Raw genomic sequence first — 57,671 nt, forward strand, 5'->3', positions numbered from 1 at the left:
CGCAGGCGATTGTGCTGTTAACATCGCCGACAACTAAACAATAATCAGGCTTAAAATCAACAACGACAGGTTCGAATCGTTTCATTACTTCAGCGGTCTGAGCAGCATGGGAGCCGCTGCCGACTTCGAGGTTTATATCGGGTTTGGGTATTTCAAGTTCTTCAAAAAACAGCTTGCTCATTTTTTCGTCATAATGCTGACCTGTGTGAACAAGAAGAGTTTGAAAATTACCGCCTTGATTAAACGCTTTCATCAACGGAGCAATCTTCATGAAATTAGGCCTTGCGCCGCATACGCAAATTATTTTAATCACACCTGCCTCATTTCTTAAAATCTGTTGTTCGAAGGATTATTACAATGTCTCAAGAACAGTTTTGACAACAAAATCTTTCATATCGTCGCTCAGTTCCGGATATATCGGCAGGGCCAGAACTTCATTTGCCGCTTTTTCCGATTCGGGAAAATCACCCGCTTTATATCCAAGATATGCAAAACATTCCTGCAAATGCATCGGCACAGGATAATAAATTTCACAGCCGATATTTTGCTTTTTCAGATGCTCAATCGTCTTGTCCCTGTCGGGAACTCTGATTACATATTGATTGTAAATCGTAATACAATCCTTGCTGATGAAAGGTGTCTTAACCGCGGTGCCCGCAAATTTCTTATTATAATACTCGGCATTTTTTCTTCTCGCCGCAGACCAGTCGTCCAGATACGGCAGTTTAACTAAAAGTGCGACCGCCTGTATCGGGTCAAGCCTGAAATTGCCGCCGATATATTTGTGATAATACTTCGGCTCGCTGCCGTGATTGCGCATAATATAAATCATATGATAGAGCTTTTCGTCGTTGGTAACAACCATACCGCCGTCGCCGACGCCGCCCAAATTCTTACTCGGGAAAAAGCTGAAACAGCCGCACGTGCCGATACTGCCCGCTTTTTTGCCTTTATATGTACTGCTGATGGATTGTGCCGCATCTTCTATAACAAAAAGATTGTGCCGCTTGGCAATGGCCATAATCGGGTCCATATCCGCCATTTGACCGTAAAGATGAACCGGCAGAATCGCCTTCGTCTTTTTCGTTATTGCCTTTTCAATCAGTGCCGGATTTATATTGTAAGTCTTGGGGTCTATATCAACAAAAACAGGTTTCGCGCCCGCTCTTGCTATGCAGCCTGTCGTGGCGAAAAACGTAAAAGGTGTCGTAATAACTTCGTCGCCGCTCTTGTCCTCCGTAGCTTTAGTGGAGGAGGAGCCTATACCGAGGCTCATAAGACTTACAAGCAGTGCATCTGTTCCGCTCGAAACCCCGACTGCAAATTTACAATCACTCACCTCGGCGACTTTTTTCTCAAGCTCGGCAACTTTGGGTCCGCCGATACAAATCTGACTATCGAGAACTTCGCCTATCGCCTTTAATACATCGTTTTTAATCTTCGCGTACTGCGCCTTTAAATCCAGCAATGGAACCTGCATCAAAATCTCCGTAAATTATTTCTTATTCCTGAATATCTTATAACTTGTTTTACCAACCGACAAATCTGCCGGCAGAGGTTTGTCCTCATCGATGTCGAGACATTTTAAAACGCCTTTTTGAATCTCTTTATATTTATAGCCGCTTTCAGGACAAATCATAATGCCGTCCCTGTCCGGCTTTGGAAGTTTTATCCCGTGCCTGCTCATCCAGCCGAGCTGTTTTGCGGGCACTCCCGCCATCATCGCGTAATCAGGCACATCTTTCGTTACGACAGCACCGGCGGCAATAAAACAATATCTGCCAAGTTCGATGCCGCAGACTATCGTCGCGTTGGCTCCGATTGTTGCGCCTCTTTTAATTACTGTTTTTTCATATACACTATGGCGGTTCACCTGTGAGCGGGGATTCAAAACATTTGTAAGCACGCAGCTCGGCCCCAGGAAAACATCATCTTCGATTATCGTGCCGGTATATATAGAAACATTATTCTGAACCTTGACGTTATTGCCTATGACAACATCATTGGCCACGTGAGCGTTTTGACCGAAGATACAGTTTTCGCCGATTGTGCATTTCATTATATGCCCGAAGTGCCAAATCTTTGTGCCTTTGCCTATTTTCGCGCCGTCATCGACAAAACTGCTTGAGTGTACGAAATATTCTTTTGCCATATTTTTACAATTTAATATTTTTTAAAATGGGATGATACTCGCCTTTAAGGCCGACCGGCTCGGCTCTTCGTATGTCCGATGCTATCTGCACAGAAGTCGCTACATCTTTTGTACTGAATCCATCGCCTGCAAGAATCTTTTTGTAGCTTTCTGTATGCAAATCGCCGAAGCCTTCGGAAAATTCTACTTCCTGACCATCGACTGTTATTGACCGGTAAGTCATCGGTTTTCCCGGCTGCGGTTTCACTGGCAAATCGTCTCTTTCAAGAGACAGGAACCAGCGAACCCTCGCTTTTTGAAGCTCCAGAAAACCTGCCGCCCTTTTCGGCTGGCAAACATGAACGGTATTTTGCTTAACTTCACCAAATATCCACGCAAGCATATCGAAAAAGTGTATCCCGATGTTTGTTGCGATGCCGCCGGACTTTTCAATATCGCCTTTCCAGGAAACCATATACCAGTGTCCGCGCGATGTAATATAAGTAAGGTCTATATCGTGAATCCTGTTTTTGTCGCCGGCATCTATTTTTTTCTTCAGCTCGATTATCGCAGGATGCAATCGAAGCTGTAAAATTGTATTTATCTTTCCCTTGCTTTCTTTTTCAATTTCTTCAAGAGCCTCAACATTCCACGGATTCAGCACCAGGGGTTTTTCGCATATCGCGCTGGCCCCGATTCTCAGTGCGAACCTCACATGTGCATCGTGCAGATAATTCGGCGAACAAATAGTAACATAATCTACTGCCTGTTTTTCATCGGCTCGTCTCAATTTTTCCAGATGCCTGTCGAATCTTTCGAATTCCGTGAAAAAATCCGTATCAGGAAAATAAGAATCGAGAATGCCTACCGAATCGCTCTTATCAAGAGCGGCGACAAGAACATTACCTGTGTCCTTAATAGCTTTCAAATGCCGAGACGCTATGTAGCCGGCAACACCGATTAACGCAAATCTTTTCATAACTTTATGCCTTTACTATTTTATTACGACCGCTTTTCACTTTCGCAGTCGCGTTACGGCTATCGACAACCATTTTTGAATTTTTCACTATCCAGTTGTAGTCGTAGCAACTGTGGTCTGTCGAAATCAGAACAATATCGTATCCCTTAAGCATCTTTTCGCTCAATGGTTTGCTTCTCATTTTAAGATTATGTTCGCGCATTTTGTGCGTATGAGGAATATACGGGTCGTTATAATCCACCTTCGCACCCTTCTTTTTCAAAATTTCAATCAGCTCAATCGATGGTGATTCACGAACATCGTCGATATCTTTTTTGTATGCAAGTCCGAGAACCAGAACCTTCGCCCCTTTAAGACTCTTTTTTCTGTCGTTCATCGCTTCCAGGGTTCGATGCACTACATAATGCGGCATCGCGGTATTGATTTCACCGGCCAGTTCTATAAATTTCGTCGGCATACCGAATTGTCTCGCACGCCAGGTCAGGTAAAACGGGTCAATCGGAATGCAGTGTCCGCCCAGTCCCGGACCGGGATAAAACTTCTGGAAACCGAACGGCTTTGTTGCCGCCGCATCAATTACTTCCCATACATCGATGCCCATCCGGTCGAAAAGCTGTTTCAATTCGTTTACCATTGCGATATTAACGCAACGATATGTATTTTCCAGTATCTTGGCCGACTCAGCCACCTCGCATGACGAAACAGGAACGGTTTCATCAATCGCGTATTTATAGATTTCCAATGCTACCTGAAGGCTCTTCTTGTCATATCCGCCGACAACCTTTGGAATCGTCGCCGTCCTGAAACTCTTGTTGCCCGGGTCTTCCCGTTCAGGTGAAAACGCCAGGTAAAAATCCCTGCCTGCCTTCAGGCCGCTCTTTTCGAGTATCGGCTTCATTACCTCTCTTGTCGTTCCGGGATATGTCGTGCTTTCCAGAACTACGAGCTGTTCTTTACGCAGATACTTTGAAATCGTTTCGCACGTAATAACAATATAAGTCATATCCGGCTCACGGTTTTTTGTCAGTGGAGTCGGCACGCAGATTATCAGTGCGTCCGGCTTGCTCATCAGTTTCATATCCGTTGTCGTATTGAATCGGCCGCTCTTAACCATATTCTTTATATCACTCGACGGAATGTGCTTGAGCGGGCTTTGGCCGGAATTTATTTTTTTAACGTTTTCTTCATTTATATCGAAACCGACTACCTTTGCTCCGCGAAGAACGAATTCTCTCGCCAGAGGCAGACCTACATAGCCCATTCCGACAATGCCCACAAAAGGCGCTTTCTTCCCGATTTTGCTCTTCTTCGCCATTCAATGACCTTTCACAAATCAGAGATTTTCTTTATACCAGTTAATAGCTTTCGCTATTCCTTCTTCGAAGCTTACAAAAGGCGTATAACCAATCAATTCTTTTGCTTTTTTGATATCCGCAAGAGAATGTTTTATATCGCCGGGCCTCGGCGGTGCGTAAACAGGTTTGATATTTTCTTTGCCGAGAAGTTTTCTTATCGTATTTACTACGGTATTTACCGTCACTGCATTTTCCGTGGAAATATTCATAGCCTCGCCGTGCGTTTCTTTTGCGTTTGCCGCCAGCCAGTTCGCCTGCATCACATTTTCAATATAGGTGAATCCCCGCGATTGCTCACCGTCATCGAAAATCCTCGGCGATTTATCTCTCATCAGTGCAGAAACAAACAGCGGTATTGCCGCGGCATACTGACTTGTCGGGTCCTGCCTTGGTCCGAACACATTGTAATAACGGAGGCATACAGATTGAAGGCCATACGTTTCGTAAAATGCCCTGAAATAAATTTCGCCGATAGCTTTGCTGGCTCCATAAGGAGAAATTGGAGCAAGAGGCAAATCTTCGTGCTGCGGCAGAACTTCGCTCTGTCCATAAACCGATGAACTCGACGAAAAAACAATTTTCCTCACTTTCGCATCCCTTGCAGCCAAAAGCACAGTGAATAGTCCATTAACGTTCACATCATGAGTTGTCGCAGGGTCTTTCATCGACCTCGGCACAGAACCAAGAGCGGCTAAATGATAAACAACTTCCACGTCTTTGACTGCCTGCTGCACCTTTGCCTTGTCGCGGATATCACCCTCAATCAGTTCGATTTTGTCGGCAATTTCAGCAAGATTTTTACGTTTGCCGGTCTCGAAATTATCAAGAACCCGCACCTTCTGCCCTTTGTCGAGCAGAAACCTTACCATGTTGCTGCCGATGAAACCCGCTCCACCTGTAATAAGCGATAAAGCCATCCTAAACTATCCTTTCAAGGGTAAAACAAAGGTCGATAGTCTACTCATTTTTACCCCGTTTGTCAGTAATAATCTTCTCGATCATCTGCTCAAGACTAACCTGCGGCTTATAGCCTGTGGCCCTATTTATCTTCTCCAGACATGGAAGCCGCCTTTGCATATCGTCAAATCCCTGTCCATAAGCCTGAGAATATGGAATAAATTTCTTTTCACTCTTACTACCTGTTTTTTTGATAACCTTGTCCGCAAGCGCTTGAATCGTTATTTCTTCGGCTGAGCCGACATTAAAGACTTCTCCATTCGCCTCTTTCAGCTCCATAAGCGATGTCATAGCTCTTATTACATCGCTGACATAAGTAAAACTTCTCGATTGTTTCCCGCTGCCGTAAATCAGCAAAGATTCGTTCTTCAGCGCCCAGTCTATAAACCGCGGCACAACCATACCATACATGCCGGTCTGTCTTGGGCCTATAGTATTAAATAACCTCACTATAACAACTTTCAGGCCGTATTGGCGGTGATACGCAAGGGCAAGGAATTCATCTATCGCCTTGCTGCACGCATAAGACCACCGTGAAAATTTCGTACTGCCCAGCACCGTATCGTCATCCTCATTGAAAGGCACCTTTTCGTTTTTGCCGTAAACCTCACTGGTTGAGGTTATCAAAACTTTCTTGCCGAGCTGATTTGCAACTGAAAGCACTACTTCGGTACCGTGTATATTGGTCTCGATAGTGTGAACAGGTTTTTCAATTATAAGATTAACCCCGACAGCGGCAGCGAGGTGATAAATACAATCGACATCTTCAGCCGTCTCTCTCATCAAATCCATATCACGGACAGAACCTTCGATGAATTTAAAGTTTTTCTCGGCAAGCAGATGCTGAATATTCTTAATACTGCCTGTGCTCAAATCGTCAACAACAACGACTTTCCGGCCGGAGGCCAAAAGATTCTCGCACAGATGCGAACCGATAAATCCCGCTCCGCCAGTTACCATTGAAGATTGAAGATTTAAAATTGAAGATTTACCGGATGTATTCGACATATTTTTAAAAAATTCCTGCTTCTTTATACTTTCATACCCGTTAAAAAGTGCGGGATTTCGCCGACAAACACTCTCAAATTATTCAATCTTCATTCTTCAATTTTCAATCTATTTAGACTCCGTCCCCTTCGGCTACGCCCTCCCTGTTTGTCGAGGCAGGCCGAAAAGGTAAACACAAAGTCCGCAAATATAACTTAAATATCGGCAAAAAAAGGAGATAGCTTTAGAATAGAAGTGTTATCCTCGCTGCCGTTCATGCTCAAAAATGGGTTCAAAAACGTAAATTTTCAACCTCAAAAAATGTAAAATAAGTGCCTGGCCAGTTAAAGACACACGATACTATCATAATACTTCAAATCTAACAAGATTGTTCGATAAACAAATGGACAATTTATGTCTCCAAAAAACATCTTAATTGCCCTTTTCAATATCTAAAAATGGATAATTATAGGACTTTTTTGCTCTTTTGTTTTCATACTCCTATGTTCCGACAAAATTAGAATTATAAAATTTTTAATCTTTTGCCTTGCTTTTTATTAAAAATATGGTAAAATACCTGCATAGTTAGATGATTACGCAATAAAACTTAATTCTTTAATCTGCAATCTATAATCTCAAATTCCCATGCCCAAATCTTATTTAAAAATCCCGATTCCAGCTCTTTTCCTGCGCTTTTGCGTTTGGTTATTGTTGTTCTACAGGAAAAAACACTTCGGCATTGCCTTTAGGAAAATAAAACTGACGCAGAGCAAATTCACTATCGTTGACCCTGAGGATTTTGAAAAATTAAATGTTCATAAATGGCACATTATGGGCTACGTTAATAATTGCTATGCAAATCGGGTAACAGGACGTATTAACGGTATAAAAAAAGCTATAACAATGCATCGTCAGATTATGAATCCCCCGCCCGGCTTTGTTATTGACCATAAAGACGGCATCGGCCTGAATAATACAAAGACCAATCTCAGGATTGTAACTTCTGCACAGAATACTCACAACAGCAGGAAATTGCTTAATAATACCAGTTCGAAATACAAAGGCATATTCCGCGATAAAACAAGAAATGGATTCCGCGTCCATATCGGATATAATGGCCATAGAAAATTTCTCGGTCACTTTGATAATGAAATCGACGCCGCAAAGGCTTACGACAAGACCGCAATGGAACTCTATGGCGATTATGCCAAACTTAATTTCCCCAAAACCCCCGACGGCCTCTACGATAAAATACTTTCCTCGCCCCTGGAACGCCTGATTGATTATCTCATGAATGTTTTTGTTATTACTTCGTAGAACCGTTTCTCCGCAGTTGCCTTTATTCTATTAATTTATTTTCTTTTTTGTCTTGCTTAACGGCATATTCTGCAATACATAGTTTAATGAATCAGTTTTCAGGAGACATAAAAATGAACGGTCCACTTTCTGAAAAAGAACTAAAAACAATAAACGCCTATTGGCGAGCAGCAAATTATCTTTCCGTCGGGCAAATTTATCTATACGACAATCCGCTTCTGAAAAGGCCATTGACGCTAAAAGACGTCAAGCCACGGCTTCTGGGCCACTGGGGCACTACGCCCGGTTTGAACTTTATTTATGTTCATCTGAACCGGATAATCAAAAAATACGACCTGAATATGATTTACGTAACCGGCCCCGGACACGGCGGCCCCGGGCTGGTCTCCAATACATATCTGGAGGGAAGCTACAGCGAATTATATCCCGAAATTTCACAGGACGAAACCGGTATGAAAAAACTCTTCACACAGTTTTCCTTCCCCGGCGGAATACCAAGTCATGTCGCTCCCGAAACGCCCGGCTCGATAAACGAAGGCGGCGAACTGGGCTATTCGCTATCACACGCTTACGGCGCGGCGTTCGATAATCCTGATTTGCTTGTCGCCTGCGTTGTGGGCGACGGCGAAGCTGAAACAGGCGCACTTGCGACAAGCTGGCACTCGAATAAATTTCTAAATCCTGTCTGCGACGGCGCGGTGCTGCCAATCCTGCATCTTAACGGCTACAAAATCGCAGGGCCAACCGTGCTTGCGCGAATCAGTCGTAAAGAACTGGAGCAGCTTTTTGCCGGGTATGGTTACAAACCGTATTTCGTGGAAGGAGACGACCCGCAAATAGTTCATCAGATTATGGCTGAAACACTCGATACAATTACCGCCGAGATTAAAAACATCCAGTCAGAAGCACGCAGTAAAGGCTTTACAAAACGTCCGTCCTGGCCGATGATAATCTTCCGCACTCCGAAAGGCTGGACAGGCCCGAAAATCGTTGACAATCTGCCGGTGGAAGGCACGTTCCGCGCTCACCAGGTTCCGCTTTCGGAATTAGCCGACAAACCCGAGCATCTGAAATTGCTCGAGCTGTGGATGAAAAGTTATAAAGCAGAAGAATTGTTTGACAGCAGCGGAAAACTCATCGGCGAACTGGCCGAACTTGCTCCGAAAGGCAATCGAAGAATGGGAGCCAACCCTCACGCCAACGGAGGAGTTCTTCTTAAAGATTTAAAAATGCCTGATTTCCATAATTACGCGGTCGCCGTTTCGCACCCGGCACGATTACAGCCGAATCCACAAAGATAATGGGCGAATTCATCAGAGACGTAATGAAATTAAACTTTCGACAGCGTAACTTTCGCGTGTTCAGTCCGGATGAAACGAAATCGAACCGCTGGGGCGATTTATTCGAAGTAACGAATCGCTGCTGGACGGCGGAAATAATTTCCACCGACGACCATCTGGCTCCCGACGGCCGGGCAATGGAAATGCTCAGCGAACATCAGTGCCAGGGCTGGCTCGAAGGTTATCTGCTCACAGGCAGGCACGGATTTTTCTCCTGCTACGAAGCGTTCATTCATATTATCGATTCGATGTTTAACCAGCACGCAAAATGGCTCAAGGTCTGCCGTAATATTCCATGGCGGAGACCAATCGCATCAATGAATTATCTGCTTTCGTCGCACGTCTGGCGGCAGGACCACAACGGGTTCAGTCATCAGGACCCCGGCTTTATCGACCACGTCGTAAACAAGAAGGCGGAAATCGTTCGCGTTTATCTTCCGCCGGATGCAAACACTCTGCTATCCGTTACCGACCATTGTCTGCGAAGCCGAAATTATATAAACGTTATCGTCGCGGGCAAACAGCCGGCGCTTCAGTGGCTCGATATGGATTCGGCCATAAAACACTGCACCGCGGGACTGGGAATCTGGGAATGGGCAAGCACCGACAAAGGCAGCGACCCCGATGTAGTAATGGCCTGCGCGGGCGATGTGCCGACACTTGAAACACTTGCCGCGGTTGAAATTCTCAGGCAGCATTTTCCAAAACTGAAAATTCGCGTTGTCAACATCGTTGATTTAATGACGCTTCAGCCCAAAAGCGAGCACCCGCACGGCCTAAGCGATGCCGACTTCGATGCGTTATTCGCAAAAGACAAACCGGTTATTTTTGCGTATCACGGCTATCCGTGGCTGATTCATCGTTTGACTTACAGGCGAACAAACCACGACCATATTCACGTTCGCGGTTACAAGGAAGAAGGCACAACGACCACGCCGTTCGATATGGTCGTACTTAACGACCTCGACCGTTTCCATCTTGCCGGCGATGTGATTGACCGTGTGCCGGGCCTGAGTTCGCAGTCCGCTTATGCCAAGCAGTTCATTCGGGACAAAATGCTCGAACACAAAAATTATATCCGCAGGTTCGGTCAGGATATGCCGGAAATCAGAAACTGGAAATGGCCATTAACTGTTTAGAGATTTTGTTTTGTGGAAGCGATACAGCCGCTGGAGACATAAGGCAAGATACGCCGTCAGTGAAACGACTGAAATCCACATACCCGCGGTGAAAATTTTCGGACGATACTCCATACGAAACCGATGCGTGCCTTTGTTCAGCGGAACGGCTCGCAACACATAATCGGCAGGCAGCAGTTCATACTTCGATTGAGAGCTTCCGGACAACGCCTTAACCTTCCAGTTCGGGTGATAGGCATCTGTAACGAGCAAAATCGCAGGACTGTCGATGTCGGCTTCAATCGTCAGATAGTCGGTCGATTCATCGACGATTTTCGCAGTACCCTGATTTTCAGACGGCTGCGGCAAAGGCTGAGGCGGCGATTCGAGAACAACAGTTCTATTAGGGTCAAATTCCGGCGAGTCCAGCAAACGAAAAATAGAATCACGGTCCTTTGCGACCTGAAAATCCCGAACCAGCAGCAAACGAGGCAGCACCGGCTCAGACAACGTTACCAATTGCGGCTGACCGTTTTCATGCAGGATTATATATCGCAAACGCAATAACGAAAAGAACCGATGCTTACGTGAAAATTTTACATATTGTGTCGCCATGTTGGGGTCGAGACCCTGTGAAAAGGCCATAAATTCAGCATATCTTCGCAGGACGCCGGGGTCATCGCCCCATATATCGAACCGGCCGTCCATCATCGCGCCGTTGTCATCGAGCGTATTAAGAATTCGAAAGTCGCCCGGCAAAGCGGAAATTATCTCTTCGAATCGCTGCGGCATTTTTTGAGAAGCCAGGTCGAACGTCGGACGAAGCGGAAGAGCAAAAACAACCAGTTCGCCCAGCGCAAGCAGGATAAGAGCATAAACGGCATAATTCCATCGCCGCTTCAGAGCAAAAAGACCCGCTAAAAGGAGCAGCAGGCCGGCGGCGGCAAGCAATGAACTCGAGGCACGAAACGCGGCAAAACGAACAACGCCGATATTGTCGTATGAGGCTGGGTCCGCATACGATTCTTTGAATTTGACTGCCGCCGATTGTATGAATTTCATAAAGTCGTGCCACCAGCCATCTATGCCGAATTCCGGAATCGAACCGGCGATGGTACCTGCCGCGATTATCAGGATAAGCGCAACCGAGGCGATGCCGATTATCCATTTCCATGAGGGTTTATTATTTAATGTGATTAACCTGTGAAGCCCGATGCCGGCAAGCATCACAGCAAAGACCATCATTTGAAAAGTAAATTTTGAATTTCCGCGGAACTTGTTAAAGCCGGGCACGATTTTATACAGTAATCCGAATAATGGCGTATGCGAACCGATCGCCAAAATAAATAATATGATTATCAATGTCATACAAAAATTGCGATGTCGAGCAGGGGCATAAACCTGGCCGTATACAGCCAGAACTAATCCTGTCACGCTGAAAAACAATGACATTTCCCACAGGTATGCTCGACCCCAATATGTGTTTCCGGAGAGCGAGCCTAAAAAATTCGGAGAAATTAATGTAATAAGATTTTCCGGAGGAAATGAAAATAACGCGGCTAATTCAAGTTCCATTCCGCCGCGGCCGCGAACGGTATAAGCCGATTCTTCCATTCCGGTTAAAAGCTGCACAGAAACAATCAATCCCACCCCAACGCCCATAAGTGCGAAAAGCGATAAAACGCGAATCCGCTGAGGCTGATTTAACAGCGACAGCCCGCAGTAAATTGCGGACGCGACAGCGGTGTAGAACACATATTGCGGATGACCGGCGAGGATTAACATTGAAACGGCCGCGACGCCGAGAATCGCCCAGTTCAATGTGCGTTTATCGCAGATACCATCTATGGAAAGAAAAACAAGCGGAACCCACGTCATCGCGCAGAGATTTGATATGTGGCCGGGATAAATATGCATAAAATACGGCCCGCAAAACATAAGCAGCAGCGCGGAGAAAAAACAGGCCTGCGGCTTTAACCCGCGGTGCCGGGCCCAGAGAAACATAAATAAACCTGCCAGGAATATGTGCAGCACAATATTTATATTAACGGCCAGAGCCAGAGGCAGAATCATAAACAAAAAATTTGGCGGATACAAAAGAGCGGATTGAAACCCGCCGAAGAACGGAATGCCGCTGAATACATGGGGGTTCCATAAAGCTAAATTGCCCTGCCGGAGCTGATTAAAACCGAAAGAACGCCAGTCGATAACTTCCCTTGCCAGGTCGCCGCCCAGACACGAAAGAATACGCGGATTAGCGTTAAACAGCACATCAGCGAACATAATTATCACGACCGCGGCGAGAGCACAGACAGCTATTAAATACCCCCGTGCCTGATTTTGCGGGTGTTCGATTGTCAGTTTTGATTGACACTGGTTTTTCGAAACCATCCGCATTGTTCCTCAAATCGTAAACTTTCCTAATTCAATCCGCTCTAAAGCTGCAGAACGTCCTGTCGTTTTCCCACACCGTTACGCAATCGAGTTTGAAAGGTTTGAATTTATTCCTCAAACTTCCAAATGCGAACTCGGCTATATTTTCCACGGTGGGATTTACTTTTTTGAAATGTTTTACATCTGTGTCAAGATTTTTATGGTCGACGACATCGATAAAATGCTTATCGACTATCCGCTCGAAATCGCCGGCGTTGACGCCCCCCGGCACAGGTCCGGGGGCTAAACCTGTTTTTTTGATTGTTACTTCGACGATATAATTATGGCCGTGCCCTGCGAGATTGGCACACTTGCCGAAGATTTTGAAATTTTCGCTATCGCTGAATTTTTTGTTCCACAACGTATGACTTGCGGAAAATTCAAATTTTTCGCTAAAATAGAGCATCTTGCCGCTCCTTTCTTTTATACCGAGTTTTCGTGCAGGCATAAGTTCGACGGCAAGGCCGCTGATTTTCGCCGGCAGGAAATCTTTTTCGATTTTCTGCCAGACTTTACCGAGCAGTTGTCCGATTTGTTCGAAGCTGCTGTTTGGGTGATTCTTTACGAAGTCATTGAAAATCCCGACTGCTTTTTCTCTGACGATTTTATCGATATTGGAAACGTTGACTACAAAGCCGGTATCTTTATTAGCGGAGCCTTTAAGTTCCACCCATAGCGAGAAATAAAATGCGAGACCTTGCGCGGTTGGTTTTGCGCAATAGGAATTAGCTCCCGTTATCGCTGATTTGGCGAAAGGGTCGACTGCGAACCTTACTTGTCTGGAAAGTTTATGCATTGTGCATAAGGCTCAGAACTTCAGCTCTGCTTCTCGGGTCTTTTTTGAATATTCCGCAGATGGCGCTTGTAACCATAACAGAGCCGGGCTTCTTGATACCGCGGATAGTCATACAGGAATGCGATGCCTCGAGCACTACCGCGACTCCCTGCGGTTTTAAATTTTCGTTAAGGAAATCAGCAATCTGCGCGGTCAGGCGTTCCTGCACCTGGAGTCTTTTCGCAAAGCAGTCCACAATACGCGCAAGTTTGCTCACGCCTATCACACATTCGTCAGGCAAATACGCCACATGCGCTTTGCCTATAAAAGGCATCAAATGATGTTCGCAAACGCTGTAAAAAGGAATGTCGCGGAGGAGGACGACTTCATCGCATTTTTCCCTGAATACACTTTTTATGTACTGCTTAGGGTCTTCAGTATTTCCGGCAAGAAGCTCAACATACATAGAGGCGACACGCTTAGGCGTCATCCTTAGGCCTTCACGATTGGCATCTTCGCCGACGGCAAGGAGAATATCTTTTACAGCTTTTTCGATTTTTTCTGAGTTTATTTTAATTTTTTTAGCCATTATATATTACCTTTCTTCAGCCACTAAGGCACTAAGACACCAAATATTTTATATAATTATTTTCCTTCGTGACTTTGTGTCTTCGTGGCTGCATTCATGAGAAAACTTGTTAAAAGCCTGACGCCAAAACCGATTGAGCCGGCTTCGGTGTATTTTTTTATCGGTTCCGAAGCATCCATCGTACCGGCAATATCAAGATGAGCCCATGTAAGCCCCTGGGTAAATTCGCCGAGAAAAGCCGCGGCTGTGCAGGCGCCGCCCCACTTGCTGCCGATATTTTTCAAATCGGCAATCTTTCCCTTTATCTCTTCGGTATACTCCGGCTCGTAAGGAAGCCGCCAAAGCGGCTCTCCGGTGTCTTTCGCAGCGGTCTGAAGTTTTTCAGCAAGTTTTTCATCGTTACTGAAAAGGCCTGCCTTATGCTTGCCAAGCGCAACGACACAGGCGCCTGTTAAGGTCGCAAGGTCGATAACAGTTTTACATTTTAACTGCCTTGCCTGCTCGAGACCATCGCTCAAAACCAGTCTGCCTTCGGCGTCGGTATTCAATACTTCGACCGTCCTGCCGCTGAACGTGGTGATGATGTCGCCGGGCAGGTAACTTCCGCCATCGGGTTTGTTCTCGGCGGCACAAATTATGCCGTAAACCTGAATCGGCAGTTTTAATTTGGCAATAATTTCCATCGTCATCAGGACCGCTGCGCCGCCTGTCATATCCATTTTCATTTCGTGCATGTCCTGCGCAGGCTTTAAACTTATTCCGCCGGTATCGAAAGTTACCGCTTTTCCGACAAGAGCGATTGGTGCGCCTTTGGTTTTACCTCTTGGCGAATATTTTATAATCATCATTCGAGGTTTATGTATCGACCCCTGGCCGACAGCGAGAATCCCGCCCATTTTTTTGGCAGCGAGTTTCTTTTCGTCGAGAATCGTGCAGCTAAGCCCTTTTACAGAGGCAGCAATTTTTTTCGCAATGGCGGCAAATTCAGCAGGATAAAGCAAACTGCCCGGCCGATTACAAAGCGTTCTTGAAAAATTCTGCGCCCTGCCGATAATCTGGCCGACTTTTATGCCTGCGGAAAGTTTTGAAACATTCTTCTGATTGTCATTAACAAGAGTAACGGAAAAAGTATTGCTTCTGCCGTTTTCCTGCTGGGTTAAAAATTCATCATATCTGTATGCGCCGAAATGAACGGCTTCGGTAACGGTTTTTCCGATTCTTTCGAAATCCGAGCCGGGTTCATTATAGTGCAAACAAATCGCAAGAGATTTTGCTTTTAAATTTACCGCGTCAAAGGCAGCTTTCGAGGCGGCCTGACGGAAAACTCCGGAGCAGGCTTTCTTCATTTCGCCAAAGCCGACGAGCAGAACTCTTTCGGCGGCGATTTTGCCCTGAGTATATATACAGATACTGCCGGCGGGATTTGCCTTAAAATCACCGATTTTTTTGACTTTAGAAATCGCCCCATCAAGCTTTTTATCGAGCAGATTAAGCAAATCGCTATTTTTCGCGTCGCTGTAAACGCCGAGAGCAAGACAATCGACCTTTAATTTCGTAATGTCGGCTTTGGCGGCCTTTACATCTATTTTTATAATTTGTTTCATAAAACAATCCCAAAAATTAACCACGAATAAACACGAATTTACACTAATCTTTAGAATATAGTATTTTAATCGCTAATTACGCGGATTTCACGGATATTTTTTGGTTTTTATTTTCCTGAGACGCCGCCGGAAACAATAAAGGCCATAGCTTTCGAGCTTTCAATATTCAAAGGAACAACCCTTTCAGCGGGAAAGATTAAAACTGAACCTGCGAAATTATACGACTGCGGAAAATAAACAGCCACGTTTCCGGGCAGAGACAAAAATCCCAAATCCTGCTGAGTGATAAAGCCAACGGCTTTGGGCCCGCCGGCAATAAGCTCAACGATTACGGGTTTATCGAAACTTTTTCTTTCGCCGGCAAATGCGCCTATTAAATCTCTAATCGACGAATAAAGCATTTTGACTACGGGCAGCCTTGCAAAGAGTTTGTCTATGAGAACAAACAATTTTTTGCCCGCATAATTGGACGCCAAAAAGCCAATCAGCGTAATAAACGCTATCGCAGCGATAAAGCCGAGGCCGGGAATGGGAATTTTCAAAAAACCGTCGAATTTTTTTATTACTATAACTACAATCCATACCGTTACGGCGGCAGGAACGAAAACCAAAAGACCTTTAAGAAAATAACCTATCAATCGTTTCATATTCAACTCCTTATCCCACACCGCAAAAGCGTCTGCAAGTTACTACCCTATTCATTACCCTGTTTGGAGAATTATTACCCCATTCGCTTCCATCGAGCGGATTTACCTTTGCCAAGACAAATAATCTTTTTTTCTTTCTGCAATTTCCATACCAACATAAATACCTCCTAAATTTAGCCGTCCGTCTTCGACGCGACAGGCAGATTAATTTTGATTTAACTATAAGCCTAAAAAGAGGTTTTGGCAAGAAGGATTTAATAGTCGTTAGCCGTTAGTATTTAGTCGTTAGTTGCAGGAGTTCGCCCAACGGCGAGACTTGATTTTATTTTTTCACCACAGAGTCACCGAGAATATAGAGGAAATTAAAAATTTGTAAACGCCCCCTATTTACTAGTTGGACAGCAGTGGTCCAATTCTTTCTTTTTTAAGGACAGGAAGGAGAAACTCCTTTAGGCATTTTGGATCATTAATTTTTTTTTGCAACTTCCAATAGCGATTTTTCATCATCTCCCCGGCACAGGTGCGGGGGTTAAGCGTTGTGTTTATGTTTTTTTTCTGCACGGTATTGCAGGTAACTATCTATAAAATCCTCGATGTCGCCATCCATTACAGCATTGATATTTCCCGTCTGGAAATCGGTGCGATGGTCCTTAACCAACTGGTAAGGCTGAAATACATAGCTTCTAATCTGATTGCCCCATGCGATTTCGCCTTTGTTGCCGTAGAGTTTGGCAAGCTCGCTGTCGCGTTTCTGCTGCTCGAGCATATACAGTTTGCCTTTTAACATCTTCATCGCCTCGGCCTTGTTGCGATGCTGGGAGCGGTCGTTCTGGCACTGGGTAACTATGCCGGTCGGGAAATGCGTAATCCGGACGGCTGAACTTGTTTTGTTGACGTGCTGGCCGCCTGCGCCGCCGGCACGATAGAAATCAATCCGCAAATCCTTTTCGTCAATATCGATTGCTATATCGTCATCGTATTCCGGCATTACATCGACGGCTGCGAAAGTAGTATGGCGCCTTTTGTTCGCATCGAAGGGACTTATGCGAACCATCCTGTGAACGCCCGCTTCGCAGGAGAGTTTGCCGAAGGCGAACGGGCCGCTGACTTTCAGCATAACCGAACGCAGACCCGCTTCTTCGCCGGCGGTCATATCAAGCTCTTCATAAGCGAATTTGTTCTGCTGAAAAAAACGGGTGTACATACGCAGGAGCATACTGACCCAGTCGCAGCTTTCGGTGCCGCCTGCGCCGGCGTGGATACCGAAAAAGCAGTTTTTCATATCGTCGGGGCCGCTGAGCATTCCGGTAAGCTCAATCTGGCCGCATTTTTTTTCGAGGAGAACAAGTTCCTGTTCGATGCCGGACAAAATCCCGCTGTCATTTTCGCCAAGGGCTATATCGAAAAGCTCGGTAAGGTCGGCAGATTTTTTCTCAACGTCAAGGGCAGGCTCAATAACGGTTTTTAAGGCGCTTGCCTTCGAGACGACTTTTTTGGCGGTGTCCTGATTGTCCCAGAAACCGGCTTTTGACATCTGCTCTTCAAGTTTTTGCCTTTCGGCCTGCTTGGCCGCGAGGTCAAAGCCATTCCCGGATTTTTGCTACCCGAGCCCCCAGACTGTCAATTCTCTGCTTAAGTTCCGCTGTTTCCATATTTTTACCCTGACTGCTAAAACCAATCTTATAACAAATTAACGGTTCATTTGCAATTGCCAAAAAAACTTTGCTGTGGTAAACTGATTAATGGAATTAGAGCCACAAAGGCACTAAGACACAAAGATTAAAGAAGTAAGGAATAAAACTGCGTGGGCTATTCGCCGCAGTGCGACCGTGTCGCAATGAGAAGCTCACCCTGCTATACATGGATTTCCGCTTCCTAAGGGATAAATTTCGCGGGAATGACAAAGGATGTAAAAAAAATGGAAAAAGCAAGACTTGGAAATTCAGAACTTCAGATAACAAGGGTCGGTCTTGGCACATGGGCAATCGGCGGGCCATGGGAGTACGGCTGGGGACCGCAGGACGATAACAATTCCATAAAGGCAATTCTCGAGGCGCTGGAAGTCGGGGTAAACTGGATCGATACCGCTCCGATTTACGGATTCGGACACAGCGAGGAAATTCTCGCAAAGGCTCTTAAAAAAACTTCCATAAAACCGCTCATCGCGACAAAGTGCGGGCTGACCTGGAACGAAAAACAGGAAAGAGTTCCCTGTCTTAAAGCGAAAAGCGTGCTGGCAGAATGCGATGCCTCGCTGAAAAGACTGAATGTCGAGACAATCGATTTGTACCAGATACACTGGAACAATCCGCCGGAAGATATCGAAGAAGGCTACGAGGCGATGGCAAAATGCGTCAAGGCGGGTAAGGTTCGCTACCTGGGCGTTTCAAACTTTACGGTCGAGCAGATGGCGATGGTAATGAAGATTCATCCTTTGACTTCGCTTCAGCCGCAGTACAGTATGTTCAAACGAGATATCGAAAACGATATTCTGCCTTTCTGTAAAAAGAATAATATCGGCGTGATTGTTTACAGTCCGCTGCAGAAGGGAATGCTCAGCGGCAAATTTACACCTGAAAAGATTGCGGCACTGCCCGGAGACGATGTAAGGCACATGGACCCTAATTATAAAACGCCGCGGCTCGAGGTAAATCTTAAGGTTGTTGGAAAACTTGAGCAAATCGCAAAACGGAAAAAAATAACAATCGCACAGCTTGCGATTGGCTGGGCGATAAGAAACGCGGAAGTTACAGCCGCCATTGCCGGGGCCCGCAGAGGCGGACAAATTAAAGAAACCGCCCCTGCCGCAGATATAACGTTATCTAAAGACGATATAAATGAAATCGAAGAAATTTTAAAAGAGCGAAACAGGATGTTAAAATGAAAAATCATAACATTTACAGTTCGCCGCTGGTCGAGCGCAACGCATCAAAGGAAATGTCGGAGCTTTTCGGTAACCAGACTAAATTTTCAACGTGGCGGCGGCTTTGGCTCGAACTTGCAAAGGCGGAGAAGAAACTCGGTTTGAAAATCTCACAGGCCCAAATCAGCCAGATGGCAAAACATCTTGACGATATCAATTTTGACAAGGCCGCTGAGTACGAGAAAAAATTTCGACACGATGTTATGGCACACGTTCATACATTCGGCGACGCTGCGCCGAAGGCTGCGCCGATAATTCATCTCGGCGCTACGAGTTGTTATGTCGGCGATAACGCAGATTTGATAATTATGCGGAACGCGATGCAGATTGTCGCGGTCAAGCTTGCAAGCCTTATCGATTCTCTGAGCGGATTTGCGAAACAATACCGGACACTGGCGACGCTTGGCCTTACACATTTTCAACCGGCACAGTTAACGACCGTCGGTAAACGCGCGACGCTTTGGTGCAATGATTTCGTCAGCGACCTTTCTGAAATTGAATACCGTATTGGAAATATCCCATTCAGAGGCGTAAAAGGCACTACGGGAACACAGGCATCGTTTCTTGAGCTTTTCGGCGGAAATCATAAAAAAGTAAAACAGCTCGACAAACTGGTCGCAAAGGCATTCGGCTTTGATAAGCTTTGTCCCGTTACCGGCCAGACCTATTCACGCAAAATAGATTCTCTGGTCATAAACACACTGGCAGGTGTCGCTCAATCGGCACATAAATTATGCAACGACATTCGGCTGCTTGCCAATTTAAAGGAAATCGAAGAGCCTTTTGAAAAATCACAGATAGGTTCTTCCGCGATGGCTTACAAAAGAAACCCGATGCGATGCGAGAGGGTTACAGCGCTTTCAAGATTTTTAATCAGCCTTTCGAGCAGTCCGCAAATGACGGCGGCAGAACAATGGCTCGAAAGAACGCTCGATGACTCGGCAAACCGGCGAATAGTAATACCGGAGGCATTTCTTGCCGCAGACGGGATTTTGGAAATTTTAATAAATGTAACGAGCGGTCTTGTGGTTTATCCGAAAGTGATTGCCGCGAGAATCGATTCCGAACTGCCGTTTATGGCGACTGAAAATATTTTAATGGCCGCTGTAAAAGCAGGCGGCAATCGTCAGCAGCTTCACGAAAAAATCAGGGTGCATTCTCACGCCGCGGCAGAGCAGGTCAAAAAATTCGGCAAGTCAAACGATTTGATTGAAAGACTCAAAAGCGATGCGGCTTTTGCAAAAGTGGACTTCAAAAAAGTCCTGAACGCCGGCGATTACATCGGCAGAGCGCCACAGCAGGTAAATGATTTCGTAACTGAAGTGGTAAAACCGACCATCAAAAAATATCGCGGAAAACTTAACAAGAAAACAGAGTTAAAAGTTTAAAGAAACAGCGTGGGCTAAAGCCCACCCTACACAAGCTAATGGAAGACATAAGTTATGACCAGACAAGAACTTGCAAGACGCGTAAAAGAAACATCGTATCTCGAAGGAGATTTCACTCTTAGAAGCGGAAAAAAGAGCAAATATTATATGGATAAGTATTTGTTCGAAACCCAGCCGGACATTTTGAAGGCTCTGGGCGAGGAATTTGCGAAGTACGCGACAAGCGATGTTACGCTGATCGCAGGTGCCGAGCTTGGCGGCGTCGCGCTGGCGGCGGCAACAGCGATGCAGACGGGCAAAAAATGGATTATCGTCCGTAACAGCAAAAAAGATTACGGCACAAGCAAAATGGTCGAGGGCGTTTTGAAAGCTGACGACGTGGTTCTGCTCGTCGAGGACATCGCGACCACCGGCGGGCAGGTTCTCGAAGCGGCGAAGATAATCACCGAAGCAGGTGCGAAAGTGAAAAAGATTGTAGCTGTTATCGACCGCAAACAGGGAGCAAGAGAAAATATTACCGCAGCAGGCTATGAATTCGAGAGCATTTTGACGAAAGAAGACCTCGGCATAAAAAACTGATTTATTTTGTTGAATCAGGAATATTTTCCAGGCCTTGTTGAGCACGAGGTTCATTCGGGTTCAATGCAAGGGCTTTGTGATATTCAACAGCAGCCTGCTCAAATTTCCCTTGTTTCAATAAAATGTCGCCGAGTGCACATAATGCATCCGTATCATTCGGCAGAAGTGTTAAAATCTCACGATATTGAATTTCGGCATCTTCGAGAAGCCCATTATTAGTCAATGCCATAGCTAAATTGTAGTGCATACCAATATCATTTGGTTCAATCGCCGAAGCCTGAGCAAAATGTTCAATAGCTTCATCAAGTTTGCCCTGTTGAGCAAATACTATAGCCAGATTGCTGTGCGCTTTGGCATATTCGGGCTTAATCTGCAATGCTCTGCTATATTCATCAGCCGCCTGATCAAATTTGCTCGTGGCAAGCATAATGTTTCCAAGGTCATAATACGCCTCGGCATTTTTCGGGTTAAGTCCGATAGCTTTTTTGTGACAAACTATAGCTTCATTCAGTCGGCCAACTGAAGCGAGGGCAACGCCAAGATTATTGAAAGTTGTTGCATCAGGTTTGAATTTAACGCCCTCCTGCAGTTCCTTTATCGCTTCTTCTGCTTTGCCCTGACGGAATAAAAGCGTGCCAAGGCCGGTATGCAAAACGGCTGGATTATTCGTGTTATATTCAAGACCCTTTCTGTAAACAGCAATTGCATCATCAAGTCGCCCCTGCTGGATAAATATCACTGCGATGTGATTATATATAGCTGCGTCATTGGGAGCCAGACGCATCGCATCAGTATAATAAGACATAGCTTCGTCATATTTACCCTGGTCGGCAAAAATCTTACCGATATTCATACGTGCATCAATATCGTTAGGGTCAATCTTCAAAATCTTATTGAAATATTCTACAGCCTGTTCGATATCACCTCTTACAGCAAGAGCGGCTCCAAGATTATTGTTTGCGTAAACAGAACCCGGTGATATTCTCGCCATGCGGGCATAAAGGCTTACCGAATCTTTCCAGTCAGCCAGGTAACTGCGAGTAACAAAGGATTCGCCGACGGCCAAAGACAATATCACTGCTACCAAAGTAATTTTTTTCGCGGGACCCGGAGTTTTGCCGAGGCACCAGATTAAAAAAGCCGCAAGTGCCATCAGCAATCCGATAGCGGGAAGATAAACATATTTATCGGCGGCGACAGCATCGCTGAACTGTAGTGTCTGCATCGTTGGAAAAACCATCACAAAGAAAATAGCGAAACCAGTCGCCGCGGCCCGCACCCAGCGAAGCGATATCACAAGCAAAATAATTAACAGACAACTGCCTGCGACACCGGTCATTACCGCAGGATTGGCAAAACCAAACGGCACAGGAAACGGATAATGCGAGGTAAGGTTAACAGGCCAAATCATTTTAGAGAGATAGAAAACGATATCATGACAAATTAAAAACGGAATCCTGGCGAAGCCATAAGTTTCGGGAGTAATTATCGAGGCAGTGCGGGCCTGAGAAATATAGGTTATAACGGCAGAGACGCCGGCGATAATAAAGATGGGCAGCTTTTCCAAAATATTTTTCCAATTCAGCCGGTTTAACGGCCAAAAATCCATCAGCAGCAGCATAACAGGCAGCGGTGTACTGGTCGGTTTGGCTATTAGCGACAGCACAAACATAACAGCACAACCGATAAACGCTTTTGAACTTCCCTTGCGAACGTAACGGACGTAAAAAATCAAACTCAAAAACGTGAAGAAAGCCGCAAGCAAAGTTTTTCGTTCTCCTATCCAGGGAATCGGTTCGACTGTAAGAGGGTGAACACCAAAAAGCAGACCAACAGCGGCAGCAATCCAAATATTACCAAACAATTGGTATAATAAAATAACAATAAGCGCAGTATTTGCGATATGGAATACAAGACTTGTCAGATGAAACTGCCTTAGATAATTTTCCGGGCCTCCGATTTTGTAATCGAGCATCAAAGAAATCATCGTCAGTGGCTGATAATACCCCTGTACGATAGAAGGCTCAAGCACTTCAGTAAGAAATCGTTTGGCTGAATCCCAACTCGGATTTCGAACAAGATGATTATCAACAAAGTACATCAGGTCATCAATTGATATGGCTTGAGCCGACAATGCAGGCCAATGCGCTATAAGAACAGCGGCACAAACTGCAATAATCAAAACGATAATTAATCCTATTTTCGAGATTGACTGCATAAATTCTCCATCAGATGAATAATTTGACCAGCAATTGCGGTTTTCCCGGCAGATTGCATTTTTATCCATTTGCCGTCTGTTATTTTTATCTGCACTTCCGTATTTTCACTGCCTATCGCCAAAGGTGTATTGGCGATTATCATATCGAGATTTTTATCTTTTAATTTCTTTTCGGCATTTTTCCGCAGATTTTTGTCCTCGAGAGCGAACCCGGAAACAATTTGATTCCTTTTTTTGTTTTTTCCCGCCCATTTCAAAATGTCAGGTGTCGGTTTTAATTTTATTGTCAAATCCGTGTTCGACTTTTTGATTTTTATCTTCGATTTTTTAATCGGCGTATAATCCGATACTGCCGCTGCCATAATCAAACAATCACATTTTTTAAAATGCTTTTTAACGGCTTCAAACATTTCATCGGCACTGACAACTTCCTCAATTTTTAATTTTGAATTTTTAATTTTGAATTGAGGATTTTTAGCAGTTGTTATCAATGTTACTTTGTGGCCTGATTTTAATGCGGCATTTGCCAATGCGAAACCCATTTTACCGCTGCTGGCGTTTGTGATAAACCGCACGGGGTCAATATACTCCCTCGTTCCCCCTGCTGTAATCAGGAAATGCGATCGGTTTGATTTCATTTATTTTTTCGTCATTTTTTCAAGACGTTTTATGATATCGGCAACTTCCGACATTCTGCCGATACCTTCCGTTCCGCAGGCCAGTCTTCCTTTTTCCGGGCCGATTGTTTCAAAGCCCATTTCATTTAATGTTTTTACATTCCACTGGACGGCGGGATTTTGCCACATTTTTTCATTCATCGCCGGGGCAAAGAGAATTTTCTTCTGCCAGCAGGCACACAATACGGTACTAAGCAGGTCGTCACAGATGCCGTTTGCGGCCTTGCCGATGATATTCGCTGTTGCGGGCGCAACGACAACAACATCGGCGCTGTCGGCAAGACGGATATGCCCGATTTGAAAGCCCTGCGGATTTTCCCACATACTCGTATAAACTGCCCGGCCTGTTACCGCCTCAAAACTTTTCGGTAAAACAAATTTGCAGGCGCTTTCAGTCATAACAGTATCGACATTCGCGCCTGCTGCGGTCAGTTTGCTCGCCAGGTCCACCGCCTTGAACACGGCAACGCCGCCGCTTACGCCAAGCAGAACATTCAAACCTGAAAATGCAGAATCTTTTTTAGCCATCGTCCTGACGCCTATAATTTAGGTAACTCTATTTTTTCCGGTCCTGAAGTATAATCAGGTGTGATTTTGTCCTGCATAATTTCTTCAACGACTATTTCCATCATCGTCTTGCCTTCGGTGTTCTCGATAAGGGGCCTTGAGCCCTCCATAAGCTCTACCATTCTTTTTTGTATAAGAGCCGAGACCTTGAATGCACCGCCGATTTTTTCGAAAATCGCCTTGTTCTTTAACTCATCTATCATGTTTATTCTCCAATTACTTTCTTTATTATCTGTATAATTTCTTCAATCGCCTGGGGGAGGTCTTCGTTAATAACCATATATTCATAATGCTGCCAGGCAGCAGCTATTTCAATGCCTGCACGCTGGAGCCTTTTTTCAACATCTTTTTCATCATCTCTGCCGCGGCCGTTAATACGTTTTTGAAGTTCGTTATGCTTCGGCGGCAGAACAAAAATAAGTTTTGCGTCGGGATACAGCCTTTTTACCTGCTGGGCGCCCTGGACATCAATCTCAAGTATTACCGTCTTGCCATTATTAAGAGCCTGTTCGAGTTTATCCTTCGGCGTACCATACAGGTTTCCGAACACTTCGGCATATTCGATAAAATTCCCGGCCGCTATCTGTCTTTCAAATTCAGCCCTGTCGATAAAATGGTAATGCTTACCATCCTCTTCGCCGGCCTTTTTTTCACGCGTCGTAGTCGATACGCTCAAATAAACATCATCAAGCTGTTTAATCAACTGGTCACATATAGTGCTTTTGCCTACTCCGCTGGGACCACTTATGACGAATATATGCCCCCTGACAGGTTTTTGTTCCAGGTTACTCAATGTTTTGCACCTGCTCCTTGATTCGTTCAATGCACGATTTTATTTCAACCACATCAAGGCATATTTTCGAGTCCGAAGCCTTACTGGCTATCGTATTGGCCTCGCGAAGCATTTCCTGGGATATGAAATCAAGTTTCCTGCCGGCATAGTCGCCAGTCTGACAGTTCGCAAGGAACTGCTCAAGATGAGAACTTAATCTGATAATTTCCTCACTTATATCGCTTCTGTCGGCAAACAGTGCCACTTCCCTTGCGAGAGTCGCGCTGTCAAGCTCAAGGCGGGCATTTGCCAAAAGTTCTTTAACACGACAGGCGAGTCTATCCTGATATTCGCCGGTAACAATTTTACCGCGTACTTTAATTCCTTCGAGCAGGCTGCTTATTCGACTGCATTGCTGCTTAAGGTCTTCAGTGAGCGACTGGCCTTCCTGAGCCCGCATTTTTTTGAGCTGCTCGACAGCCTGTCCGGTCACATTAAGGACCGCTTTGCGTAATTGTTCAGCCTTTTCGTTCTCCGGCTCCTGCGGTCTTACAACGCCCGGCAACAAAAGCAGGTCGGCAAGATTTATTCCGCACTGCACGCCGCTGCTGCACTGAACGCCGTTAAGCTTTTCCACATAGCTTTTCAGGGCGGAGGAATCTATTTCGTACATCGGCTCGCCGCTGACGTTTTTATACCGCAGAAAATAATTAACCGCACCGCGATAGATATTGGCCCGCAGAAGCTTTTCGATATCATGCTCGAGAAAAGCCGTAGATTCCGGCACCCTGATGCTCGGCTTGAAATACCGGTTATTAACCGTTTTTATTTCAACAGCATAGCTTACGCCGTCTATCTCACGGCAAATACGGGCAAATCCTGTCATACTATTTAACATATATCGCGACCTTTATTTAGCAGATGCCGGAGTATTCGATTCCGGAATCTGACTGTTTTCTGATTGCTGACTCTGTGCCTGCTGTTCGGTTTGGAGAAGCTGGTCGGTGTCAACAGGCATCGCAGGCGCCGAAACAGGCGCTGCGGGCTTCTGCCCCTGGAGATACTCGCTTGTCTGCGGTTTGAACCATTTAGCCGCAACGACGCTAAGCACCAGCCATACCGCCACGAGACTAATCGTGACCCATGTTAGAAAATCACCGGTCTTTGTTCCGAGCAGTGAATTGCTGATTCCGCCGAACGCGCTGCTGAGTCCGCCGCCGCGGCCTTTCTGTATCAGAACAAGAAGCACCATTGCCACTGCCACAAAAAGCCAGATACCGACAACAATTTTCATTACAAACGGTACCGTTGCCAAAACAAAATCCATCATATTTATTACCTCTATAAAATTTTAAATTTATTTTTAAATTATTTATTTCTTCGCCTGTGCGGCGGCTTTAACCATCGCGGCAAAATCATCAGCCTTAAGGCTTGCGCCTCCGACAAGCAATCCGTCAATGTCCGGCTGAGCCATCAATTCGGCAGCGTTGTCCGGTTTCGCCGAGCCGCCGTACTGGATTATAATCTGCTCGGCAAGCGCCTTATTATACATCGCCGAGATTAACTGTCGAATCATTAAATGTACTTCCTGAGCCTGAGCCGGAGTAGCGTTAAGGCCGGTGCCGATTGCCCAGACAGGCTCGTAAGCGATTGTTACAGCCTTTGCCTTTTCGGCGGTTATTCCAGCCATACCTTTTTGTATCTGCTCTTTGACTACCTGCTCGGTTTTGCCTGCTTTTCGCTCTTCAAGAAGCTCGCCGACACAGAATATCGGCAGAAGACCTGCGTCTATCGCAGCGATAAGTTTTTTATTTATAAGCACATCGGTTTCTTTAATAACGTGCCGTCTTTCGGAATGGCCAATGAGCACATTTTTGCAGCCGACATCCTTTAACATCTGGCAGCTTACCTCGCCTGTGAAAGCGCCTTTCGCTTCGAAGTAAACATCCTGCGCGCCGAGGCCGACATTCGAAGAGCCGAGCGCGTTTTTCACTGCCGCAAGATAAACAAAAGGCGGACAAACTGAAACGTCAACATCCGCAAGCAGACTTTGACATTTTTCCGCTACGCCTTTTGCAAGCTCAACGGCACTTTTGCCGTCCGTATTCATCTTCCAGTTGCCGCCTATAAACGGTTTTCTCATTATTCTGGTCTCCAAAAATTACTCTAACAATGTATCGCTTTTAGGATAACTGCCCAGCACGGAAAGCTGGAGGCAGTGCTGTTTAACTTCATTCAGGCAGGCGATAAATTTTTCGTCTTTGCGATGGCCCTGACATTCGACAAAGAAATAATATTCGCGCTGTCTCTTTTTGCTCGGTCTCGATTCTATATTAGTCAGGTTGACCTGGCTTTTCTTAAATACATCCAGCACATCCGCCAAAGCACCTGCCTTGTGAGCGGTACTGAACAATATCGAGGTTTTATCTTCGCCGCAGGGCCTTGCGTCTTCTTTACTTATTACAAGAAAACGAGTTACGTTGTTGGCGATATCTTCAATATTCTCGCATATCACTTTTAAGCCGTAGAGTTCGGCGGCAATATCCGAGCCGATAGCAGCGGCAAATTTTTCCTGGGCAGCCATTTGCGCCGCTTTCGCGGTCGAGGCAACAGCTATCGTATTGGCTTCCTTAAAAGTCGTACTGAGCCATTGGCGACACTGAGCAAAAACCTCCGGCTTGGAATAAACTTTCTGAACTTCCTTTAAAGCACAGTTGGCCAAGAGGTTATGATGAATCGGCATAAAAACTTCGGCACAAATCAGAACATTCGTATCGACAAAGGCGTCGAGCGTTTCGACTACGCCGCCGCCGGCGGAATTTTCGACCGGCACAACGCCCAAATCACAATGGCCGCGGCTGACCTCGTCGAATATTCCGCGAATATCCATAACTGGTTCGTACTCAACACTTTGGCCGAATTTGCGAATCGCGGCAGTATGCGTAAAACTGCCCTCGGGACCTAAATAAGAAATCCTGAGAGGACGCTCCAAAAAGAACGAACCGCTCATAAGTTCCCGCCAGACAGCATGTAACGTCTTGTCGGGCAAAGGACCCTTATTCAACTCGGAAACCCGCTGCAAAACCTTTTTTTCACGGTCGGGAGCGTAAATCGGACCATCACCCTTCAATTTTCCGATTTCTATAACTACTTGCGCACGCTCATTTAACAGCTCAACGAGCTTTGCGTCAATCTGGTCGATATTTTTACGTAAATCCTCAAGATTCATTGAGTTACAGCCACAGAGATAATTTATTATTAAAAGCCACAGAGAGCACAGAGGACACAGAGAAAAAGATACCATAACCCTCTGTCAATGTATAAGTTACAAAAACAGAATAAATATAATAAGCCTATAAACCTGCTATGTTTACCACAATCGACACCAGTAGTCAAATAAATTGACCGTCAAGCCCTATACTCATAAATAATTGTTTTCCCTCTTGACAAAATACGGTATTTGTGGTATAATACTGTCCAATAATGGGAGATAGGGAGAAACTTCGGAATCTTAACTGAGTTTTAATCCAAGTTTCAGGAGTAGAGGCCGTGAAGAAGAAGTTTCTTTTTGCAATTCTAATTGTTATTTTCACCGTCAATAATTTCACTTTTGCATACCTAAACGTTATAGACCTTGGTACTCTCGGCGGAAATACCAGTAGCGCCGGCTCAGTGAATAACAATGGCCAAATCGCAGGCTACGCAAAGAACAGTTCCGGCAAATACCTTGCTTGTCTTTTTGACTCAACAGGAAATGGAGCCAATATCGACCTTGGAACCCTTGGCGAATTAGGGAGTGAGGCATTATCAATTAATAATCATGGCCAAATTGTAGGCTGGGCTCGTAACTATCCCTTCCGCGACCGTGCTTGCGCCTGTTTTTTCGACCCGACTGGAGGCGGAGCTAATGTGGACCTCGGAACTATTGCCGGCTATGCAAACAGTGAAGCCCGTTCTATCAATGACAACGGACAGATTGTAGGTTCGTGTTTTACAACAGGAAGTTCGCCTTCTTCAATTATTTACCGCGCCTGTCTTTTTGACTCGACAGGCAATGGGGCCAATATCGACCTTGGCACACTCGGCGGCAACAGCAGCAAGGCCATCTGCATAAATAACAGCAACCAAATTGCAGGTTATGCAAGAACGGATTCCGGCTATGAGCATGCGTGTCTTTTTGACCCAACTGGAAATGGAGCCAATATAGACCTTGGAACCCTTACAGGCAATTACAGTGCAGCTTATGCCATAAATAATAAAGGCCGAATTATCGGCGATGCTGACTACCAACCCTGTCTTTTTGACCCAACAGGGCAAGGCAATAATATTAACCTCAGCAGTCTCATAGATCCCGCTTCAGGCTGGACATTGCTTATGGTCAATGGAATAAATGATAACGACTGGGTAGTGGGAATAGGAGCTCACAACGGCCAACTACACGGAGTTCTGTTTGTGATACCTGAGCCAATGACAATTGCTCTATTGACTTTAGGCGGATTGGCAGTAATTAGCAAAAGAAAAACAAAAATTTAAAACAATAAACTCCCAATATTCCGCCGTCGTTAAAACTATGGCGGACAAGAAACTTGAGGGCTTTCGGATTACATTAGATTTTTTACGGTATATTGCGCAAGAGACTGGCGGTAATTATCGGTAATCTGCTTTATGACGGCAGATTCGTCGCCGGGGGCGGCACCTTCGACGGCAAATGAAGCCTTTGCGACGGCATCGTAAATATCAGATAGTTTTACATTCTCTGAATTTGTGGCGGGAGCGTAGCCGGCGGCAGGTTCGCTTATTCTCAGCAGCAAGCCGGATTTTACAAGATGATTCAAAACCTTATCGGTGAAATCGGCAGGAAGATTCAACTGGCTGCAGACAAGCTCCGGCGGGACTGGAACGTTTTGGGTTTCGAATTTAGCGCAGATAAATTTCATAACGTTTATTAACTGCATATCCGTGGCGAGGAAATATTCCTGACGGCGAAAGGCGGCGGCTTTTTCGGCCTGCTCGATGGTCGTTAAATTCTGGGTCGTAAAAGTAAGCTGAAGACCGAAAAGAACGATGAGCCAGGTAATGTAAATCCATAAGACCGCCAGAGGAATAAGGCCGAGGACGCCATAGATTTTGCTGTATGGGATAAATTTGACATAAACGCCGAAACCCCATTTTGCGAGCGTCCAGACAAGAGCGGCAACGAGTGCGCCCCAAAAAGCGGCTTTGGCGGAAACTTTAGCGTTTGGCATAAGTATATAAAGTGCAAACAGGCCGGCAAAGGCAACGACAAACGGGACGAGCGGCGCTATGTACGTAAAAACGCCATGGGTGAAATGAGAGGTAATGCTGTAACGTGCGTTGACGTAAACGACGACGCCGAAAAGCAAAGGGCCGAGAGTGAGAAAGGCCCAGTAATTCGAAACTCTCTGGACGAAATTTCGGCCGCGGGTTACGCCCCATATCGTGTTAAACGAATTTTCGATAGTGATTAAAACCATAATGGCGACCCATATAACAATCAGGCTGCCGACAACTGTAATAGAGCCTGTGTTTAAATTTTCATAATAGGAAGCTGTAAACTCATCGAATTTCTGCGCGAGATTAATTTTTTTTTCAGGGTCGTTAGGGTCGGCGGTGTATTGAATATTTTTCAGGAAAGTCTGCTCGTAAACAAAATTCTTCAGGGGGTCGCCGATTTTTTCAAAGGCGCCGATAGAATGAAAAAGAAGCAGCGTTACAATCGCAAGCGGGACAAATCCGAAAATCGTGTTATACGAAAGAACCTTTGCCTGGATATAGGCCTTGTTTTTGACGAGGAGTTTTATGCACTGGGGCCAGAGCCTTATCTGGAAAATCAAAAAACGCGTAAATTTACTCAGTTCATGAGTCGGCGTAGATAATAATTTTTCGAACATATCGCGTTCCTTTATTTAAATATTTTCTGCAGCTGATTTTCAAGTTCCTGCTTAAGCTGATCCTGAAGGAGCTGGCCCATATCGATTTCGGGCTTGTTAATTGTTCCTTTCAGGGGCAGCTTAACTCTCTGGCCGTTGCGGGTAAACGGCAGAGTAATGGTCATCTGCATGGATTTATCGAGGCCGATATGGCCGCTGAAATTAATGCTCTTGCCTCCGAGGTTCATCTGCATATCGTCGTAACTAAGAATACCATTTTCAAGAACAAACCGCGTAGGCAGAACGGCAATATTGGCATCGGGGGAGATACCTGAAAGCTGGGCAATCTGGCCCAGCAGGGAAGAGCCGCCGAGGTGCATATCGTCGATGGTAAGCGTGCCCGTAATTTGAGTGGAGTTCTGATAGCCCGACTGGAGAGGAAACGCCAGTTTTTCACAATCGAAACTCAGGACGCCTGAAATATCGGCGGCATCGGCAAAAAGAGGATTGACATACCGCAGAAGCGTATCGGTAACCTGACGGGTAATCTGAATTCTATCGAAAATCTTAACTGGTGCGGGAGTTTTGAGCATCGCAGGCTTGTCCTTGAAATTCGCGGATGCGCCAAAATTCAGTTTGCCTTCGTTGACAACCGTTGAAAACGGAGCGATTGTCATAAGGCCGTTGTCAATGTTAATATTGAACTGGCTTTTGCCGATATTGAGACCCATATACTCGGCACTGTCAAAGCCGAACGATGTTTTGGCGTTCATATTCGACGTGAACAGAGCGGGCTGCTGTTTCGGATAAGACGTTGTAAACGTTACCGAATCGCTCCTTTTGCCTGTCGCGGAAAAACCGCTGGGCATAAACGGAGCAATAAGCGAGCTTGCGGCGGCCAGGTCGTAATCGGCCTTGAGCGAACCTTCGGTCTTTACGTTTTGGCCCGATTCGGCATTGGTGAGTTTGCCGGACAATTTTATCTGCGGGCTTGTGAGCAAAAGTTTCTCAATCGTGTAAATTTTCGCGGTGGTATCGAATCTTCCATTGAAGGCGATGTTCATATATTCCTGCGAAAAAGTCTGTTTGCCGGGATAGGCGAGACTGAACTTGTTTATCGCTATCTGTTTTGTCATCGCATCGACGATGTTGTCCTTTATATTCAGAGCGATATCGCCCTGCATTGAGCCGGCAAACTGCGACTGCGGGTCAACGCCCGCAAAAGTCCGCAGATACTGGCCGGCCTTGTCAAGCTCAAGAGCCATATCCGCCTTTATCTGAATCTGGCCTGCCGCGTTCGAGCCGAACGGTATTCTCGAATCTTTCAGATTTATTTTACCTGCCGAGGCGACAATGTCGGCGGAGTTGACGGTAAGCTGTTTGTTTTCAGTATCGCAGGTGAAATCAAATTTGATATTGGCGGCAGGTTCTGAAATTACGCCGCCGTCAGGCATTTTCACAAAAAGATTACTGAACGCTCCGGAGCCGGTGCTGCTGAGAATCCCTTTGACCAGAGAACCGCGGCCTGCAAGATTGACATCGCCGGTGAGAGTCTGTCTTATTTCGATAAACTGTCCCACGTCGCTCTGCATTTTTGCAAGGTCGACGTCGGCGGTATAATTCATATTGTCTGTCGTGCCGTTAAGTTTGGCCTTTACAAAAGCCGAATCGACGTCAAATCTTTCAATCGTTATTTTATCTCCCTGCGAGGTAATCTTTGCGTCAACTTCCACAGGCTTTGAAAGAACCATCCGTTTTACGGGGAAATTTCCCTCGAGCGCCCATAACTTGACTTTGCCGGTGAGGGTTCTTTTTCCGTTTTGAGCTTCGGTGTTTATGTCGCCGCTCAGCCTGCCGAAGTTGATATCTAAATCCTGTTTGAATTTCGCTATTGTTTTTACCTGTTTGAATGTTTTGGCGACATCGCAATCGAATGTCGCCTGCAGGGTATCGGCGGAATCTGCCTTCATAAAATCTTCAAAGCTGCGAAGGGTTTTCGGTACGGTTCCTTTTATATCTGCATCCAAACCATCGGCCCGGATTTTGAGCCGGTCGATATTTATCGCCTTTTCAGTCGTGCTGAGCTTGACATCGGTCTGAAATTTCGAAGTCTGAATCCGGTCGCCTTTGAGTACGGAGCCGGATATATCGAGATTGCCGGCGTTAATTATTCCCTGAAGATTTTCAAACTGACCTTTCTGGATTTTGGCGTCCACGACGGCTTTTACCCTGCCGCTTGTTGTCATATTTACATCGAAAACCTTAAACAGCGGCGCAAGAGTCGAAAGGTCAAGGTCGTTGACTTCGAGCGAAACGTCGCCTGTCGTATCGGCAAGCGACCATTCGTTTTTGCCGGTTTTTATTTCTCCAGAAGCGTTAATTTCAGAAACCTCGTTGGCCGAGGCAATAGCCATCGAAATATCAAAGCTGCTCTTGCTGCCAAGCGGCCTTACGGCAAGTTTACTGTTTATATCTCTCAGCTCGAGAGTGCGCAGAATGTCGTTGGCGTCCGGCGCGGTGATTTTGAAATTGCCGCCGTTTATAGTCAGGTTTATATGGTCGATTGCAAGCATAGCAGAAGAAGGCTGGGCCTTCAAGGCCTGCGCCTGCGCGGCGTTTTCCTGTGAAAGCAGAAGCGTGGAAGATGGAGCCTGTGTTTTTTTCCGCGCACACTCGCCGCCCATATTTATCAGGACCTGCGGCTGGTCTATAACGGCCTGGTCAATCGACAATCTGCCGCCCAGCAGCGCGATATAACTCGGACGAGCGGCGACCTGATTTGCGGTTATTTTCGTACAGCCGGCAGTGTCGGTAAAATCCAGCTTTTGCGCCCTTACGCCGTCGAACCAGCCCATCGAGAGCGAGTCTATTTTGACTTTGCCATCAATGACGCTGTTTATCCTGCCGAGAATCATAGTTTTGCCGCTGCTGCTGGACAGATACACGGGAACAGCAAAAAACAGGATTAAAAAGAACAAACATAAAAAAGCGAGCATCCATAGAATAATTTTCTTTACGGAAATTTTTGAACGTTTTTTTCCCTGTGAATTATTTTCGGTCTGCATTTTTTACCCCTCACAAAAGAAACTCAAAACGGCAAAATCAGCTTTCCATAACTTCATCTGTTTTTAGTTTTATGGATTTGTCGATTCTGTCAGTATATATTCTTGTAAGTTCATCCATTTCTTTTTTGCCGTGGTCACGGTCGTCTTCTGTTAAAAGTTTCGCCTTCTGGTCGTCATCAAGTTTTTTATTGGCATCCCGCCGTATGTTTCGGATACTGACTTTCGACTGTTCGCCAAGCTGTTTGACCTGCGCGGCGAGCTGTTTTCTTCTTTCGCCCGACAACGGCGGAACACTCAGCCTGATGATTTTGCCGTCCGACATCGGAGCGATGGAAAGGTCGCTGCTTTTAATCGCTTTTTCTATGTCCTTTATGGAGGCGGGGTCAAACGGCTTTATGACAATCATACTCGTCTCCGGAATCGAGAGCGTCGCAATTTGTTTCAAAGGCGTCGGGGTACCGTAATATTCGACCCTGAGATTTTCAACAAGTCCGGTGGACGCCCTGCCGGTTCTGACAGTTTTGAATTCACTCATTAGAAATTCAAACGCCTTTTCCATCATGTTTTTGTGCTCATTGATAATTTTCTGAGTAGGCATAATCGGCTCCTGTAAATTAAGAAATAATCGTTCCTATCTTCTCGCCTAAAAGGGCTTTTGTGATGTTGCCTTTCTGGAAAATATTCAGAACAATAACCGGAATTTTGTTTTCATCGCACAGGCTTATGGCCGAATGGTCCATTACCCGAAGATTTTTTTTCAGAATATCCTGATAGGCAAGCTTGTCGAAGAGTACGGCGTTGGGATTTTTGATCGGGTCATCGTCATAAACGCCGTCAACTTTTGTCGCCTTGATAAGCACATTGGCGTCAAGCTCGGAAGCTCGAAGAGCGGCGCAGGTATCGGTGGAAAAGAAAGGATTTCCCGTTCCACCTGCCAGGATAGCGACTATTCCCTGCTCCAAATGACTTATCGCCTTTCTGCGTATGAACGGCTCGCAGATGGCTGAAACTTCTATCGCACTCATGACCCGCGTCGGCTGGCCCATTTTTTCGAGAGTTTCCTGCAAAGCGCAGGCATTGATGACGGTTGCGAGCATTCCCATATAGTCGGCCGTGTGGCGCGGAATATGACTTTTTTTGCTGAAGGTCTCGCCCCTGAGAAAATTGCCTCCTCCGACAACGATAGCTATTTGAGTGCCGAGTTGTTTTATCTGGATAATGCGCTGGGCAATCGAAGCAAGCTGTTCCCCGTCAATACCAAATCCGCCTGTTTTGCAGAAGCTTTCGCCGCTGAGTTTCAGCAGGATACGTTTGTATTTTAATTCGTCCATCCTTGTTCCTGTCTTTTTACAGTAAACCTATAAAAAAAGCACCGGTTTTTCCGGTGCTTATTATATTACCCGATTGCGAATCGGACAAATGCTTTTATTTTTGCCGTTCCTCCGGCCGTTTTTGCAGTATCGGCAAGAATCTTTTCAACGGGAACCTTTTCGTCCTTAACAAAGCCCTGAGACAAGAGGCAGTTTTCCGCGAAAAACTTATTCATTTTGCCATCTACGATTTTATCAATGATATTGGCAGGCTTGTCCTTTACCTGGTCGGCCGCAATGGCTCTTTCACGTTCGACTACCTCGGCCGGAATACCCGATTTATCGAGCGACAAAGGATTTATAGCCGCGATGTGCATCGCGATATCTTTTGTAATCAGTTTAAACTGCTCATTATCGGCAACAGCCTGCGTGCTCGTCTCCAACTCAATCATAACGCCTATTTTGCCGTTGAAGTGAACGTAAGTAGCTATGCTTCCTGTGCCTTTGAGCGTTAATTTGGCATAATTTCCGACTTCAGTTTTTTCGCCTGTTTTGCTTACGCATTCGGTTATCACATCAGCAAACTTTTTGCCGCTGCTGTCAGTATTGAGCAGATTTTCAACGCCGTCGGCAGCTTTGCAGGCAAGCAGATAATCTTTCATTATCTCGGATGTTGCAACGAAGGCGTCGGTTTTCGCGACAAAATCAGTCTCGCAGCAGAGCGTGGCCATCGCGGCTTCTTTGCCGTCCGGGCTCGCAACACATATTACCTTACCTTCGGTGGTTTCCTTGTCCGCCCTTTTGGCAAGAGTTGCCAACCCCTTTTTCCTCAGCGAGGTCATTGCTTCTTCGAGGCTTCCATTACATTCTTCGAGAGCCTTTTTACAGTCCATCATTCCCTGTCCGCTCATTTTGCGAAGCTTCATAACCAATGCAGGTGCTATTTCTGCCATTTTAAAAAATCTCCTGAACCTTAAATATAGTATTTACACAAAGGCCGTACCTTTTATCCGGGTACAGCCTTGTTTTGCCGTTTTTAAGCCTGTGCGGATGGGCCTGCTGCCGGGGCCGGTGCAGGTGTTTCAGCCTCTGCCGTTTCGCCTGCCCTTGCAAGCGACCGCCTGCGAAGACGCGGCTTGTGAGCATCGTCAGTTTTGCCCGTGGCCCTGTACATAGTTTTGCCTTCGGCAACCGCTGAAGCAAGCTGGCCGATTATAATATCGATTGCCTTTACCGAATCGTCATTGCCTGGTATCGCTATGTCAACCATATCCGGGTCCGAATCAGTATCGATAATGCCTATTGTCGGAACACCCATTTTCTTGGCTTCACGAAGGGCAAGAAGTTCTCTTTTTACGTCAACGACCACAATAATCCCGGGTATCTGGTTCATTTTTCGAACGCCCTCAAGGTTCGATTTAACCTTGCGAAGTTCGCGTTTGAGAGTCGAAGCGCGTTTCTTGCTTTCAGACTCAATCGAGCCGTCAGCCGACATGGCCTCAAGGTCGTCGAGTCTCTGAATCCTCGAATGGATGGTTCTGAAATTCGTAAGCGTTCCGCCCAGCCATCGTGTGGTTACATAATGCATCCCTGTCGTTTCGGCGGCGCCTTTAACCGCTTTTTGTGCCTGTCTCTTGGTTCCGACAAACACAACATCCCTGCCACCGGAGACAATATCCTTTAAAAGCTTTTGGGCAAGGATAATGCCGCGGAGCGTCTCGCGGACGTTAATGATATGAACCATACCCTTGCGGGCATAAACATACGGTTTCATTTTGGGATTCCATCTGCTGACGGTATGTCCAAAATGCACACCGGCAGTAATCAAACTACGAGCCAGATCGTTAGCCACTAAATATGACCTCCAAAAACAATATTTATTCTTATACTATCTCCGCAAACTTAGAGAACAAAACAATTTACTTTACCCGGCCTGTACTGTCAAGTTTTTTTGTCTGGTTTAATTCCGATAAATTGGGACTTAAAAACCCCTGTTTATTCACTTTTTCCTTGATTTTTCGTCTTTTTTGAGTATAATATGACAATTGGGTGACGGATTATCCTCTCAGTAATAATCACTTTTATATCAGGAGTTGGAAGAAGATGTTCTTGGGAGACAGAAGAAGAGTGTATTTCTGCATTTTGGCAGGGATTCTGCCTGCGGTTTTTTTGGCAAATCCGTCTTTAGCCATCTCTGCCGGCCAATCTGAAGTTGTTACACCCTACAGTTTAACTTACCCATCGCTCGGTTACTCCGATGTTGACAAATTGAATAACGGTACCGGTTCGTGGTCTTCAAACTACTATGATGACCTGAATTCAAATAATAAACACGACCCCGGCGAACCTTTCTCTGACAGCGCCCAGGACGGATGGAAACAAGCGTCCGACAACTCCTGCTGGCTTGCATCAGCCTGCAATATGATCGAGCAGGCAGGACTTGCCGCCAGCGCAGAGTCGCTCTATGCAGATTACGCACTGAACGGCGTGCCGGACGGGGCCGGCAATATTCTGACATGGGATGAAGGCGGTTTTCAGGAATATGCCATCAGGTATTTTAAAAATCAGAATCCGCAACTCTGCGCAAATCTGCAAATCCAGACGTTCGTGGGAACAAACTATACATTCAGCGGCAACGGAGTATTTGCGTGGGAAGATATCAACCCCCTTCTGACGGTTGAAACATATCTGGCCCAGGGCGGACAGGTAGGAATAGGTATGTGGCCGCTGATAAATAGTACGGGCCAGCACGCGGGAGGTCATGCCTTAACTATGCAGGAGTTAGATGCGGATACTTTTATCTGCACCGATTCCGACAAAGACAGAGATTACATAAATGGTGCCGGCGACCTTAATACTTATAACAACGTCTGCTTCGGCCCGGTGTCTTCCGGCGGTCATAATTATTACGGCTGGTATAATGACTTTTACAATGGCTATATCGGCCACTATCCCGTTGGGGATTTCGGATATATCTGCGCAATAACGATACCTGAACCGGCTACTATCCTGCTGATACTCTCGGCTATCGGTCTTTCAAGTTTAAAACGCAAAATGTAACGCAAAATCTGAAATAAGATTTTTTCTGTTGCACACAAACCAAATCTGAAATATAATATAATTACTGTCTGTATAACAAGTTACCATAATCGCAAACGGACTTAAGATATGGCCAAAGAAAATTCACAAGCCCAGCGGGACCCGCTGGTAATTCTTGCCTCTACGGACAGTTCGGCCTTTCTGCTGCTCTACGATATATATTATGAAAAAATATTCCGCTACTGTGCCGACCGTCTGCGTTCAAAACAAATCACCGAGGATATGACAAGTATGATTTTTATCCGGGCCGCCGGAAATATCCGCCGGTTCGGCGGCAAAACAAGAACGGAATTTTCCGACTGGCTTTTGACCATCGCAACAGACCAGGTAAATAGTTACTTAAAGGAAAAACAATTCGCGGACATCATAAACAAACTCAAACCGGAATCAATCGAGACTATAGACTCCGGTCACAAAGAAAAACTCCGCGCAAAAATACTCCCGGCTTTCAACACCGCCGGGGCTGAAAAAGGCCAACTGCTTTTATATTTTGCCGCTGCCGCTGTAATACTGATTGCGGCGGGCATTTTACTGTCGTCGAAAAAGTCCGTACAAAAACCGGTTTCTGTCGTTACACCTGCTCCTGTAAAAAAAATAAATTCGCCGCCGCCGGCACCCCGTCTCGAAAGGACAGCACAGCCTGTCGAAAAAGAAGAAACTATCGAACCTGACGATTTCAATGCGGTCGAAGAAAAAGCGGATGAGTCCGCGAAAATTAAAATCGGCGGAATCGTCAAAAATCAGCAGTCCGAACCAATAGAAGGTGCGGCGGTAAGAGTGCTTGTCAGGTTCGGCGAAAACACAAATACATCGAATATCAGCCTGCTGGGCACATTTAAAACAGACGCCAACGGTATCTGGCGATGCGGCAGTTTCCCGGAAGACACATACTATGTTTCAATAATGGCAACACATCCCGATTACACTCAATCGGAAAATTATCAGCCTGAAAACGCCGAACAGTTAAAAAACTTTTCGTTCGAGATAATTCTCGAAAGAAGCATTACAGTTACCGGCAGAGTACTCGACTGGGAACAGAGACCTTTACAGGCGACTGTAACGAAAGGCCCCTTCAGCGAGGATCGCAAAAATGCCGTAACCTGCGACGCGAACGGCTGGTTTCGCTTTAATAATGTAACGGCCGGGGTCGAAGTATTTACCGCTCAAAGCGCCGGCGCGGCGCCTCAGGTGCTTCCGGTAGAAATCAAAGCGGATATGCCGCCGGTGATTTTCAATCTCAAACCTGCGGACGTAATTAACGGAAGAGTTGTCGACGTCAACGGCGAACCGATAAAAGACGCTTCTATCGCAGTTTCATTCTGGCAGGGAACCAGTTCGGTAAGCTTCGAAACAAAAACCGATGCGGGCGGATTTTTCGAGTGGCAGGACGCACCACAAGATGAGGCTTCATTCGACATCCGAAAGAGCGGTTATATGAGCGTTCGCAACTTTGCGATGAAAAGCGGAAACGATTATACGATAACGCTTTTGCCGCCGTTCAGAATCAGCGGCAGCGTAACCAGCAGTCTGCCTGAGCTGCCTGTGGAAACATTTAAAATATCGATTGGTTATTACGACAACGCCAATCTCTCATGGCAGAACGCGAACTCGTCGGCAATTTCCGGAAATAATTATGAAATAATGATAAGCGAGCCGCTTGATTTTCAATTGAAGGCAGAGGCCGATGATTTTGAACCTGCCGAATCGCCGGTTTTTACACCCGACCAAAGCGCCGCAAAATACGATTTTGTTCTCGAGCCGCTTCCGTAACCGTATCGCTCTTCTATCGCCTCTATACTATTTCGCTCAGACATTTACAGAGCGAATCAATTTGCTCTTTCGTATGGCCGAATTGAGCCGATATTCTCAATCTTGCCGTGCCGGGGGCAACGGTCGGCGGGCGAATCGCAACGACAAAAAATCCCTTTTCAAAAAGCTGTTTTGAAATTTCAAGCGTCTTTTCATTGTCGCCGATAATTACAGGAATTATATGACTGCCGCTTGCGGCGGTATCAAGACCGAGACTTTTCAGTTTATCTCTGAGGTAATCTGAATTCTGTTTCAGTTTTTCCCTTCTATCCTTTGCGTTTTTGATTATTTCAACTGCGCAAATCGCAGCGGCGGAATTGGCGACAGGCGGCGCGGTCGTATAAATGAACGGCCTTGCCTTATTGACCAGATAATCAATTACGCATTTATCTGCCGCAACGAAACCTCCGCTGCAGCCGGCGGATTTGCTGAGAGTCGCGACAACAATATCAATTTCATTCAGCAGGCCGAGTTCCTCGGCAAGGCCCGCCCCACTTTCGCCCATACAGCCGAAGGCGTGAGCTTCATCGACAATTAAATACGCGTTATATTTTTTCTTCAGCTCGACAAGTTTCTTTAAATCCGCAAAATCACCATCCATCGAAAAAACACTCTCTGTAACAATGAATTTGCGGTTGTATTCGGGCGAGGCGAGAAATTTTTCAATCCTGCCTGCTTCGACACGAGGCGAGGCGGACTGCGCCCTGTGATAGGTTCTAAATTCCGCTTCCGAACCCTTTGCGGCATCGATAATCGAGGCGTGGTCGAGTTTGTCGAGCAGAATCAGGTCGCCGTTTTGCGGAATAGTCTGCAAAACGGCAAAGTTTGTCATATAGCCGGAAGGAAAAACAAGAGCGGCCTGTTTGCCGAACATTTGGGCCAATTTGTTTTCGAGTTCAACGTGAGGGGCAATTGTGCCGCTGATGAGCCTTGAAGAGGCCGAGCCATAGCCGAATTTGTCCATCGCCTCTTTGGCGGCGGCGATAATCTGCGGATTTGACGCAAGATTAAGGTAGTTATTGCTGCAAAACAGCACTTTTTCGGCATCTCCGATACGTATTACGGTATCGCAGGCAGAATCAATACAGACCGAGACCCGGAGCAAACCCTTTTGTTTAAGCTCGTTAAGTTCGTTTTTAATAAAATCAAAATCAGCCATAAGAAAAAATATAGCCGCCAGGACACCAGGGCACAAAGAAAATTTGATATTATTAAAAAACTTCGTGTCTTTGTGCCTTTGTGGCTATAAATTGATTTTTTCTAATTGCAAACACTAAAGTCTTTCCGATATTATAAGAGACTAATCTATAAGACAATGATTTTTGGATAATATATGAGCGTTTATGACAGGGACTATTACCGGCCGGACTATGAGAATAATACGGCCCGGCCGCAAATGCAATTCAGACTGCCGCAACTGACGCCGGTTGTTAAGTGGCTTTTGATATTGAATGTCAGTATATATCTGCTGAGCATTATCATAAAACCTTTGGGCTGGTTCATTTACGACTGGCTCAGCGTCGATGCGACAAGTACTTTCCGCTCGCTGCAGCTTTGGCGGCTGGTAGGTTATCAGTTTCTGCACGACCTGACGAATCCCTGGCATTTAATTTGGAATATGGTAGGCCTGTATTTTTTAGGTCCAACCCTTGAACGGTTCTGGCAGAGTAAAAAATTCCTTACTTTCTATCTGCTCTGCGGTATAGCAGGCGGCGTGTTTTACCTGATGCTGGCAAATTTCGGCGCAGTTCGGGCCGGTTTTCTGATAGGCGCTTCCGGTTCGATACTCGGAATGCTTGCCGCCTGCGCGATACTCTTTCCGCAGTTTGTAGTGTTTCTGCTTTTCTTTCCTGTGCCGATTCGCATAGCTGCGGTGATTCTGACGTTCTTCTACATCGCAAATATATTTATCGGCTCATCAAATGCCGGAGGCGATGTAGCTCATCTTGCAGGTATGGCCGCCGGGGCAGGATATGTATATCTCTGGCCGAAATTCAAAAACAAATATAAACCTGCATCGCCATCCAACGACTGGGAAAAAAAATTCAGGGCTTACAGCGAACTCCAGAGAGAGGTCGACCGAATTCTGGTTAAGGTCAACGAACAGGGCATTACAAGCCTGACGAAGAAAGAAAAAAAGACGCTCGAAGAAGCGACAAAACTGGAACAGATGAAGAGCAAGTTATAAAAATTCTGCCTAATTTTCTCATTTTCAACACATATTTCGGTATTCTTTTAATTGCAGACCTGTCTGTCCATTAATGGCAGGTTAAAAAGCAGACAAGCCTTAAATTTCAAACACTCAAATTTTTCAATATAAAATGGACGATAAAGACATTTTTGGTTGAGTTAAAAAAAGGTAAGGATATAATTTAATCCACAGTCAAAAAATTGCTGCTGCCGGCTGTGCAGAACGGTTGCCGCAGCAATGTTCGTTCCTGCCATTACTGAGTAGAAGTTTTTTAATGGCAGGACTATGTTGGAAATAATAACACAAAGATAAAAGGAGTTATTATGAAACAAATCGTATTTGTATTGTGCATATCTATTATTACAACCGGTTGTTTTGCTGTTGTCGAACCAAACCAAAATAAAATTGCTAAAGCTGAATCCCCAAAAGAAGCTATCAATTGGGAAAAGGCTTATAAAAAAGAGGCCTACGCCAATCAAATTCTTCAAGCATATAAACTTTTCAACGACCTTGCCATTGATAAGACAAGGGAGACACTTCTCTCGTGTTCGGAAGAGTTGAGAGGCTGGGAATGGTATTACTTGTGGAATGTATCGACTAATGCCGGTTTTTGGCACAAAGAATCTAACGAAGAAGGCACAAGTATAAACATCACACCAAGAGTTTCTCCAAATTCATCTTGGGGACTTCTTGAAGAACAATCGTATTTAGGCGGCGCATTAAAAATTTTGCCCGGCCGAAAGTTTCCTGTGGAGTGCGTTCATTTCAGCAAAGACGGGAAATTATTATATTCTTCTGATTCATGCACGAAAGAAGCTATAAATTATGAAAAAGGACCAATAGCGAGTTCTCTTCCGTCCGAACCTATGATAAGAGTGTGGGATATCGAGACTTCAAAAGAGATTAAACAAATAAAAGTACCTACAGATCGAATACGCAGTTTCTGTTTAAATCCAATTGATGAACAAATCGCGATTTCAAATAGAAAAGAGATAATAGTTACTGACTTAAATGGGACTATATTGAAGAAAAAAGAAGCTCACGGAAAAGTTTCATATGATGCCTCTGAAGAAATTTCGTGGAGTCCCGATGGCAGGTATATAGCTTTTGAATCAAGAACTGAATATGATAACGCAGGTATGATAGAAATATGGGACATCAAAAATGACAAAATTCTACATTCCATTTCATTTAAGAGTGATCAAGAGAATACATTGCCGAATAAGAGAAACAGTATGACAAATTTTGAGTATGACATATATTCTCTTGTATTTAGTCCTGACAGCAAAAAAATAATAGCGGGTATTAATTTTTCCTTTAAATCAAACAAAACTTTAAGAGTTTTAGATGTGCAAACAGGCAGCGAATTGTCAATTTTTGGAGACCAAACTTCGATTGTAACTGATTTGTCGATTAGTCCTGATGGAAAATATATAGCTACATGTTCAGGAGATTCTGTAAATGGAGACAGTGAAATTAAAATATGGGATATGGAAATGGGCAAAGTAAAAAACATTTTGAAAGGTCATTCAGGCAGTGTTGAAAGTGTTTCATACAGTCCGGACGGCAAAAGAATTGTTACCGGGTCAATCGATGGAACGATTAAAATCTGGGATGCAGATTTCGGCAAAGAGCTTTTTAGTATAGGTCAGCAGAACGGAGTACTGGAAAGCTATAAAGCAAAATTCTCACCAAATGGGGAAAAACTGGCAGTATGGGGAGGATGGTCGGGATTTCGTAATACAAATGATATCAGAATACTAACCGCATCTTCAAAAGAGGACGCAGAGAAATGGAAACAGGGGGAAATAAATAAAAGTCAAGCTGCAAAACAGACTAAAGTTTCCGAAGAAGAGGATTTTTTGAATGCAGTTAGAAAGGGGGATAAGGCAAAGTTGAAAGATTACTTTGTTAAAGAAAAATATTGGGGACAATTTTATAGTTCACCATGGGAGCAGGCCATTAAGCTGCATGCTGATGCCAATACGTTCGAACTTTTAATTGAGATGGGAGCCGATGTAAACAAATATGAACCTCTCTGGAAGGCGGTGGAAGCGGGTGATTCAACGGCAGTAAGGGTTTTGGTGGAGCACGGGGCTCAAATGGAAGCAGAAGGGATGAATCATTCTACACCACTTCATCTTGCGGCCAAAAACGGAAACAGGGAAATTGTGGAATATCTTATTGCGCGTGGGGCAGATATCAATAGGTTTAATGATTCAGACGAAACACCTCTCGTTTTAGCTCTTGAAAATGGTCATTTGAAAGTTACAGAACTACTAATAAATAAAGGAGCGGAAGTAAACTTAGAAGTAACTCGTAATCCATTGGATTATGCACGGAAAAATGGATATATCGAAATTGCAAAATTAATCGAGGAGAAAGGCGGAGCGTCGCGCAATGAAATTATGAAAATCTTCGATGCTATAAAATATGGAACAATCGAACAATTACAACAAATTCTGAATGAACATCCTAATTTTGTAAATTCTATGGAAGATTCGAGGACAACACCAATTATTGCAGCAGTGCGTAAAGGTAAAGTTGAAAAGGTAAAGTTGCTGATAGAAAAAGGAGCACAATTAAATCTTGCCGATAAAGATGGTATGGCGCCAATTCATCATGCAGCGGAAAAAGGTGAAAAAGAAATTATAGAAATTCTTGTTAAAAACGGCGCGGATATAAATCTTGAATCCGATGAGGACGAATGTACGGCTCTTGGTTTTGCGATATCAAAGAGGCATAAAGAAGCAGTTGAAGTTCTGCTGAATAATGGAGCCAATATAAATTATCAAAACAATTATCCAGCCTATACACCTCTTCATTTTGCAGTAAAATCTGACAACAATGATATAGTTCAATTTCTCATATCAAAGGGAGCAGATACTAATCGCACAAATTCTCTTGGCGAAACACCATTACATTATGCAAAATCAGAAGCAATGAAACAGATACTAATTTTAAATGGAGGAATTAATTTATCAGATTTGACAAAAGCGATAAAAGATAAAAATTGTGAAAAGATTTCAGAATTTTTAAAAAGAAGCCCCTGCCTTGCCAATTCAGGTTTATATGAAACTTCATTGGAAAAGGCTATTAAAACCGATGATATCGAAATTGTTAAAATGTTTCTCGATGCAGGGGCAGATGTTAACATTAAAAATGGAAATGGAAGATATCCGCTCGAAGAATCACTGGAATACGATGTTAAGGATGCCAATATAGCGATGCTGCTAATAGATAAAGGGGCGAATATAAATGTCAGCGAATGGTATTCGCAAAAAACGCCGCTTCATACGGCCATAGAAAGAGGAAATGTTGAACTTGTCAGGATGTTGCTTGATAAAGGCGCTGATACAAATAAAAAATGCATCAATTACGGCACTCCGCTTAATATGGCAATGCAGCTCGGTAAATTGAAAATTGTAGCTATTCTTAATAAACACGGCAATACCAGGTAGCTCAGAAAATGGTGCAATATTTAGTTTTCTAATTTCATAAAAAAAGCCCCTTAAGTTTAAGGGGCTTTTCGCTGGATGCTTTCAAATTTTTCAGTTCCAGTCGATGCTTTCCGACTGACTCTGCAGTTCCTGCAGATGTTTTTCAATTTGTTCGGCCTTTTTACTTTTTATGGTTTCAAGCTCGGCCTGGCTCTTGTTTACGGCCTGCTGGAGTTCTTCGAGTTTCTTTTTGAGCTCTTCATACCTAAGCTGTTTCTTCTGAACAATCAGGTCGAATCTTTCCCCAAGTACAGTTCTTAATTGCTCGGTCAGTTCTTTTTTCTTCGCTTCATCCGTTGTGCCTTTAAGCTGTTCGAGCAATTCATTCCGTTTCTGTTTCAGAACAAGGTCCTTCCTGAGCACCTCGGCGAGAGCGGGATTAGCCTGTTCGGCATCGATAATCTGGCGGTAATTTTTCATTTCCAGCATCATTCTTCTCATATAGCCCTTAGGGTCTGTTTCCTTCAATGCCGCCAGTTCCTTTGCTTTTTCAGGTTCGTTTTTCTCGAGCCAGGCCGTCATTTCGTTTTCCCTGGCCTGCATATGCTCACGAACCTTCTCTCTGCCCATCATGCCCTGCATTGACTCCCTGTCGTCTCTCATATCCATAGGCTGTTCTCCGCCCATAGGCCCCTGACGACGAGGCTGGTTCGATTCAAAACCGGCTTGCTTTGCCATATAATCCCGTGCGGATTTTCTGATTTCCATACGGAAAAGTTTCGGGTTTTCATCGCGGAGCTTTTCAAGTCTTGCCCCTTCTTCCGGGTTATCGCTTTTGATTTTTTCAAGGATGTCGTTAAAGTATTCTTCGCCGCGCATAACTCTTTGTGCTGCAGGTTCCGGTGCGACTGCCGTCTCATTCGGCGATGCGACCTGAGGCACAGCGGCAGGCTCCTCAGCCTGTAACGTGCAGACAGTCAGAAGAATAACAGGCAGGGACAATAAAATTATTTTTACTGTCGTTTTCATTTTTTTCATCCTTTCCAAAAAAAGTTTTCAGTATCTATTATTTCAGTTTCAACATTTCCGACCTGCTCGGCAAGTCTTCCATTCGTGCCGTCATCTTCATTCAGACGAACGGCGAAAAGTTCGCCTCTGAGCAGTTCAATTTCTTTTTCCAGGGCGGCTATACTGCTGTCAACCTGCGACAGAGACGCCTGATAGCCGTTTTGAGCATAATTGTCAGCGGGCTTTTTCCCGCCTGTGTCCTGAAGCAGAAGTACGGCGCCAATAATAACTACCGCCGCCACCGCTGCCGTCTTGACAAAAATAGTCAAAAACGCGATGCGTTTTTGTTTTCGGCTGATTTGCAATTTAATCCTGTCGACAGTTTCCTGCGAAATTTTCGGAGCCAGGAATTTTTCAAACAGCCGGTCGGTTTCGGCAATATCAATTTTTATCCGCTCAACCTCGCCGGCTGAGTAGAATTTCGACAGCAGAACATCGATATTTTCTTTTTTATTTTCAGCCATCGGATTCTTCCATTAACTGCCGCAGCTTTTTAAGGCCGCGATGAACTTTCGAGAGTACAGTGCCAATCGGCTCATTTCGCATTTGAGCCATTTCTTCAAAGCTTAACTGCGAATAATAACGCATAACGATTATTTCGGCTGTTTCGGGCTCGAGCCTTTGCAATTGCCGGGTTAATTTATCTGTCATAACATCATTTTTATTAGACAGTTGCGTTTCAGGTTCGGCCTGTTCTTCAATACGAGAAAGCATCTTTTCACGGCGTTTTTTAGACCGTAAATAGTCGGTAAACAGGTTAGAAGCCATCCTGAAAAGCCAGGGTTCGAATGTTTCCGGCCGGCAGGAGCCGATTTTCTCAACCATTTTTAAAAAGAGCTCGCCAAGCAATTCGCTGGCATCATCACGGTTGTACGTTAATCTGTAAAGATAGCTGAATAAACGAGTTGAATAAATATCCACCAGTCGGGAAAAAGCCTGTTTATCGCCCTTACGAGCGAGCAAAACGATGTCTTCAATTTTTTCAGGGCTGGCCATTTCTCGTTTTTTCATAAATATAGACGGTTTATAATCTTCTTATATTGCATAATATTTGCAATTTCCCCCATTCCGCAAAGATTTTATTTTAGGACCCTGGCTCATTAAAACGAGCCGAGGTCCTGATGATAAAATTTTTTCAGTTCATTATATAAATCCGGATGAACCTGTTTCAGTTCTGTGGGTTTTTCAAAAAAGAATTCCGTAGCAACGGCGAAAAATTCGGCCGGGTCAATCGCGCCGTACTTATTTAAAAAAGCAGGATTATTCCTCTGGGCCGCCTGTCTGAGCAGTTCATAATCCTTTCGCAATACGCGAGCCCATGCGATATAGCTCGAAGTATTTTTAAGAACTTCGCTGTCGTCGCCCCTGCCGCTGGAACTGTCAATCTGATGCGCGAACTCGTGGAATACGACGTTCTGGCCGTCGTTAACATCGGCAGCGCCGTGCCTGACATCGTCCCACGAAAGAACAATAGAACCGCGGCTGTGAGATTCGCCAAGCAGAACCTGCGGACCTTCGGCGATAACTCCGCCGGGCAAATACTCGGCGCGATTCGCTATAAAGGCGTGGGGATAAACGAGGACAGAAGAAAGGCCGGGATAGTAATCGGTTTTGCGATGAAGAAGAAGCATACAGGCCTGTGCGGCGATGACAACTTTTATTTCATCGGTTATCTTAAGTCCGCCGCAGCCTTCGAAATGTTTTTCAGCGATGAAGACAAGAATATGCTTCTGCAGTTCTGTCTTGTCCGCGACGGGAAGGCGGTTATATAGCGGCACATTGCTTTCGATGATTCGCAGCCAATGCGAAGGGAACTGCCGACTGGCAATTCGATTCCGCCGCCATTTTTTGAACCAGAACATATCCTTTAACCTTTTGTCATTCAGGAATAAAAAACCATTTGATAAACCAAAGGGCTAAATAAGTTTGTCGGGTTTGGCTTTGCCAAAAAGCCAGATAAGCAAAAAACCGCCAAGCAACATCGCGATGCTCAGGTTCTGCGAAATGGTAAGGCCATTTGCCTGAAACGGATTATCATCGCGCAAAAATTCAATAAAGAACCGCATAATTCCGTAAACAATAAACATCAATGCAAACGTAATGCCGGGTCTGAAAAAAAACGGAATTGTTTTGCCGATGCTTTGCAGACGAATGCCCCTCTTGCGATGAATATAAAGCAGGATACAGCCGAGGAGAGCTGAAATCGATTCGAAAATCTGAGTAGGCCAAACAGGTAAACAACGATACGGGCCCCGCGTTACCTCAAATTTTTCCTGCGGGTTCAATAAATCTTTTGGTTTCAAATAATAATAACCATTATCGATGTTGAAGAAATCGTCCGGCAACTCGATATGAGGTTTTTCTCTGTTCCTCGAAAAATCAGGCCTAACCTGACTTTGATAAGCAAGCGAGCCGTAAGGAAAACGCACTGAAAAAGGACAACTGGTCGGTTTGCCGAAACAGCAGCCGTTGAGAAAACAGCCGATCCTGCCGAAGACAAGAGCCAGCATAAGGCCTATCGCAAGGATGTCGAGATATCGCCGAACGGGAAGCTTCTGCGTCCAGAGGTAAAGAACAATAACGAAAATGGAAAGAAACACCCCGCCCAGTAATTCCAGCCCGCCGTTCCAGACGGCGAAAATATCAATCAGCCTTGCGCCGCGAAACTGCTGCCAGTAATGAACGACATAAAAAAGCCTTGCGCCGACTATTCCCGCGATAAGCGAATACAAAGCCGCCGTCGTTATGTGCTCGGTATTTTTCTGCCCCATACTGCGCGAAAGCCTGCGGATAATAAATATAGCCGCGACAAAACCGCAGACCATAAGCAGACCGTAGCTTTTAACAGTTAAATCTGTGAACGGAATTCTAAATAACTCAGGATGCACACAAACCTTTAAATAAAATTTTAACTTCCCCCAAAGGGGTCTTAGACAACATCGAACGCTGGACGTTAAATTCAGATGGTTTCTTTAATACCATTCTTTTCGTTTGCAACGATAACTTTCGGCTTATGACTTTTCGCCTCGTCAGGTGTAAGCCAGGCAAAGCCCATTATGATGACAATGTCGCCTTTCTTCATAAGCCTGGCGGCTGCGCCGAGTATGGATATTTTCCCAGAGCCGCTCTTTTCCGGCACAACATAAGTCTCAAGCCGATTGCCGTTGGTAACATCAGCGACAAGAACCGATTCGTAAGGCACTATGCCGATGGCATCCATCAACGCTGAATCTATGCCGATACTTCCCGGATAGTCTATAAGTGAATCGGTTACTGTGGCCCTGTGAATTTTGCTCTTCAATACTTTAATCAACATTATATATCACCAGAAATAATAAAATTGCGGAAACCGTAATATTTTAATCAAGGATTACTTAACATCAAGCACAATATTATCAATCAGCCGGGTAGAGCCCAATTTTACCGCCATCGCAATCAGGATTTTGCCTTTCACCTCGGCAGGTTCATCGAGCGTTTTCGCGTCAACAACGCTTATATACTCAATTTTTATGCGTTTGCTGATTTTAAGGATTTTCTCCATCTCGCTTATAATCTCGCTGCTTTTACACACACCTGCCGCGATAAATATTTCCGCTTCCTGCAGGGCGGCGTATAATAATGCCGCATCTTTTCTTTCGTCGGGATTGAGATATTTATTCCTGCTGCTCATCGCAAGGCCGTCTTTTTCACGAAAGGTCGGACAAACAACAATTTTCAAAGGCATATTCAAATCCGTGACCATCCGCTGGACAACAAGAACCTGCTGGGCGTCCTTCTGTCCGAAAAAAGCAATGTTCGGCTGAACAATATTAAAAAGTTTGGCACAAACAGTCGCGACGCCTCTGAAATGGCCGGGCCTGCTTTTGCCGCATAAAGGTTCGCTGAGCTTTTCAACGTTTATCCATGTAAGATTTTGTTCGGGATACATTTCTTCCGCCGAAGGCGCAAAAACAACATTAACACCGCAATCTTTACAGGCCTTTACATCCGCGTCAAATGGACGAGGATATTTGGCAAGGTCTTCGCCGGGGCAGAACTGCGTCGGATTTACAAAAATACTGGCAACAACAAAGTCGGTTTGCTTTTTCGCGGCCTTTATCAGCGAAAGATGGCCTTCGTGCAGGGCGCCCATTGTCGGCACAAAACCGATTTTTTTGCCGGCAGATTTGGCCTCGGAAATAATTTTTCTTGTTTGTTCTATGGTTTTTATAATCTTCATAATTTTTTAATTACCGCTCTCTTACGGTCGCGGCTCGGTTATTTACCAATGTAATAATTTATTTTTTCGCCAATCTCTTCGACCTGCTGTTTTTGGCGAAAATCGACGGACTCGGCATTTAACGTTATGACCGGGCAGCGGTCGAATTCCCCAAAAAGTTTGTCATATCCTGTATGAAGTTTTTCGAGAAAATTCAAATCGATACCCCGCTCGTAAGGACGGCTGCGCTGCTTTATACGCTTCAGACAGCCTGCAGGAGAAGATTTAAGATGTATCACAATCGAAGGCTGCGCAACTGTCCTGCTCATCACGGCATTAATTTTCCTGTATATCTCGAACTGCATCGAATCAAGCCAGAGCCGGGCGTATATCATTTCCTTTTCCATTATATAGTCGCTTACGGAATCGGTATCCGCGGGCAAATTTTCCCGCTTCAATTGTTCGCACCGGCTTAGTAAAAAATATAACTGGCTGTCGAGAGCAAAGGATTTCTGGCCGGCGTAAACCTTCGCCAAAAAAGGATTGCTGTCGTAAGCTTCTTTTATCAGGTTAAAACCAAATATGTTTTTCAAACCTTCGGCAAGAGTTGTTTTTCCTGCGCCGATTACGCCCGCAACCGAAATGAGTTTCGGCTTACCGGCATCGATATAAAAATTCTTTCCGCTCAGTCTGCTGTAAAGAACAGCGGCGGTTTCCTTAAGCACAGGATGAATAACCTGCGAATCTATCTGGCAAAGTCCTTTAAGGACAAACGACCTCAAATGCATCTGCCGATGCGGTATAATAAGGTCTTTCTTGTGAATGATTTTATTGCCGAACAGCAGGATATCAAGGTCAATCGTCCTGTTCGACCATTTTTCCGCGGTTTTTTTTCTGCCCAGAGACGCTTCAATCTTTTTCAAAACCTTCAGCAGTTTGTTGGCCTTAAAAGTTGTTTTAATTTCCGCAACAAGGTTGAAATAATTTCGCTGTTTTTTTTCAGCCTGTGGTGAGCCTGCCGAATCCACAAGCGGTTTTGTTTCCGTCACGTCGCTTGTACGAAAAAGTTTTATATGCTTATCGGCGGCAATCGCATCAAGAGCCTTGGTTATATTCTTTTTCCTATCGCCAAGATTGCTGCCAAGGCCGATATATGCTGTTGTCTCGCCGGACATTAGTATTCCTTTACAGTTTTTTTATTCGTTCCATGGCTTGAGCCACATTGTTCGGATTGCCGAATGCGCTTAATCTTACGAAGCCTTCGCCTGCCGAGCCGAAACCGCTGCCGGGCGTGCATACAACGTTCGCTTTTTCGAGCAGATAGTCGAAAAATTCCCACGAAGTCATTTTGTTTTTTGTTTTGAGCCAGACATACGGCGCGTTTACGCCGCCATAAACTTCGTAGCCGATTTTTTCGAGCGTACTTCTGATAAGCGCGGCGTTGGACATATAAAGTTCGATAATTTTGCGAACCTGTTTTTTGCCCTGGTCGGTATAAACCGCCGCGGCAGCAGATTGCGAAACAAAACTTGCGCCATTGAATTTCGTACAATGCCTTCTGTTCCATATCGGATTTACCTGGACAGTTTTCCCGTCAGAGGCCCACGCTTTCAATTCTTTTGGTACAACTGTAAATGCGCATCTTAGTCCGGTAAAACCGGCTGTTTTACTGAAAGAACGAAACTCAACCGCGACCTCTTTGGCGCCCTGTATTTCGTATATCGAGTGAGGAAAAATATTATCGGATATAAAGGCCTCATAAGCGGCATCGAATAAAATTATCGCTTTATTGTCTCTTGCGTAATCGACCCATTTTTTTAGCTGTTCTTTTGTGGCGACCGCACCGGTCGGATTATTCGGAAAACAGAGATAAATCAGGTTAACTTTCTCTTTCGGAAGTTGTGGTACAAAATTATTATCGGGCGTGCAGGGCATATAAACAATTCCGCCGAACCGTCCGTCTTTATCGATTTTGCCGGTTCTGCCGGCCATAACGTTTGTATCGACATAAACAGGATAGACAGGGTCTGTTACGGCAATCACATTATCGATGCCGAAAATTTCCTGAAAATTTCCGGTATCGCATTTTGCGCCATCGCTTACAAAAACTTCTGTCTTTTCGAGAGTTACACCTCTGCTCTTATAGTCATTGGCAATTATGGCCTCTATCAAAAAGTCATAACCCTGTTCCGGGCCATAACCTTTGACACTTTCCCTGCTGCCCATCTGGTCAACGGCTTTATGCATAGCCTCTACAATTGCGGGAGGCAACGGCTCTGTTACGTCTCCAATTCCAAGTCTGATAATGTTGGTATCAGGGTTTTTTTCTGAAAATATTTTAACCCTGCGCGAGATTTCCGGGAAAAGATAGCCCGACTGCAGCTTCAGATAGTTAGCGTTAATCTTAATCATAGTAATTCCATTAAAGTCAATAAAATGAACAAGTTATATTACGGAAAAATTAAGCCGATATACCCTGCGATATCGCAGAAAGTGTACGTTAAATTACAGGCAGTTTCAGTAACTGTCAATAAATAACGGAAGTTCTTTTACCAGAAAGGCTTGCTGAAGGCGTTATAATGATGTTTTTGTCTTGCAATAGGCTGAAAAGTTTGATAAAATTTGTAATCTGTTTGGGGCTCAAGGAAGAGGAACACTCTGCCGCTTTGGCCGGTAAAATGGACTGCCGGTATATGGGCGAAGCAGGATTCTCGGAACAGACTTTTTTGAAACGACTCAGCCTGATACCAAAAATATTGCGCTTAAAGTTTATACTTTTTTCAGGATTGGAAAATGATTAACTCAAAAAAAATCGAAGGTCACTCAAATTTGTCAGGATGGAGCAAATTTACCATGAATACAAAACTTATTTTCGGTTTAACTTTAACACTCTTCTTAACCACTATCTCAACAGCAGCGGTCTATGTACCCGCGGATTACGGCACAATCCAGGGAGCCATCGACGCTGTGTTGGATGACGGCAACGAAGTCATCGTCGCAGATGGTACTTACTACGAATACGACCTTCACTTTAACGGAGTTTTAATAACCGTTCGCAGCGAAAACGGTCCTGCAAACTGTATTATCGACTGTCAGGGGAATGGCCGCGGATTCTCTTTCGATAACAGTGAAACCCCGGCTACCGTTGTTCAGGGCTTTACAATAATAAACGGCAGCGCAGACTTCGGCGGTGCAATCGAATGCTTTGAAGCTTCGCCGACAATAGATAACTGCATCATAAAAAATAACTACGCAGATTTCGGCGGTGCCATAGACTGCCTTAACGCTTCACCTGTCATCATAAATTGCCGTATAACCAATAACTATTCCTACTACGACGGCGGCGCTATAGAGTGCGGCAGTGAATCAAGACCTGAAATAACAAACTGTCTTATAGCCGATAACACTTCGGACGGATACGGCGGCGCCATAGACAACTATGGTTTGTCTCAGCCTGTAATTATAAATTGCACAATCGTAAATAACACAGGCGATAACGGCTTTGGCGGCATTTATTCCGCCGACGCAAGTGTGGTAATAAGAAATTCTATCCTGTGGAATAACGTGGATGACATATACGGCTCGGCAGCAGCAACATATTCCTGCGTTCAGGACGGCATCGCGGGAACAGAAAATATAAATACTGACCCGCTGTTCAGAACGGGTCCTTTAGGCAACTATTATTTAAGCCAGATTTCAGCAGGACAGCTTGCAAACAGTGACTGCATCAATAGAGGCATGGAACTGGCCGACGTGATTTTCGGGCCGGGACATTCCTTTACCACCAGAACTGATAATACGCCGGACATCAGCAAGGTAGATATGGGCTTCCATTATCCTTATGGCGGACCAACCCTACAGTATAAACTAACGACAAAAGCCGATCCGAATACAGCCGGCACAGTAAACCCGAATCATCCGGCTCCCGGTCAGGATTACAAGCAGTACACTGAAAAACTTATTACGGCAACAGCGGCCGGCAATTATAAACTTCTCCGGTGGATTGACGCAAATACTGCTACTTACAATCCTCTTGTTCCGGCTACATACCATACTACGCCGGGATTAAATAACACATTTGTTATCACATTGAACACAGACAAAACAGTCATCGCCGAATTCAGTCCAACGGCAACATACAAACTTGCCAGTTACGTCATCGGCGGGAATGGTTCTATTGTCAACGTTGACCCCAATTACTATCCCGACCCGAACAACCCGGGATCTTATTTTATACCTAAAAACATTGCCGATCCAAACAATACACCTGTTACTATAACTGCTCTTCCAAATCCGGGCTATATCGTAAAACAGTGGATTAAAGGTCACACGGCAAATTTCAATCTGAACGACCCGAATACTTATACTATTATTCCGGGACCGGTCAATCCATTAACAACAACTATTGATGCAAACACTACCATAACAGTTGAATTCAAGTATCAGCAATGGTTACTGACAACCCGCGTTGCCGATGGGAACGGCACGTTAATGCCCAAACGAGGCTACTATCCGGCCGGAACAACCGTTCAGCTTGTAGCAACACCTGCCGACGGCAATAGAGTTGAAAGCTGGACATGGACAGGAACTGGTACAGCCGGCCTGGCAATAAATCCAGGATGGAATTGCAATACAAACTCGATTTTGATGGATGGCAATAAAACTGTTACTGTGAAATTTCAGCCCAGCACCAGCAAATTGATAAAAGTTTTGGGCGATATCTACGGCATTCAAAACGCTGTAAATATGGCCAATAACGGCGATACTATAAAAATCTATCCCGGCACTTATGTCGGAACAGGCTTTACAATAAACAAAATTTTAACAATTGTCGGAGACCCTGAACATCCCGAGAATGTAATCATCGATTGCACAGACGGGGCCGGTTCAAATTATGGTTTCGATCTTTGGGGCGACCCGCTTAACCCGCTTAACCCCTGTACTTTAAATGGCGTTACTATAATAAACTCCAGAGTAGGCGGCGGTACAGTCGTAACATCTACAATACCCGGTACCCATGGCTGGCCGACACAATCTGACCACACAAATTTAGATAGTATGTCTGTCTACGGAGCTGCTGTTTCCATTCACGGCGACCATATCGTAAGGAACTGTATTATAAGAGACTGCGCCGTTTTAGGCGGCAGAGCCGGCGATGGTACTCCGGGCGGAGACCCTAACAACCCCAATACTCCTGCCGGCGGCGAAAACGGCGGTAACGGCGGCTGGGGTGGAAATGTCGGCGGTGCAGGCATATACGTCGACTTTGGTAACCCAAAAATTACAAATATTTTAATTGAAAATTGCGTCGCTATCGGAGGCAACTCCGGTAATGGTGCGACCGGCTTTTCCGAACAGGAAGACTTTTTTGACCCGGCTGCTATATATTACCCGCCGGGCACAAGCGGTGTGGGCGGCTACGGCGGTAACGCTATGGGTGCCGGTATCTATATTAGTCATGCCAGCAACGCATATCTTACAGATGTTACAGTCAGAAATTGTTTAGCCATCGCAGGTAACGGCGGAAACGGCGCAGACGGTGCGGTTGATGTCAACGGCGCTGACGCTGGTTTGCCCGGACGTGTTAAAGGTGCAGGTATTCACTGCGGCGATCATGCTTTGGCTGTTTTGGTTAATTGCGTGGTTGAAGATTGCGCTGCGGTCGGCGGAATAGGCGGTAACGGCGGTAACGGCGGCGCTGATTTTCCAAACGTCGCACCTGCTGGAAACCGTATAGGCGGATACGGCGGTCTCACTACTATCACAGCCGCAGGTCAGGGCGATCCAAAACTGTTCAGCGCAAATGGAGGCGCCGTATTCTGCGATGACGATTCAAACGCATTGTTTACTAATTGTTCATTTACCGGCAATGCAACTTACGGCAGCATAAGCGGCCTTGGCGGCATAGCCACATATGGCGGGCAGTCTCAGCCTCGCCAAAATTACCGTGTGCCGAGCGCCGGTGCAGGTGTATTCTGTTCAACAGGGTCTATTTCCAGCTTTAGCAAATGTCTGTTTGAAAACAACATAACCGCTTATAATGAAGATTACAATGACCCGAATCGTCTCGGTTTGATAAATGTTGCCGGCATAAGCAACTATGCCGGTGAATATACCGGCGAAGGCGGCGGTTTGTGTTTGTGGGGCGCGGCTAACGCCAATATTAACGATTGCAATTTCGTTCAGAACTCCGCACCTCTCGGCGGCGGCATATACAGCTTATGGTCTGCTATAAAAATCACAG

General features: G+C 45.2%; 48 protein-coding genes and 1 pseudogene (1 of these 49 running past the window's edge). 11 read left to right on the forward strand and 38 right to left on the reverse strand.

What is annotated here, in order from left to right; genetic code table 11:
• The 7 genes from WC496_10975 to WC496_11005 form a co-directional block, all read right to left on the reverse strand.
• On the reverse strand, positions 1–271 hold a 271-nt coding region (locus WC496_10975; GenBank protein MFA5293543.1), incomplete at its 3' end, for a UDP-N-acetylglucosamine 2-epimerase.
• A gap of 81 nt (positions 272–352) precedes the next feature.
• Positions 353–1,480: a DegT/DnrJ/EryC1/StrS family aminotransferase gene (locus WC496_10980; GenBank protein ID MFA5293544.1), complete on the reverse strand. Its 1,128-nt coding sequence runs from the start codon at positions 1,478–1,480 to the stop codon at positions 353–355.
• 15 nt (positions 1,481–1,495) lie between these two features.
• On the reverse strand, positions 1,496–2,152 hold the full coding sequence (locus tag WC496_10985) for an acyltransferase (protein ID MFA5293545.1): 657 nt from the start codon (positions 2,150–2,152) through the stop codon (positions 1,496–1,498).
• Between the two features lie 4 nt (positions 2,153–2,156).
• A complete protein-coding gene (locus WC496_10990; protein MFA5293546.1) occupies positions 2,157–3,110 on the reverse strand; it encodes a Gfo/Idh/MocA family oxidoreductase in 954 nt (317 codons plus the stop codon).
• Positions 3,111–3,114: 4 nt separating this feature from the next.
• Positions 3,115–4,425, reverse strand: a complete 1,311-nt coding sequence (locus tag WC496_10995) for a nucleotide sugar dehydrogenase (GenBank protein MFA5293547.1) — start codon at positions 4,423–4,425, stop codon at positions 3,115–3,117.
• Positions 4,426–4,443: 18 nt separating this feature from the next.
• Entirely contained in the window at positions 4,444–5,382 is a 939-nt protein-coding gene (locus tag WC496_11000) for an SDR family oxidoreductase (protein ID MFA5293548.1), read from the reverse strand.
• A 40-nt stretch (positions 5,383–5,422) separates the two neighbouring features.
• Entirely contained in the window at positions 5,423–6,430 is a 1,008-nt protein-coding gene (locus WC496_11005) for a GDP-mannose 4,6-dehydratase (GenBank protein ID MFA5293549.1), read from the reverse strand.
• A 690-nt stretch (positions 6,431–7,120) separates the two neighbouring features.
• Between WC496_11005 and WC496_11010 the strand changes: the two genes are divergently transcribed.
• Positions 7,121–7,726 (forward strand): HNH endonuclease, encoded by a 606-nt coding sequence (locus WC496_11010; protein ID MFA5293550.1) that lies wholly within the window; start codon positions 7,121–7,123, stop codon positions 7,724–7,726.
• Between the two features lie 113 nt (positions 7,727–7,839).
• Positions 7,840–10,205, forward strand: a pseudogene (locus tag WC496_11015) (phosphoketolase family protein).
• Here the strand turns inward: WC496_11015 and WC496_11020 are convergent.
• The 6 genes from WC496_11020 to prfB form a co-directional block, all read right to left on the reverse strand.
• Positions 10,194–12,575, reverse strand: coding sequence for a hypothetical protein (locus WC496_11020; protein MFA5293551.1), 2,382 nt, complete (start codon positions 12,573–12,575; stop codon positions 10,194–10,196). The pseudogene WC496_11015 and the gene WC496_11020 sit on opposite strands and share 12 nt — an antisense overlap.
• A gap of 34 nt (positions 12,576–12,609) precedes the next feature.
• The gene (locus tag WC496_11025; GenBank protein ID MFA5293552.1) at positions 12,610–13,413 is read right to left on the reverse strand and encodes a 6-carboxytetrahydropterin synthase; all 804 of its coding nucleotides are present in this window, start codon (positions 13,411–13,413) and stop codon (positions 12,610–12,612) included.
• Positions 13,406–13,981, reverse strand: a complete 576-nt coding sequence (gene folE / locus WC496_11030; GenBank protein MFA5293553.1) for a GTP cyclohydrolase I FolE — start codon at positions 13,979–13,981, stop codon at positions 13,406–13,408. Before folE ends, WC496_11025 begins: the two co-directional genes overlap by 8 nt.
• A 56-nt stretch (positions 13,982–14,037) precedes the next feature.
• A complete protein-coding gene (locus WC496_11035; protein ID MFA5293554.1) occupies positions 14,038–15,585 on the reverse strand; it encodes a leucyl aminopeptidase in 1,548 nt (515 codons plus the stop codon).
• 107 nt (positions 15,586–15,692) lie between these two features.
• Positions 15,693–16,232, reverse strand: coding sequence for a DUF502 domain-containing protein (locus WC496_11040; GenBank protein ID MFA5293555.1), 540 nt, complete (start codon positions 16,230–16,232; stop codon positions 15,693–15,695).
• Between the two features lie 529 nt (positions 16,233–16,761).
• Positions 16,762–17,884 (reverse strand): peptide chain release factor 2 gene (gene prfB / locus WC496_11045; protein ID MFA5293556.1). Its coding sequence is split into 2 segments (ribosomal slippage): positions 16,762–17,823 and positions 17,825–17,884, totalling 1,122 coding nucleotides; the frame shifts between segments, so codons are not numbered across the junction.
• Between the two features lie 266 nt (positions 17,885–18,150).
• Between prfB and WC496_11050 the strand changes: the two genes are divergently transcribed.
• From WC496_11050 to pyrE, 3 genes are read left to right on the forward strand one after another with little or no spacing between them, the layout of a single operon-like run.
• A complete protein-coding gene (locus WC496_11050; protein ID MFA5293557.1) occupies positions 18,151–19,116 on the forward strand; it encodes an aldo/keto reductase in 966 nt (321 codons plus the stop codon).
• Complete coding sequence (purB, locus tag WC496_11055) at positions 19,113–20,543, forward strand: adenylosuccinate lyase (protein MFA5293558.1); 1,431 nt, start codon at positions 19,113–19,115, stop codon at positions 20,541–20,543. The genes WC496_11050 and purB overlap by 4 nt, the downstream gene beginning before the upstream one ends.
• Before the next feature lie 54 nt (positions 20,544–20,597).
• A complete protein-coding gene (gene pyrE / locus WC496_11060) occupies positions 20,598–21,122 on the forward strand; it encodes an orotate phosphoribosyltransferase (protein MFA5293559.1) in 525 nt (174 codons plus the stop codon).
• Position 21,123: 1 nt separating this feature from the next.
• On the opposite strand, the gene WC496_11065 is transcribed toward pyrE, so the two are convergent.
• From WC496_11065 to pheA, 9 genes are read right to left on the reverse strand one after another with little or no spacing between them, the layout of a single operon-like run.
• Complete coding sequence (locus WC496_11065; protein MFA5293560.1) at positions 21,124–23,340, reverse strand: tetratricopeptide repeat protein; 2,217 nt, start codon at positions 23,338–23,340, stop codon at positions 21,124–21,126.
• On the reverse strand, positions 23,319–23,978 hold the full coding sequence (locus WC496_11070) for a phosphopantothenoylcysteine decarboxylase (protein MFA5293561.1): 660 nt from the start codon (positions 23,976–23,978) through the stop codon (positions 23,319–23,321). Before WC496_11070 ends, WC496_11065 begins: the two co-directional genes overlap by 22 nt.
• On the reverse strand, positions 23,979–24,545 hold the full coding sequence (locus tag WC496_11075) for a flavoprotein (GenBank protein MFA5293562.1): 567 nt from the start codon (positions 24,543–24,545) through the stop codon (positions 23,979–23,981).
• Positions 24,546–24,556: 11 nt separating this feature from the next.
• Positions 24,557–24,787 (reverse strand): DNA-directed RNA polymerase subunit omega, encoded by a 231-nt coding sequence (locus WC496_11080; GenBank protein ID MFA5293563.1) that lies wholly within the window; start codon positions 24,785–24,787, stop codon positions 24,557–24,559.
• A gap of 2 nt (positions 24,788–24,789) precedes the next feature.
• A complete protein-coding gene (gmk, locus tag WC496_11085; GenBank protein MFA5293564.1) occupies positions 24,790–25,377 on the reverse strand; it encodes a guanylate kinase in 588 nt (195 codons plus the stop codon).
• Positions 25,370–26,254 carry a YicC/YloC family endoribonuclease gene (locus WC496_11090; protein MFA5293565.1) on the reverse strand — a complete coding sequence of 295 codons (885 nt, stop codon included), beginning with the start codon at positions 26,252–26,254 and terminating at the stop codon, positions 25,370–25,372. The genes gmk and WC496_11090 overlap by 8 nt, the downstream gene beginning before the upstream one ends.
• Before the next feature lie 12 nt (positions 26,255–26,266).
• Positions 26,267–26,686, reverse strand: a complete 420-nt coding sequence (secG, locus tag WC496_11095; GenBank protein MFA5293566.1) for a preprotein translocase subunit SecG — start codon at positions 26,684–26,686, stop codon at positions 26,267–26,269.
• Between the two features lie 42 nt (positions 26,687–26,728).
• On the reverse strand, positions 26,729–27,499 hold the full coding sequence (gene tpiA, locus WC496_11100) for a triose-phosphate isomerase (GenBank protein ID MFA5293567.1): 771 nt from the start codon (positions 27,497–27,499) through the stop codon (positions 26,729–26,731).
• An 18-nt stretch (positions 27,500–27,517) separates the two neighbouring features.
• Complete coding sequence (gene pheA / locus WC496_11105) at positions 27,518–28,585, reverse strand: prephenate dehydratase (protein ID MFA5293568.1); 1,068 nt, start codon at positions 28,583–28,585, stop codon at positions 27,518–27,520.
• 320 nt (positions 28,586–28,905) lie between these two features.
• On the opposite strand from pheA, the gene WC496_11110 reads away from it, so the two are divergent.
• Positions 28,906–29,889, forward strand: coding sequence for a PEP-CTERM sorting domain-containing protein (locus WC496_11110; GenBank protein ID MFA5293569.1), 984 nt, complete (start codon positions 28,906–28,908; stop codon positions 29,887–29,889).
• A 68-nt stretch (positions 29,890–29,957) separates the two neighbouring features.
• Here the strand turns inward: WC496_11110 and WC496_11115 are convergent, their stop codons facing one another.
• The 6 genes from WC496_11115 to rpsB all read right to left on the reverse strand — a co-directional run bounded on the left by WC496_11115 (position 29,958) and on the right by rpsB (position 37,474).
• On the reverse strand, positions 29,958–31,268 hold the full coding sequence (locus WC496_11115; GenBank protein ID MFA5293570.1) for a YhjD/YihY/BrkB family envelope integrity protein: 1,311 nt from the start codon (positions 31,266–31,268) through the stop codon (positions 29,958–29,960).
• Between the two features lie 11 nt (positions 31,269–31,279).
• A complete protein-coding gene (locus tag WC496_11120; GenBank protein MFA5293571.1) occupies positions 31,280–34,312 on the reverse strand; it encodes a hypothetical protein in 3,033 nt (1,010 codons plus the stop codon).
• Between the two features lie 37 nt (positions 34,313–34,349).
• On the reverse strand, positions 34,350–34,910 hold the full coding sequence (frr, locus tag WC496_11125; protein MFA5293572.1) for a ribosome recycling factor: 561 nt from the start codon (positions 34,908–34,910) through the stop codon (positions 34,350–34,352).
• A gap of 16 nt (positions 34,911–34,926) precedes the next feature.
• Positions 34,927–35,643 (reverse strand): UMP kinase, encoded by a 717-nt coding sequence (gene pyrH, locus WC496_11130; GenBank protein ID MFA5293573.1) that lies wholly within the window; start codon positions 35,641–35,643, stop codon positions 34,927–34,929.
• A gap of 65 nt (positions 35,644–35,708) precedes the next feature.
• Positions 35,709–36,575 carry a translation elongation factor Ts gene (tsf, locus tag WC496_11135; protein MFA5293574.1) on the reverse strand — a complete coding sequence of 289 codons (867 nt, stop codon included), beginning with the start codon at positions 36,573–36,575 and terminating at the stop codon, positions 35,709–35,711.
• 83 nt (positions 36,576–36,658) lie between these two features.
• Complete coding sequence (gene rpsB, locus WC496_11140) at positions 36,659–37,474, reverse strand: 30S ribosomal protein S2 (protein MFA5293575.1); 816 nt, start codon at positions 37,472–37,474, stop codon at positions 36,659–36,661.
• A 251-nt stretch (positions 37,475–37,725) separates the two neighbouring features.
• Between rpsB and WC496_11145 the strand changes: the two genes are divergently transcribed.
• Both WC496_11145 and WC496_11150 read left to right on the forward strand, forming a co-directional pair.
• Entirely contained in the window at positions 37,726–38,682 is a 957-nt protein-coding gene (locus tag WC496_11145) for a PEP-CTERM sorting domain-containing protein (protein ID MFA5293576.1), read from the forward strand.
• 108 nt (positions 38,683–38,790) lie between these two features.
• On the forward strand, positions 38,791–40,491 hold the full coding sequence (locus tag WC496_11150) for a carboxypeptidase regulatory-like domain-containing protein (GenBank protein MFA5293577.1): 1,701 nt from the start codon (positions 38,791–38,793) through the stop codon (positions 40,489–40,491).
• 22 nt (positions 40,492–40,513) lie between these two features.
• On the opposite strand, the gene WC496_11155 is transcribed toward WC496_11150, so the two are convergent.
• The gene (locus WC496_11155) at positions 40,514–41,689 is read right to left on the reverse strand and encodes an 8-amino-7-oxononanoate synthase (GenBank protein MFA5293578.1); all 1,176 of its coding nucleotides are present in this window, start codon (positions 41,687–41,689) and stop codon (positions 40,514–40,516) included.
• A gap of 174 nt (positions 41,690–41,863) precedes the next feature.
• Here WC496_11155 and WC496_11160 point away from each other — a divergent pair, with 174 nt between their 5' ends.
• Entirely contained in the window at positions 41,864–42,718 is an 855-nt protein-coding gene (locus WC496_11160; GenBank protein ID MFA5293579.1) for a rhomboid family intramembrane serine protease, read from the forward strand.
• 326 nt (positions 42,719–43,044) lie between these two features.
• Entirely contained in the window at positions 43,045–46,182 is a 3,138-nt protein-coding gene (locus tag WC496_11165; protein MFA5293580.1) for an ankyrin repeat domain-containing protein, read from the forward strand.
• Positions 46,183–46,272: 90 nt separating this feature from the next.
• Here the strand turns inward: WC496_11165 and WC496_11170 are convergent, their stop codons facing one another.
• The 9 genes from WC496_11170 to WC496_11210 all read right to left on the reverse strand — a co-directional run bounded on the left by WC496_11170 (position 46,273) and on the right by WC496_11210 (position 53,839).
• Positions 46,273–47,190: a hypothetical protein gene (locus WC496_11170; GenBank protein ID MFA5293581.1), complete on the reverse strand. Its 918-nt coding sequence runs from the start codon at positions 47,188–47,190 to the stop codon at positions 46,273–46,275.
• A 5-nt stretch (positions 47,191–47,195) separates the two neighbouring features.
• Entirely contained in the window at positions 47,196–47,693 is a 498-nt protein-coding gene (locus WC496_11175; protein MFA5293582.1) for a hypothetical protein, read from the reverse strand.
• The gene (locus WC496_11180; protein MFA5293583.1) at positions 47,686–48,240 is read right to left on the reverse strand and encodes a sigma-70 family RNA polymerase sigma factor; all 555 of its coding nucleotides are present in this window, start codon (positions 48,238–48,240) and stop codon (positions 47,686–47,688) included. The genes WC496_11175 and WC496_11180 overlap by 8 nt, the downstream gene beginning before the upstream one ends.
• An 89-nt stretch (positions 48,241–48,329) precedes the next feature.
• Positions 48,330–49,091, reverse strand: a complete 762-nt coding sequence (locus WC496_11185; GenBank protein MFA5293584.1) for a M90 family metallopeptidase — start codon at positions 49,089–49,091, stop codon at positions 48,330–48,332.
• A gap of 54 nt (positions 49,092–49,145) precedes the next feature.
• Positions 49,146–50,117 (reverse strand): prolipoprotein diacylglyceryl transferase, encoded by a 972-nt coding sequence (locus tag WC496_11190; GenBank protein ID MFA5293585.1) that lies wholly within the window; start codon positions 50,115–50,117, stop codon positions 49,146–49,148.
• Between the two features lie 71 nt (positions 50,118–50,188).
• Entirely contained in the window at positions 50,189–50,545 is a 357-nt protein-coding gene (gene panD / locus WC496_11195; protein MFA5293586.1) for an aspartate 1-decarboxylase, read from the reverse strand.
• A 54-nt stretch (positions 50,546–50,599) separates the two neighbouring features.
• Positions 50,600–51,448, reverse strand: coding sequence for a pantoate--beta-alanine ligase (panC, locus tag WC496_11200; protein ID MFA5293587.1), 849 nt, complete (start codon positions 51,446–51,448; stop codon positions 50,600–50,602).
• A 38-nt stretch (positions 51,449–51,486) separates the two neighbouring features.
• Positions 51,487–52,602 carry a 2-amino-4-hydroxy-6-hydroxymethyldihydropteridine diphosphokinase gene (folK, locus tag WC496_11205; protein MFA5293588.1) on the reverse strand — a complete coding sequence of 372 codons (1,116 nt, stop codon included), beginning with the start codon at positions 52,600–52,602 and terminating at the stop codon, positions 51,487–51,489.
• 10 nt (positions 52,603–52,612) lie between these two features.
• Complete coding sequence (locus WC496_11210) at positions 52,613–53,839, reverse strand: LL-diaminopimelate aminotransferase (GenBank protein ID MFA5293589.1); 1,227 nt, start codon at positions 53,837–53,839, stop codon at positions 52,613–52,615.
• Between the two features lie 381 nt (positions 53,840–54,220).
• Between WC496_11210 and WC496_11215 the strand changes: the two genes are divergently transcribed.
• The coding region annotated (locus WC496_11215; GenBank protein ID MFA5293590.1) for a right-handed parallel beta-helix repeat-containing protein crosses the window boundary (this coding region is incomplete at its 3' end): on the forward strand, positions 54,221–57,671 show 3,451 of its 7,811 nt. 4,360 nt of the annotated region lie beyond the right edge of the window.

This window comes from Phycisphaerae bacterium, assembly GCA_041652575.1.
Taxonomy (GTDB): Bacteria; Planctomycetota; Phycisphaerae; order Sedimentisphaerales; family UBA12454; genus UBA12454.

Excerpts from the sequence above, each read along its gene's own strand:
- tsf (MFA5293574.1), bottom strand. The coding sequence starts at position 36,575 with ATGGCAGAAATAGCACCTGCATTGGTTATGAAGCTTCGCAAAATGAGC.
- WC496_10985 (MFA5293545.1), bottom strand. The coding sequence starts at position 2,152 with ATGGCAAAAGAATATTTCGTACACTCAAGCAGTTTTGTCGATGACGGC.
- tpiA (MFA5293567.1), bottom strand. The coding sequence starts at position 27,499 with ATGAGAAAACCGTTTATAGGCGGCAACTGGAAGATGAATACGGACGGC.
- secG (MFA5293566.1), bottom strand. The coding sequence starts at position 26,686 with ATGATGGATTTTGTTTTGGCAACGGTACCGTTTGTAATGAAAATTGTT.
- panC (MFA5293587.1), bottom strand. The coding sequence starts at position 51,448 with ATGAAGATTATAAAAACCATAGAACAAACAAGAAAAATTATTTCCGAG.
- WC496_11000 (MFA5293548.1), bottom strand. The coding sequence starts at position 5,382 with ATGGCTTTATCGCTTATTACAGGTGGAGCGGGTTTCATCGGCAGCAAC.
- WC496_11170 (MFA5293581.1), bottom strand. The coding sequence starts at position 47,190 with ATGAAAACGACAGTAAAAATAATTTTATTGTCCCTGCCTGTTATTCTT.
- WC496_11075 (MFA5293562.1), bottom strand. The coding sequence starts at position 24,545 with ATGGCTAAAAAAGATTCTGCATTTTCAGGTTTGAATGTTCTGCTTGGC.
- WC496_11185 (MFA5293584.1), bottom strand. The coding sequence starts at position 49,091 with ATGTTCTGGTTCAAAAAATGGCGGCGGAATCGAATTGCCAGTCGGCAG.
- WC496_11155 (MFA5293578.1), bottom strand. The coding sequence starts at position 41,689 with ATGGCTGATTTTGATTTTATTAAAAACGAACTTAACGAGCTTAAACAA.
- WC496_11040 (MFA5293555.1), bottom strand. The coding sequence starts at position 16,232 with ATGAAACGATTGATAGGTTATTTTCTTAAAGGTCTTTTGGTTTTCGTT.
- WC496_11035 (MFA5293554.1), bottom strand. The coding sequence starts at position 15,585 with ATGAAACAAATTATAAAAATAGATGTAAAGGCCGCCAAAGCCGACATT.
- WC496_11090 (MFA5293565.1), bottom strand. The coding sequence starts at position 26,254 with ATGTTAAATAGTATGACAGGATTTGCCCGTATTTGCCGTGAGATAGAC.
- WC496_11180 (MFA5293583.1), bottom strand. The coding sequence starts at position 48,240 with ATGAAAAAACGAGAAATGGCCAGCCCTGAAAAAATTGAAGACATCGTT.
- pyrE (MFA5293559.1), top strand. The coding sequence starts at position 20,598 with ATGACCAGACAAGAACTTGCAAGACGCGTAAAAGAAACATCGTATCTC.
- WC496_11070 (MFA5293561.1), bottom strand. The coding sequence starts at position 23,978 with ATGAAATCAAACCGATCGCATTTCCTGATTACAGCAGGGGGAACGAGG.
- WC496_11050 (MFA5293557.1), top strand. The coding sequence starts at position 18,151 with ATGGAAAAAGCAAGACTTGGAAATTCAGAACTTCAGATAACAAGGGTC.
- panD (MFA5293586.1), bottom strand. The coding sequence starts at position 50,545 with ATGTTGATTAAAGTATTGAAGAGCAAAATTCACAGGGCCACAGTAACC.
- frr (MFA5293572.1), bottom strand. The coding sequence starts at position 34,910 with ATGCCTACTCAGAAAATTATCAATGAGCACAAAAACATGATGGAAAAG.
- folE (MFA5293553.1), bottom strand. The coding sequence starts at position 13,981 with ATGGCTAAAAAAATTAAAATAAACTCAGAAAAAATCGAAAAAGCTGTA.
- WC496_10980 (MFA5293544.1), bottom strand. The coding sequence starts at position 1,480 with ATGCAGGTTCCATTGCTGGATTTAAAGGCGCAGTACGCGAAGATTAAA.
- WC496_11145 (MFA5293576.1), top strand. The coding sequence starts at position 37,726 with ATGTTCTTGGGAGACAGAAGAAGAGTGTATTTCTGCATTTTGGCAGGG.
- pyrH (MFA5293573.1), bottom strand. The coding sequence starts at position 35,643 with ATGGACGAATTAAAATACAAACGTATCCTGCTGAAACTCAGCGGCGAA.
- WC496_11025 (MFA5293552.1), bottom strand. The coding sequence starts at position 13,413 with ATGCATAAACTTTCCAGACAAGTAAGGTTCGCAGTCGACCCTTTCGCC.
- WC496_11175 (MFA5293582.1), bottom strand. The coding sequence starts at position 47,693 with ATGGCTGAAAATAAAAAAGAAAATATCGATGTTCTGCTGTCGAAATTC.
- WC496_11210 (MFA5293589.1), bottom strand. The coding sequence starts at position 53,839 with ATGATTAAGATTAACGCTAACTATCTGAAGCTGCAGTCGGGCTATCTT.
- WC496_11150 (MFA5293577.1), top strand. The coding sequence starts at position 38,791 with ATGGCCAAAGAAAATTCACAAGCCCAGCGGGACCCGCTGGTAATTCTT.
- WC496_11005 (MFA5293549.1), bottom strand. The coding sequence starts at position 6,430 with ATGTCGAATACATCCGGTAAATCTTCAATTTTAAATCTTCAATCTTCA.
- folK (MFA5293588.1), bottom strand. The coding sequence starts at position 52,602 with ATGTCCGGCGAGACAACAGCATATATCGGCCTTGGCAGCAATCTTGGC.
- pheA (MFA5293568.1), bottom strand. The coding sequence starts at position 28,585 with ATGAATCTTGAGGATTTACGTAAAAATATCGACCAGATTGACGCAAAG.
- WC496_11065 (MFA5293560.1), bottom strand. The coding sequence starts at position 23,340 with ATGCAGTCAATCTCGAAAATAGGATTAATTATCGTTTTGATTATTGCA.
- WC496_11120 (MFA5293571.1), bottom strand. The coding sequence starts at position 34,312 with ATGCAGACCGAAAATAATTCACAGGGAAAAAAACGTTCAAAAATTTCC.
- WC496_11115 (MFA5293570.1), bottom strand. The coding sequence starts at position 31,268 with ATGTTCGAAAAATTATTATCTACGCCGACTCATGAACTGAGTAAATTT.
- WC496_11020 (MFA5293551.1), bottom strand. The coding sequence starts at position 12,575 with ATGGTTTCGAAAAACCAGTGTCAATCAAAACTGACAATCGAACACCCG.
- WC496_10990 (MFA5293546.1), bottom strand. The coding sequence starts at position 3,110 with ATGAAAAGATTTGCGTTAATCGGTGTTGCCGGCTACATAGCGTCTCGG.
- WC496_11080 (MFA5293563.1), bottom strand. The coding sequence starts at position 24,787 with ATGATAGATGAGTTAAAGAACAAGGCGATTTTCGAAAAAATCGGCGGT.
- WC496_10995 (MFA5293547.1), bottom strand. The coding sequence starts at position 4,425 with ATGGCGAAGAAGAGCAAAATCGGGAAGAAAGCGCCTTTTGTGGGCATT.
- WC496_11160 (MFA5293579.1), top strand. The coding sequence starts at position 41,864 with ATGAGCGTTTATGACAGGGACTATTACCGGCCGGACTATGAGAATAAT.
- WC496_11165 (MFA5293580.1), top strand. The coding sequence starts at position 43,045 with ATGAAACAAATCGTATTTGTATTGTGCATATCTATTATTACAACCGGT.
- purB (MFA5293558.1), top strand. The coding sequence starts at position 19,113 with ATGAAAAATCATAACATTTACAGTTCGCCGCTGGTCGAGCGCAACGCA.